The 54,323-nt window shown below is 56.6% G+C and carries 63 protein-coding genes and 1 pseudogene (2 of these 64 cut by a window edge); 41 read left to right on the top strand and 23 right to left on the bottom strand.

All coding sequences use genetic code 11. The features are described 5' to 3' along the window. The 8 genes from ABD847_RS01875 to ABD847_RS01840 form a co-directional block, all read left to right on the top strand. Window positions 1-2,251, top strand: partial view of a phage tail tip fiber protein gene (locus ABD847_RS01875; protein ID WP_345009479.1) — the 3' portion only. The gene continues 956 nt to the left of window position 1, outside the view; only the last 2,251 of its 3,207 coding nucleotides appear in the window; its start codon lies beyond the left edge, outside the window; it ends in the stop codon at window positions 2,249-2,251. Next, window positions 2,248-2,607: a hypothetical protein gene (locus ABD847_RS01870; RefSeq protein ID WP_345009478.1), complete on the top strand. Its 360-nt coding sequence runs from the start codon at window positions 2,248-2,250 to the stop codon at window positions 2,605-2,607. The genes ABD847_RS01875 and ABD847_RS01870 overlap by 4 nt, the downstream gene beginning before the upstream one ends. Window positions 2,608-2,614: 7 nt before the next feature. Next, window positions 2,615-3,235 (top strand): hypothetical protein, encoded by a 621-nt coding sequence (locus tag ABD847_RS01865; protein WP_345009476.1) that lies wholly within the window; start codon window positions 2,615-2,617, stop codon window positions 3,233-3,235. 9 nt (window positions 3,236-3,244) lie between these two features. Next, the gene (locus tag ABD847_RS01860; protein ID WP_345009475.1) at window positions 3,245-3,619 is read left to right on the top strand and encodes a hypothetical protein; all 375 of its coding nucleotides are present in this window, start codon (window positions 3,245-3,247) and stop codon (window positions 3,617-3,619) included. Between the two features lie 9 nt (window positions 3,620-3,628). Beyond that, on the top strand, window positions 3,629-3,865 hold the full coding sequence (locus ABD847_RS01855; RefSeq protein ID WP_345009473.1) for a bacteriocin: 237 nt from the start codon (window positions 3,629-3,631) through the stop codon (window positions 3,863-3,865). 10 nt (window positions 3,866-3,875) lie between these two features. Beyond that, a complete protein-coding gene (locus ABD847_RS01850; protein ID WP_345009472.1) occupies window positions 3,876-5,306 on the top strand; it encodes a hypothetical protein in 1,431 nt (476 codons plus the stop codon). 118 nt (window positions 5,307-5,424) lie between these two features. Further along, a complete protein-coding gene (locus tag ABD847_RS01845; protein WP_345009471.1) occupies window positions 5,425-14,427 on the top strand; it encodes an LPD38 domain-containing protein in 9,003 nt (3,000 codons plus the stop codon). 60 nt (window positions 14,428-14,487) lie between these two features. Next, the gene (locus ABD847_RS01840; protein ID WP_345009469.1) at window positions 14,488-14,706 is read left to right on the top strand and encodes a hypothetical protein; all 219 of its coding nucleotides are present in this window, start codon (window positions 14,488-14,490) and stop codon (window positions 14,704-14,706) included. Here ABD847_RS01840 and ABD847_RS01835 read toward each other — a convergent pair. Continuing rightward, window positions 14,678-14,968: a hypothetical protein gene (locus ABD847_RS01835; RefSeq protein WP_345009467.1), complete on the bottom strand. Its 291-nt coding sequence runs from the start codon at window positions 14,966-14,968 to the stop codon at window positions 14,678-14,680. The genes ABD847_RS01840 and ABD847_RS01835 overlap by 29 nt on opposite strands. Before the next feature lie 985 nt (window positions 14,969-15,953). On the opposite strand from ABD847_RS01835, the gene ABD847_RS01830 reads away from it, so the two are divergent. After that, complete coding sequence (locus tag ABD847_RS01830; protein ID WP_345009465.1) at window positions 15,954-16,145, top strand: hypothetical protein; 192 nt, start codon at window positions 15,954-15,956, stop codon at window positions 16,143-16,145. 42 nt (window positions 16,146-16,187) lie between these two features. Here the strand turns inward: ABD847_RS01830 and ABD847_RS01825 are convergent, their stop codons facing one another. Then, window positions 16,188-16,751 carry a hypothetical protein gene (locus ABD847_RS01825; protein WP_345009463.1) on the bottom strand — a complete coding sequence of 188 codons (564 nt, stop codon included), beginning with the start codon at window positions 16,749-16,751 and terminating at the stop codon, window positions 16,188-16,190. 281 nt (window positions 16,752-17,032) lie between these two features. Here ABD847_RS01825 and ABD847_RS01820 point away from each other — a divergent pair, with 281 nt between their 5' ends. Continuing rightward, complete coding sequence (locus tag ABD847_RS01820; RefSeq protein ID WP_345009461.1) at window positions 17,033-17,305, top strand: hypothetical protein; 273 nt, start codon at window positions 17,033-17,035, stop codon at window positions 17,303-17,305. A gap of 287 nt (window positions 17,306-17,592) precedes the next feature. On the opposite strand, the gene ABD847_RS01815 is transcribed toward ABD847_RS01820, so the two are convergent. From ABD847_RS01815 to ABD847_RS01780, 8 genes are all read right to left on the bottom strand, one after another. Next, window positions 17,593-18,444, bottom strand: a complete 852-nt coding sequence (locus ABD847_RS01815) for a tyrosine-type recombinase/integrase (RefSeq protein WP_345009459.1) — start codon at window positions 18,442-18,444, stop codon at window positions 17,593-17,595. Between the two features lie 152 nt (window positions 18,445-18,596). Then, window positions 18,597-18,818 (bottom strand): DUF4224 domain-containing protein, encoded by a 222-nt coding sequence (locus ABD847_RS01810; protein WP_345009457.1) that lies wholly within the window; start codon window positions 18,816-18,818, stop codon window positions 18,597-18,599. Window positions 18,819-18,831: 13 nt separating this feature from the next. Continuing rightward, window positions 18,832-19,323, bottom strand: coding sequence for a single-stranded DNA-binding protein (locus tag ABD847_RS01805; RefSeq protein WP_345009455.1), 492 nt, complete (start codon window positions 19,321-19,323; stop codon window positions 18,832-18,834). Between the two features lie 22 nt (window positions 19,324-19,345). Further along, a complete protein-coding gene (locus ABD847_RS01800; RefSeq protein WP_345009453.1) occupies window positions 19,346-20,131 on the bottom strand; it encodes a phage N-6-adenine-methyltransferase in 786 nt (261 codons plus the stop codon). Beyond that, window positions 20,128-20,391, bottom strand: coding sequence for a helix-turn-helix domain-containing protein (locus tag ABD847_RS01795; RefSeq protein ID WP_345009451.1), 264 nt, complete (start codon window positions 20,389-20,391; stop codon window positions 20,128-20,130). The genes ABD847_RS01800 and ABD847_RS01795 overlap by 4 nt, the downstream gene beginning before the upstream one ends. A 67-nt stretch (window positions 20,392-20,458) precedes the next feature. Continuing rightward, window positions 20,459-21,271 (bottom strand): DUF2303 family protein, encoded by an 813-nt coding sequence (locus tag ABD847_RS01790; RefSeq protein ID WP_345009449.1) that lies wholly within the window; start codon window positions 21,269-21,271, stop codon window positions 20,459-20,461. Between the two features lie 39 nt (window positions 21,272-21,310). After that, window positions 21,311-21,676: a hypothetical protein gene (locus tag ABD847_RS01785; RefSeq protein ID WP_345009447.1), complete on the bottom strand. Its 366-nt coding sequence runs from the start codon at window positions 21,674-21,676 to the stop codon at window positions 21,311-21,313. 422 nt (window positions 21,677-22,098) lie between these two features. Beyond that, window positions 22,099-22,260, bottom strand: a complete 162-nt coding sequence (locus ABD847_RS01780) for a hypothetical protein (RefSeq protein ID WP_345009446.1) — start codon at window positions 22,258-22,260, stop codon at window positions 22,099-22,101. Between the two features lie 1,015 nt (window positions 22,261-23,275). On the opposite strand from ABD847_RS01780, the gene ABD847_RS01775 reads away from it, so the two are divergent. Continuing rightward, window positions 23,276-23,791: a hypothetical protein gene (locus ABD847_RS01775; RefSeq protein ID WP_345009445.1), complete on the top strand. Its 516-nt coding sequence runs from the start codon at window positions 23,276-23,278 to the stop codon at window positions 23,789-23,791. 1 nt (window position 23,792) lies between these two features. Here ABD847_RS01775 and ABD847_RS01770 read toward each other — a convergent pair whose 3' ends face one another. Further along, window positions 23,793-24,485: a LexA family protein gene (locus tag ABD847_RS01770; protein ID WP_345009443.1), complete on the bottom strand. Its 693-nt coding sequence runs from the start codon at window positions 24,483-24,485 to the stop codon at window positions 23,793-23,795. A 108-nt stretch (window positions 24,486-24,593) separates the two neighbouring features. On the opposite strand from ABD847_RS01770, the gene ABD847_RS01765 reads away from it, so the two are divergent. Together ABD847_RS01765 and ABD847_RS01760 are read left to right on the top strand one after the other, a co-directional pair. Beyond that, on the top strand, window positions 24,594-24,812 hold the full coding sequence (locus ABD847_RS01765; protein ID WP_345009440.1) for a hypothetical protein: 219 nt from the start codon (window positions 24,594-24,596) through the stop codon (window positions 24,810-24,812). 18 nt (window positions 24,813-24,830) lie between these two features. Further along, window positions 24,831-25,457 (top strand): hypothetical protein, encoded by a 627-nt coding sequence (locus ABD847_RS01760; RefSeq protein ID WP_345009438.1) that lies wholly within the window; start codon window positions 24,831-24,833, stop codon window positions 25,455-25,457. On the opposite strand, the gene ABD847_RS01755 is transcribed toward ABD847_RS01760, so the two are convergent. Beyond that, window positions 25,448-25,909, bottom strand: a complete 462-nt coding sequence (locus ABD847_RS01755) for a hypothetical protein (protein ID WP_345009436.1) — start codon at window positions 25,907-25,909, stop codon at window positions 25,448-25,450. The two genes, ABD847_RS01760 and ABD847_RS01755, sit on opposite strands and share 10 nt — an antisense overlap. 246 nt (window positions 25,910-26,155) lie before the next feature. On the opposite strand from ABD847_RS01755, the gene ABD847_RS01750 reads away from it, so the two are divergent. After that, window positions 26,156-26,557: a hypothetical protein gene (locus ABD847_RS01750; RefSeq protein ID WP_345009434.1), complete on the top strand. Its 402-nt coding sequence runs from the start codon at window positions 26,156-26,158 to the stop codon at window positions 26,555-26,557. On the opposite strand, the gene ABD847_RS01745 is transcribed toward ABD847_RS01750, so the two are convergent. Continuing rightward, a complete protein-coding gene (locus ABD847_RS01745; RefSeq protein ID WP_345009432.1) occupies window positions 26,554-26,859 on the bottom strand; it encodes a hypothetical protein in 306 nt (101 codons plus the stop codon). The genes ABD847_RS01750 and ABD847_RS01745 overlap by 4 nt on opposite strands. A gap of 253 nt (window positions 26,860-27,112) precedes the next feature. Here ABD847_RS01745 and ABD847_RS01740 point away from each other — a divergent pair, with 253 nt between their 5' ends. From ABD847_RS01740 to ABD847_RS01685, 12 genes are all read left to right on the top strand, one after another. Continuing rightward, window positions 27,113-28,078 carry a replication protein gene (locus tag ABD847_RS01740; protein ID WP_345009431.1) on the top strand — a complete coding sequence of 322 codons (966 nt, stop codon included), beginning with the start codon at window positions 27,113-27,115 and terminating at the stop codon, window positions 28,076-28,078. Continuing rightward, window positions 28,078-28,746 carry a replication protein P gene (locus tag ABD847_RS01735; protein WP_345009429.1) on the top strand — a complete coding sequence of 223 codons (669 nt, stop codon included), beginning with the start codon at window positions 28,078-28,080 and terminating at the stop codon, window positions 28,744-28,746. The genes ABD847_RS01740 and ABD847_RS01735 overlap by 1 nt, the downstream gene beginning before the upstream one ends. After that, window positions 28,743-28,964: a hypothetical protein gene (locus ABD847_RS01730; protein ID WP_345009427.1), complete on the top strand. Its 222-nt coding sequence runs from the start codon at window positions 28,743-28,745 to the stop codon at window positions 28,962-28,964. Before ABD847_RS01735 ends, ABD847_RS01730 begins: the two co-directional genes overlap by 4 nt. Then, window positions 28,957-29,280 (top strand): hypothetical protein, encoded by a 324-nt coding sequence (locus ABD847_RS01725; RefSeq protein WP_345009425.1) that lies wholly within the window; start codon window positions 28,957-28,959, stop codon window positions 29,278-29,280. The genes ABD847_RS01730 and ABD847_RS01725 overlap by 8 nt, the downstream gene beginning before the upstream one ends. Before the next feature lie 2 nt (window positions 29,281-29,282). Beyond that, window positions 29,283-30,092, top strand: a complete 810-nt coding sequence (locus ABD847_RS01720; RefSeq protein WP_345009423.1) for a BRO-N domain-containing protein — start codon at window positions 29,283-29,285, stop codon at window positions 30,090-30,092. Between the two features lie 109 nt (window positions 30,093-30,201). Beyond that, window positions 30,202-30,573: a hypothetical protein gene (locus ABD847_RS01715; RefSeq protein ID WP_345009421.1), complete on the top strand. Its 372-nt coding sequence runs from the start codon at window positions 30,202-30,204 to the stop codon at window positions 30,571-30,573. Beyond that, the gene (locus ABD847_RS01710; RefSeq protein ID WP_345009419.1) at window positions 30,566-30,793 is read left to right on the top strand and encodes a TraR/DksA C4-type zinc finger protein; all 228 of its coding nucleotides are present in this window, start codon (window positions 30,566-30,568) and stop codon (window positions 30,791-30,793) included. The genes ABD847_RS01715 and ABD847_RS01710 overlap by 8 nt, the downstream gene beginning before the upstream one ends. Beyond that, window positions 30,784-31,005 carry an MmcQ/YjbR family DNA-binding protein gene (locus tag ABD847_RS01705; RefSeq protein WP_345009418.1) on the top strand — a complete coding sequence of 74 codons (222 nt, stop codon included), beginning with the start codon at window positions 30,784-30,786 and terminating at the stop codon, window positions 31,003-31,005. The genes ABD847_RS01710 and ABD847_RS01705 overlap by 10 nt, the downstream gene beginning before the upstream one ends. Continuing rightward, window positions 30,992-31,249: a hypothetical protein gene (locus ABD847_RS01700; protein ID WP_345009416.1), complete on the top strand. Its 258-nt coding sequence runs from the start codon at window positions 30,992-30,994 to the stop codon at window positions 31,247-31,249. The genes ABD847_RS01705 and ABD847_RS01700 overlap by 14 nt, the downstream gene beginning before the upstream one ends. Continuing rightward, on the top strand, window positions 31,224-32,216 hold the full coding sequence (locus tag ABD847_RS01695; protein WP_345009414.1) for a DUF968 domain-containing protein: 993 nt from the start codon (window positions 31,224-31,226) through the stop codon (window positions 32,214-32,216). Before ABD847_RS01700 ends, ABD847_RS01695 begins: the two co-directional genes overlap by 26 nt. Continuing rightward, a complete protein-coding gene (locus ABD847_RS01690; RefSeq protein WP_345009412.1) occupies window positions 32,213-32,581 on the top strand; it encodes a RusA family crossover junction endodeoxyribonuclease in 369 nt (122 codons plus the stop codon). Before ABD847_RS01695 ends, ABD847_RS01690 begins: the two co-directional genes overlap by 4 nt. Continuing rightward, window positions 32,578-33,147, top strand: a complete 570-nt coding sequence (locus ABD847_RS01685; RefSeq protein WP_345009411.1) for a hypothetical protein — start codon at window positions 32,578-32,580, stop codon at window positions 33,145-33,147. Before ABD847_RS01690 ends, ABD847_RS01685 begins: the two co-directional genes overlap by 4 nt. 130 nt (window positions 33,148-33,277) lie before the next feature. On the opposite strand, the gene ABD847_RS01680 is transcribed toward ABD847_RS01685, so the two are convergent. From ABD847_RS01680 to ABD847_RS01660, 5 genes are all read right to left on the bottom strand, one after another. Further along, on the bottom strand, window positions 33,278-34,189 hold the full coding sequence (locus ABD847_RS01680; protein WP_345009409.1) for a hypothetical protein: 912 nt from the start codon (window positions 34,187-34,189) through the stop codon (window positions 33,278-33,280). A 688-nt stretch (window positions 34,190-34,877) separates the two neighbouring features. Further along, window positions 34,878-35,684, bottom strand: a complete 807-nt coding sequence (locus tag ABD847_RS01675; RefSeq protein ID WP_345009407.1) for a toll/interleukin-1 receptor domain-containing protein — start codon at window positions 35,682-35,684, stop codon at window positions 34,878-34,880. Window positions 35,685-35,740: 56 nt separating this feature from the next. Further along, window positions 35,741-36,424, bottom strand: a complete 684-nt coding sequence (locus tag ABD847_RS01670; protein WP_345009405.1) for a hypothetical protein — start codon at window positions 36,422-36,424, stop codon at window positions 35,741-35,743. Window positions 36,425-36,503: 79 nt separating this feature from the next. Further along, the gene (locus ABD847_RS01665) at window positions 36,504-37,172 is read right to left on the bottom strand and encodes a hypothetical protein (RefSeq protein ID WP_345009403.1); all 669 of its coding nucleotides are present in this window, start codon (window positions 37,170-37,172) and stop codon (window positions 36,504-36,506) included. Window positions 37,173-37,247: 75 nt separating this feature from the next. Continuing rightward, a complete protein-coding gene (locus ABD847_RS01660) occupies window positions 37,248-38,693 on the bottom strand; it encodes a TIR domain-containing protein (protein WP_345009401.1) in 1,446 nt (481 codons plus the stop codon). Window positions 38,694-39,312: 619 nt separating this feature from the next. Here ABD847_RS01660 and ABD847_RS01655 point away from each other — a divergent pair. From ABD847_RS01655 to ABD847_RS01645, 3 genes are all read left to right on the top strand, one after another. Continuing rightward, window positions 39,313-40,440: a BRO-N domain-containing protein gene (locus ABD847_RS01655; RefSeq protein ID WP_345009399.1), complete on the top strand. Its 1,128-nt coding sequence runs from the start codon at window positions 39,313-39,315 to the stop codon at window positions 40,438-40,440. A gap of 206 nt (window positions 40,441-40,646) precedes the next feature. Then, entirely contained in the window at window positions 40,647-40,952 is a 306-nt protein-coding gene (locus ABD847_RS01650) for a hypothetical protein (protein WP_345009397.1), read from the top strand. Further along, the gene (locus ABD847_RS01645) at window positions 40,915-41,511 is read left to right on the top strand and encodes a DUF2335 domain-containing protein (protein WP_345009395.1); all 597 of its coding nucleotides are present in this window, start codon (window positions 40,915-40,917) and stop codon (window positions 41,509-41,511) included. Before ABD847_RS01650 ends, ABD847_RS01645 begins: the two co-directional genes overlap by 38 nt. Window positions 41,512-41,568: 57 nt before the next feature. Here the strand turns inward: ABD847_RS01645 and ABD847_RS01640 are convergent, their stop codons facing one another. Further along, complete coding sequence (locus ABD847_RS01640) at window positions 41,569-42,012, bottom strand: DUF3465 domain-containing protein (RefSeq protein WP_345009393.1); 444 nt, start codon at window positions 42,010-42,012, stop codon at window positions 41,569-41,571. Between the two features lie 457 nt (window positions 42,013-42,469). Between ABD847_RS01640 and ABD847_RS01635 the strand changes: the two genes are divergently transcribed. Both ABD847_RS01635 and ABD847_RS01630 read left to right on the top strand, forming a co-directional pair. Beyond that, window positions 42,470-43,528, top strand: coding sequence for a DNA-methyltransferase (locus tag ABD847_RS01635; RefSeq protein WP_345009391.1), 1,059 nt, complete (start codon window positions 42,470-42,472; stop codon window positions 43,526-43,528). A gap of 106 nt (window positions 43,529-43,634) precedes the next feature. Further along, window positions 43,635-44,973: pseudogene (locus tag ABD847_RS01630) on the top strand (IS4 family transposase). 47 nt (window positions 44,974-45,020) lie between these two features. Here ABD847_RS01630 and ABD847_RS01625 read toward each other — a convergent pair. The 4 genes from ABD847_RS01625 to ABD847_RS01610 all read right to left on the bottom strand — a co-directional run bounded on the left by ABD847_RS01625 (window position 45,021) and on the right by ABD847_RS01610 (window position 47,867). Then, window positions 45,021-45,383: a hypothetical protein gene (locus tag ABD847_RS01625; protein ID WP_345009389.1), complete on the bottom strand. Its 363-nt coding sequence runs from the start codon at window positions 45,381-45,383 to the stop codon at window positions 45,021-45,023. A gap of 341 nt (window positions 45,384-45,724) precedes the next feature. Further along, window positions 45,725-46,984: a translesion error-prone DNA polymerase V subunit UmuC gene (gene umuC, locus ABD847_RS01620; RefSeq protein WP_345009387.1), complete on the bottom strand. Its 1,260-nt coding sequence runs from the start codon at window positions 46,982-46,984 to the stop codon at window positions 45,725-45,727. 3 nt (window positions 46,985-46,987) lie between these two features. Further along, a complete protein-coding gene (gene umuD, locus ABD847_RS01615; RefSeq protein WP_425568353.1) occupies window positions 46,988-47,410 on the bottom strand; it encodes a translesion error-prone DNA polymerase V autoproteolytic subunit in 423 nt (140 codons plus the stop codon). 214 nt (window positions 47,411-47,624) lie between these two features. Next, entirely contained in the window at window positions 47,625-47,867 is a 243-nt protein-coding gene (locus ABD847_RS01610) for a hypothetical protein (protein ID WP_345009384.1), read from the bottom strand. A 471-nt stretch (window positions 47,868-48,338) separates the two neighbouring features. On the opposite strand from ABD847_RS01610, the gene ABD847_RS01605 reads away from it, so the two are divergent. The 10 genes from ABD847_RS01605 to ABD847_RS01560 form a co-directional block, all read left to right on the top strand. Further along, window positions 48,339-48,668, top strand: coding sequence for a phage holin, lambda family (locus tag ABD847_RS01605; protein WP_345009382.1), 330 nt, complete (start codon window positions 48,339-48,341; stop codon window positions 48,666-48,668). Beyond that, window positions 48,652-49,113 carry a glycoside hydrolase family 24 protein gene (locus tag ABD847_RS01600; protein ID WP_345009380.1) on the top strand — a complete coding sequence of 154 codons (462 nt, stop codon included), beginning with the start codon at window positions 48,652-48,654 and terminating at the stop codon, window positions 49,111-49,113. The genes ABD847_RS01605 and ABD847_RS01600 overlap by 17 nt, the downstream gene beginning before the upstream one ends. Beyond that, window positions 49,110-49,517: a hypothetical protein gene (locus ABD847_RS01595; RefSeq protein ID WP_345009378.1), complete on the top strand. Its 408-nt coding sequence runs from the start codon at window positions 49,110-49,112 to the stop codon at window positions 49,515-49,517. The genes ABD847_RS01600 and ABD847_RS01595 overlap by 4 nt, the downstream gene beginning before the upstream one ends. Then, window positions 49,399-49,656, top strand: a complete 258-nt coding sequence (gene lysC, locus ABD847_RS16825; protein WP_425568352.1) for an Rz1-like lysis system protein LysC — start codon at window positions 49,399-49,401, stop codon at window positions 49,654-49,656. Before ABD847_RS01595 ends, lysC begins: the two co-directional genes overlap by 119 nt. Next, window positions 49,637-50,029, top strand: a complete 393-nt coding sequence (locus ABD847_RS01585) for an HNH endonuclease (RefSeq protein ID WP_345009374.1) — start codon at window positions 49,637-49,639, stop codon at window positions 50,027-50,029. Before lysC ends, ABD847_RS01585 begins: the two co-directional genes overlap by 20 nt. A gap of 95 nt (window positions 50,030-50,124) precedes the next feature. Then, a complete protein-coding gene (locus ABD847_RS01580) occupies window positions 50,125-50,610 on the top strand; it encodes a phage terminase small subunit P27 family (RefSeq protein WP_345009372.1) in 486 nt (161 codons plus the stop codon). 9 nt (window positions 50,611-50,619) lie between these two features. Continuing rightward, window positions 50,620-52,341, top strand: a complete 1,722-nt coding sequence (locus ABD847_RS01575; RefSeq protein WP_345009370.1) for a terminase large subunit — start codon at window positions 50,620-50,622, stop codon at window positions 52,339-52,341. Then, entirely contained in the window at window positions 52,335-52,526 is a 192-nt protein-coding gene (locus tag ABD847_RS01570) for a hypothetical protein (protein WP_345009368.1), read from the top strand. Before ABD847_RS01575 ends, ABD847_RS01570 begins: the two co-directional genes overlap by 7 nt. Then, window positions 52,526-53,779: a phage portal protein gene (locus tag ABD847_RS01565; RefSeq protein WP_345009366.1), complete on the top strand. Its 1,254-nt coding sequence runs from the start codon at window positions 52,526-52,528 to the stop codon at window positions 53,777-53,779. The genes ABD847_RS01570 and ABD847_RS01565 overlap by 1 nt, the downstream gene beginning before the upstream one ends. Next, a protein-coding gene (locus ABD847_RS01560; protein WP_345009364.1) for a S49 family peptidase crosses the window boundary here: on the top strand, window positions 53,767-54,323 show its 5' portion. 376 nt of this gene lie beyond the right edge of the window; 557 of the gene's 933 nt are visible here — the first part of the coding sequence; its start codon is at window positions 53,767-53,769; its stop codon lies beyond the right edge, outside the window. The genes ABD847_RS01565 and ABD847_RS01560 overlap by 13 nt, the downstream gene beginning before the upstream one ends.

Raw genomic sequence — 54,323 nt, 5'->3', positions numbered from 1 at the left:
CGGGGATCTGGAGCGGATCACATCAGTCGAGCAGACCATCGACGGCATCAATGCGACGCTGGCGCTGACCGCTACCAAGTCCGAACTGACGGCTGTCAGCGATACCGTCAGTCAGGTGTCTCAAACCCTGGACGCAACCAATGTCACCTTGTCCCAGAAAGCGGGCCAATCACAGGTGGACGAGCAGGGGAGCCGCCTCACCGCCGCCGAGCAACAGATCAGCGCCAACACGACTGCCACTGAGGCGAACGCACAGCTTATCTCGCAGGTGAAGGCGCAGCTTGAGCAGGCTGACAGCACCATTGCTTCCAGCATCACAAGTCTGGAACAGGCTATCGCCACGCAGGATGCTGCCACCGCACAGCGCTTGACTGCGCTGGAGACGACCACAAGCAGCCAATCAGCTCAGCTGACAGAGCTGCAGCAGGTGATCAGTGGTGATGGGCAGAGCCTGGCCAATAAGTTTGAGAACATCCAGGCCAGCCTGGTGCTCGCCGGAGAGTCATCACTGGAGTCTACCTTGGCTAGCGCCGAGGCAGACCGGCAGGCTCGGGCGGTATCAGGGCAGATCCGCCAGGAGCAATCCGTTCTGGTCACTGAGCAGGCGGCCCAGGCCAAGACCATTCTGGAGCTGACAGCAACCTTTCAGAGTTACAGCGCCGAGCTGACGGCCCAGATTTCGACCGTGCAGACGACCCTAAGCAATGCCGATCAGGCGTTGGCGCAAAGAGTTGATCAGGTGGAGTCAGCCTATCAGGCCGCAGATAGCACCACCAACGCTAGCTTGGCCACCCTGCAGCAGACAGTGGCTGATGGCGATAGCGCGCTGTCCCAGCAGATCAGCGGCATGGACGTAGCCTACAAAGCTGCTGATGCCACCAACGCCGCCGCCATCGCCTCAGAGCAAACCGCCAGAGTCAGTGCCGATCAGGCGCTGTCCACCTCGATCTCGCAGTTGGACTCTGCCTACAGGGCCGCCGATGCGACGCTGACTAGCCGGGTGGCAACGGAGGAAACGACGCGGGCCAGTGCGGATTCCAGCCTTTCTACCAGAATTGACCAGGTGACTGCCGGCTACCAATCAGCAGATAGCAACCTGCAGGGGCAGATCACCAGTGAGGCGAGCAGTCGAGCTACCGCCGACCAGGCATTGAGCAGCCAGATCTCTACTGTGCAGGCCCAGGCAAACAGCACTTCCGCTACAGTGCAAACCCAGAGTCAGGCCATTGCCAATCTGCAGAATGGCGCGGAGGCCATGTGGACGGCCAAAGCCAGTGCTAGTGGAATCACTGCCGGGATTGGCTTGGTGGCCAAGTCCGACGGCACCAGCCAAGTGGCCATTTCTGCCAGTCAGGTGTTTGTGTTCAACCCCAACAGCCCGAACACACTGTCACCGCTTTTTGCCATCGATAATGACCAAGTGATCATGGCCCAAGCCATCATCGAGAAGGCGACCATTCAGATCCTGAATGCCCAGACGATCACCGCCGACTTCGTCAAGGCCGGTGTAAGCCTGTCAGCCCCAGTGATCAACGGCGGCCAGATCACCATCGGCAGTAATTTTCTGGTTACATCGGCTGGGGTTATGACGGCTTGGAGTGCCACGCTGCGTTATGTGACCAGTCTGTATGGCACATTCAGATATGCCACCATCGACCAAGCGACCATCACAAATTGCACCATTACGGAAGACTGTGATGTGAAGGGGACGATCTATGCGGAGCGCATAGTCGGTGGGGTGTATTCACAGCGTAACTACACATCAGACAGCAATGCAGACATAAACGGAGGCGAGGGTTCGGCATCTGCCTGGTATACCGCCAAGACAATCAACGTTACCCGGGGCATGGCTGTTGCCAGAACCCTAGATATTGAGGGTGGCTTTGGACATTACGAAGTCACGACAGGTTATGTTACCGGCAATATCCCCGTTTTATTTTCAGCAAGCATGAAAATCGGTGTGCGGCTTGTACGCGATGGCTCAGTTGTCGTCGAACAAGGCACCTATGAGCAGGCGTTATCTGCACAGGTAAGCCCAGGTGGCAATGCCGTATTCAGCGGTAGTTTTGGCAAAGAAGGCAAATTTACTGTCCCTGGTGATGGAAAAACTCATTACTACCAGCTGCAATACCGGCGCGAGTTATATGGGTTAGTTGTTAGCTCAGGGCCTAACGCCACGCTGATGATGGGTTCCGATAGCGATGATGAAGTCGCTGTCGCCATGTATATCGAATCAGGCGATCTTGCATGAGCCCCATAGACAAAATAGCTGCCCAATGCGGTGAGCCAGACCTGCTGCAACGCATCAGCGACGCCTGCCATAACAAGCAGGCGTTTTTGTTTCTGCGCGGGACCGCCGGCTGTGTGTTGCGGCCGCTGGTTGAGGATGGAGTGGTGGGTGTGCTGGTGTGGGCGGCCTGGAGCTGTGAGCAGGGAGGCATGGACACCTACACCGGCTTTATTCAGCAACGGGCCAGGGAGATAGGGGCGCGTTGGATCAGGTTCCACACGGTAAGGCCTGGGTTCAAGCGGGTGTCCAGCAAGTACGGCTGGCAGCGCCAGGCCGATGACGCGCAGGGGCGCATGGTTTTTCAGATGACACTTTGAGGTGAGTATGGGTGGTGGAGGCAATGAGATTGAGGAAACCAGTGCCGAGAAAGCGGCAGCTGGCGTCGCCAATGAGCAATGGGATCTCTACAAGAACGAGCTGTCGCAGTACGAGGACCAGTTCATGGAGAAGGTGGACGACCTCAACAGTGAGCAGAAATACAACGACCTAGCTGGTGACACCAATCTGGCTTATCAGCAGGCATTTACCCAGGCGCGCAGCAACACGGTGGACAGCTTGGCATCTGCTGGTGTGGATCCAACCAGCGGCAAGTACAAGGCCACCATGGATGGACTGACCGAACAGCAGATCGGCAAGCAGATCGACACAACCAACCGGGTTCAGACAGACCAGGCCAACAAGTATGTGGCGGGCCTGCAGGACGTGGTGAGCATGGGCGCGGGACAGAAGGCCGAGGCCTTATCAGGTTATGACTCCATTGCTACCAACGCCCAGAAGCAGGCGATCAGTGATGCCAGCACAGCGCAGAGCAATGCGTCAGCAACTGCTGGTGCTGTCGGTGCTGTTGGCGGCGCAGGGCTCAGCTACTACATGAATAAGCCAAGCAGCACGACTGATACCTGGCAGCCATCCAACAAGAAGCCGTTCACCGGCTCATTCGGCTAAGGAGTCAACATGGGACAGGCCTCTGATACCTACGCGCAGATAATCCGTGAGCAGTATGACGACTGGAAAACCCGCTTCTACCCAAAGCAGCAACAGCTCATGGATCTCGCTGATAGCGATAGCCTGATGACGGCTCAGCTTGCTCGGGCTGACGAGAACTCGGCCAATGCCGTGAACAATGCCCAGGTGGCCCAGAACAACCAGATGGCTCGAATGGGGGTGAGCACGGCGACCGACACCAACGACAACAGCCTGGGGCTCAAGTCTGCCCTGGCCACGGCCAGCGCTAAAAACGGGATCCGCTCTGCGGCAGATGAGCGGAATACCAACATCCTGAGCGGGGCTTCGTACTCGCTAAAAAGCGCTGTCAACGACAGCTTGTAAGGGGGAGATATGGGTTACGGACTGATTGATATTGGAGCTCAGACGCGGCAGCAAGCGATGAAAGGCATGCAGGCTTCTGCCGATCGAGAGCAGGTGCGTGAGTCGGCGAATGACCAACTGAAGGCACAAAAGAAGCAGACCACTATGGGGGCTGTTGGAACAGGGGCTGCGGTGGGTTCTTATTTTGGGCCTTGGGGAACAGTAGCTGGTGCTGCCATTGGGTTCCTGGCATCAGAGTTATTCTAAGGAGCAAACGATGAGCGGAATTGGCGGATTGGCCGAAGGCTTCCTGGCCGGCTTCAACACCATGAATAACTACCAACGTGGTCAGAAGGCGGACGAACGGGCCGACAAGGAGTTGAGCCTGCGGGATGCCCAGTGGCAGAACATTCTGGATCGGCAAAAGGTAGCTGACCAGCGCTATACCGATGAGACAGCTTATCGGCAAGGCCGTGACAACAAGGCGGATCAGCAGTGGCAACAGACCTTTGATCAGAACAAGGAGACCACCAAGGCACAGCTGGGTATCTCCAAGGGGCATTTGGCTCTGTCGCAGGCACAGAACACGCGCCAGCAGCAGCTGCATGATCTGACTCTGGAGCAGTACAAGCGCAAGGAGTGGGAAAGTGAAAGCATGCCGCTGATCCAAAGCGCTTATAGCAAGCTCCAGGAGGGGCAGCCGCTGACGCCTGATGAGATAGCTGTATTCGACTCGCCATACGGAAAGCGCTATGACCCATCACGGGTGTTTGGCGACCCGAAGTTCGGAGAGGCAATAACCTCCACCATGCAGAAAATGGTGCAGCTTGGCCGGGATCCTGAAGTAGGGAAGATGGACATGCCCACCTTGGCCAAGACCATCAACACGCCAGACACCCAGCAGGCGCTGTCTTACCTGCTGCGCAACCGGCTTGAAGATGGCATAGGGACTGCAACGCCGAATGGCGTAGTGTCAGGCTATGGTGCGCCGTCGCTGGTACCAACTGGTCGCGGTACTTTTGTCATCGAGGCGCCGGTCACCTACATCGCCCAGGACGGCACCGAGGTGACCAAGGTTGCTCCCATCACTCAGGGCCGCAGCGGTGACAACGGGGCTCAGGTCATGGAGTTTTCTGCCCAGCGGCTGGCTCAGTGGATTGGCTCTGGCTACCAGGCCTACAAGGGCTACCAGGAGAACCCTGGCGCTTTCAACGCCTTCAAGCAGAGCCTTGGCTTGGCCGAGGGGGCTGACTATAAGGGCTATCGGAGTCAGGTGGTTAAGTTGCAGGCAGAAGAGAACAAGGCCATAGACCAGATCCGCCGAGATGGTTCGCTCACGCCGGAACAGCAGGCAAGTGCGATTCAGGCGGAGCGGGAAGCCACTGAACAACAGGTCTATGGACTGGCCGATGTCTTCGGGATCCCGCGAGCCAAGCAAGGCGGCACCGACACCATGAAGGCCTTTGTGGATGGCGATCCGATCAAGGCTCAATTCGTCGCGCAGCTCAGCGCCAACGCGCCTAAGTCTCAGGTCGATAAGTTGGCTAGAGATCCTGAGCAGTTGGCCGTGGCGTACAACCAGTGGCTTCAGCAGGCCAGCGCCGCTAAGACCGAGCAGGACAACCAGGCCCGGCTGGCTGAAATTCAGGGGAGCAGTAACCAGCAGTCAGCCTGGGCCCGCTCGAGCAACCAGCACCCGCGATTGTGAAACGACCACGCCAGCGTTAGGATAGCCCCATAGTGGCCTAATACCGCCACCCCATCACAGACCCCCGCAGGTTCACGCCTGGCGGGGGTTTCTTTTTTGACGAAAGGACACCTGACCAATGAGCAAAACCATGCTGCCGCAGGCCACAGGACTCAGCACTCCAACTGTTCAAGACGGGGATTTCTGGCAACAAGATCTGATGGCCATCGGCAAGGAGCCAACCAACCTTGAGGTTGGGGCTGGAGACATGGCCGCCGGTCTGGCCGGGTCGGGGCTGCGCGGCCTGGGCACCGGTGTTAGCGAGTTTAGCCTGGGGGATGCGGTGCGGGCCGGGCGGTCCGTTGCTGATGGCTCAGCTGCCCGCGGCCTCGTCGATACCGTCAAAGGTTGGGTCGGTGCCGAGGGTGGCCCGGTAGCCGCTGATGGGCTTATCTCATTGGCGCCCGGCCTCAATCCTCATCCTGTGAGCGATGCAGCGGCCGAGTATGCCGGCAAGGCAGCTGATGCCGTGGAGGGGGCTGCAGACTGGGCAGACAATCATGGCGTTCGCAAGGTGGCACAGGCTGTGGGCGGTGCAGTCAAAGGAGCCGGTGAGGCCATCATCGAGCGCGGGACATCCGACGATTACAAGACTGCCCTGCAGCAGCGCCAGCTGTTTGAAGGTGACAGTCTGAGCGATTTTCGCCTGGGCGATGGTGCGGGTGATCCTGCCGTCTGGGCTGCCAAGTTGGTGGATGGCATTGGTTCGCTTGGTGGCACCCTTGGCGCGGCGGCGCTGACGGGCGGCACGGTGAAGTCCATGGTGAAGCGCTCCATGCTCAAGCGCGGCGCCTCTGCTGAGTTGGCTGAGGCTACCGCACGGGAGGCAGGAATGATCTGGGGCCAGCGCGCTGCCGTTGGTACTGGCATGGCTATGTCTGTTGGGCAATCCGGTGATCAGACCCGCGAACAGGTGCTGGGCCTGCCGGTTGATCAACTGATGCAGTCTCAAACCTTCCGCGAACACGCCAGCACCGTAGCCAGCGACCCGGCGTTTCAGGGGGCGACCGCCACCCAGATCATAGAAGAGGCGCAGCGCCGCACGGCTGACACCGCGGCGTCGGTGGCTAAGTCTAATCCGGCCACCTGGGCGGCTGCTGCCGCCGGCACAATGATGGGCGATGCCAACCTGTTCAAGATGCTGCAGGGGGCCGGGGCCAAAGGCGTTGCCGCAGGCATGGTGCAGGGTGCCTTGGGTGAGGGACTTGGGGAGGCTGCTGAGGAAGGCACCCAGCAGTACGTTGGCAACACCACGACCAACCAGATCGCTGGCCAAGAGGTGGTGGATCCCATGTCCGGGGTGCTGCAGGCAGCAGCGACAGCCGGCACCATTGGTCTCGCCTCTGGTGGTGCCACCGGGGCGATCGGTGGCTTACGTGGTGGCCACGCTCAGCAGGAAGGCGGGGAGCAAGCTGCCCAGGCAGGCGAACAAGACAAGCAGATGGAGATCAACGCTGAGGCATGGGATCGCGGCATCCCCAGCAAGTTCCGGCAATCTGGCCAAGCTGATCCAGAAGTTGTAGACATTCCTGATCTGAGTGCGGCGCGGGAGCAGATGGCCGGCGAGACCACACCGGGCGCCTTCACCCTGGCCGTTGATCAGGGTGGCTATCGCGGCGTCTATGTGGACAGCAATGGCAAGCTGGCGGAGACGCCTCTGTACGCCGATCGTGAGGGGGCCTTGGTGGCGATGCGCCAGAACCCCACCTTCTGGACAGACGAGCAGCACCAGGAGGCGGCGCAGCAGAACGAAGCGGAGATCGAAGCGCTGCGCGCCCAGCGGCAGAACAACGGGGCATGGGCCACCGGGCGCCCTGGCAAAAAGCCGGATCCGGCAGGCGGGCCTGCCGAGGTGCCTAGTGAGCAACAGCAGCAAGAAGACAGCCGGGATATCCCGGCTTTTTTACGCCAGGGCGACACCGCCGGGCGCTTCAAGGGGTTTGCCGAAGACAGCGAAGTGCAGCGGGCACTGGCCGGCGAGTTTGGCCAGTCAGTCCAAGAGTTGGTTGCTGCTCAGATGCAATCTGGAGACCTTGGCAAGACGCTGCAGGAGCGGGTGCAAGCCGGTGAGCTGGGACAGGATCCCTTTGCTGGCCAGAATTACCTGGAGTCCATGGCCGCTGGCCGTCGGCTGGGGTTGCCGCTCAAGGATGTGATCTTCGCTGGTGATGCCAACGCCAAGCAGCCGGGGACCGACCTGGCAGAGCCTGGCGCCTTTGATGACCAGCCGGCAGGCACCGGCCCTCAGTTCCGTGGCGGGGAACGCACCCGCTGGCAGCAGGGGCAGGATGGAGAGTGGATCCCGGCGGATGGCGGTGCCCGAGCTGCTGCCGGCCAGGCGTTAACCGGGCGCACCATCGAGGGGGATGGCCGTGAAGTGGGTAGTGAGCTGCCATTCCGTGACGTGGTGTATGGGAATGACAACCGGGATGCCGCCACTGGACAGGAACAGGCGAGCCGTGACAAGGCCAATGCTGAACAGGCGGCCCGCGCTGCAGCCGAGCAAGGTGGCGTGCCGCCGCAGATTGGGCAGTCAGACACCATCTTTGCCGGCGGCGAGCCGGGGGCCGATAGCCGCAACAGTGCCTACACCCCGCCGCGACTGGCCCGGGATCAGGTGGATGACACCCTGGGCGAGCAGTCAGTCCGTGATCCGCGCACCGAAGCAGGGCGGGCCATCCAGCAAGCCGGCAGCGAGGCGGATGCCATCTTCAGCCAGCTCAAGTCCCTGCGCATCACCAAGCGCGGCCAGCCGTTCGGCAGTCGCAAGGAGGCCCAGCTGGCCAGCCGGAAGACTGAAACACCGATCGAGCTGCCCACCGGCGGTTTCGGTGTGGTGGACAAGGCCGAGCTGGAGCAGGTGCAGGCCAATCAGCAACCAGATGCAAGCACCCAGGAGGATGCCAATGGAGTGCCCGAGCCTGTGCCCGAGGAAACCAAGCTGCCGGATCCGGCGCGGCAGGACGGTATGCCGCCAGCTGATGATCTGGCACCTGGAGAAAACACAGCCCCGGCCCATGACGCGGGGGTTGCCGCATCTGGGCCCCGCTTCACCATCGAGCCGCTGACAGACAAGAGCATCATCGTCAAAGGCGACAAGGCCGACGCCGAGCTGAGAGCCGTAGTAGAGGGCGCCTGGCCCAAGGCCAAGCCTCTCTACAACGAGAAGCAGAAGGGCTGGGTGTTCAGTACCAAGCGAGAGGGCGTGGTACGGGAGGCGCTGGCCGGGCTGCAACAGGCAGCTCAGCCCGCTGGTGCTGAGCAGATCGAGCAAAATGGCGAGAATGGGGCTGTTACGCCGGCGGGGGTACAGGCGTCCACTGTCGATGCGACAGGCTCAAAACGCCAAGATGCGCCAGCCAAACCCGCAGCGACCGGCAAGCTGCGGGATACTGGCAAGACACTGATCAGCCTCGGGCGTGACAAGGAAAACGCACCTCGCCAGACCAACACCCCGAAGCGGGCCAGCCAGGCAGCCAGCGCGATCCGCGACGCCCAGAAGATGCAGGCGGACGGTGAGACCCTGATCAAAATTGCCGATGCCGTGGACGCTGGCGAGGCACCGCACCTGGCTAAGCTGAGCAACAAGGCCCAGTACCAGGCCCTGGATCAGATCCACCGACGCGCCATTCCTGCCAAGCACATGGAGGGTGGTGAGTATCGAGGCTACTACGAGGGCCGCACCGAGCAGCGGCGCAAGACTGGCGTGACCGTCGATGACTATGCCGACCAGATCCAGTACCCGAAGATCAACGCCCACCCGGATCACCTGCGAAGTGCAGCCAATGCCCTTGGTGATATCCGTGGGTACAAGGGATTGGCCGGCAAGCTGAGCTATGCCGCCAGACTGGTCACCAACGCCGACCGATTCCGACCAGCTGAACTTGATGAGGACACCGCCAAGGCCTTGGTCAAGGCCGCCAAGGACACCGGGAACCGTGATGTGAAATGGGCCTCTGAAAATGTGGAGTCTGGCCTGGCTACCCGGGAACGCTTGCGCCGGATGGGCATCGACAATAGCGATCAGCTGGTTGCCGCCATCAAAGAGCTGGATGCCATCCAAGTGCCACGCAAGCAGGAGAGCCGGCTGCAGCAGCTGGAACGCGGGCTGGTTGGTAACAAGATCCCCGGCTACTTCAACACTCAGGGCGAGGCGCTTAACCGCGTCATGGCTGCTGCTGGCGTCAAGCCTGGTGATGAGGTGCTGGAGCCGTCAGCCGGTAAGGGCAATATCGCTGATGCTGCCAAGCAGGCCGGCGCCAAGGTGGACACCGTAGAACGCCACAACACCCTCCGCGAGATCCTGGCCGAGAAGGGGCACAACCTGATCGGCAACGACTTCACGCAACTGGAACAGGGCAAGCTGTATGACAAGGTGATCATGAATCCACCGTTCGAGCAACAGCAGGACATAGACCATGTGCGCAAGGCATGGCAGCACGTCAAACCTGGCGGGCGCCTGGTGGCAGTGATGAGCGCCGGGGTAGAGGGCAACAGCAACCGTAAGGCGAGCGATTTCCGGCAGTGGCTTGAGGACAACGGCGGCAGCATGGAACGCTTGCCGGAGGGCTCATTCAAGGCGTCAGACCGCTCAACCGGCGTCAACACTGTGATGGTGGTGATGGACAAGCCGGAAGGCGTGCCAACTCAAGACGAGATAGCGCAAGCCAGATCTGAGGTGAACACCGCTCCTTCAGAAGCTCAGAAGGAGGCCGGTAACTACAAGATGGGGCACCTGCGCATGCATGGCCTGGACATCACCCTGGAGAACCCCAAAGGTTCAACTCGCTTTGGCACCGATCAGGAAGGCAACGCCTGGTCAAGTACCATGGTCCACGACTATGGCTACATCAAGCGCACCGAGGGGGCTGACGGGGATCATGTGGATGCCTTCATCGGCGATCAGCCGGAAAGCCAGAAGGTCTTTGTAGTGGACCAGGTAGACCCTAAGACTGGCCGCTTTGATGAGCACAAGGTCATGCTTGGCTTCCAGGATGAAGCTGCAGCCAGGGCTGGCTATCTGGCCAACTATCAGTCTGGCTGGCAGGGACTGGACGCGATCCACGAAATGCCGGTCGAACAGTTCAAGCAATGGCTGGCAGAGGGAGACATGAAGCGGCCGGCGGCCAAGCAACTGGAAGAGCCTGTCTCCGAACTGGCCAAACGCTTCAAGTCGGCCAATGGCATGAAAGAGCCTACCGGCGAAGTCAGCTTTTCCAAGCATGACGGGGATCCTCTTGAGCAGCACTCCACATCCAAGGAGCTGGAGCTGTTCGTGAAGGGATGGCAGAAGCGGTACAAGGGCGGTGCCGGGGTGCGGATCTTGGTGGGTGATACCCAAGCTGATCTGAATGAAGTGCTGCAGATGGTAGGGGCCGAGCCGGCACCCAAGGGGCAGCAGGTGGAGGCCGCGTATCTGCCTGGTTACAAGACGCTGCTGCTCAATGCCGCCGCCATCAAGAACGCCAAGCATGCCCGCCAGATCCTGCAGCATGAGGTGCTGGCCCACCATGGCCTGCGTGAGGTGGTGGGGGATGACGCCTATATCTCCATCATCGAGGCGGTGAAGCGCGGCAAGAACATCGCCGCCATCAAGCAGGCCTATTACGACGTGGCACAGAACTACAGCGACATGCACCCTGATGTGCAGGCCGAAGAAGTCTTTGCCCATTGGGCAGAGAACCAGCCGGAGCGCGGGGAGCTGGCCTTGTGGTGGCGCGGCATTGTGCGCCGGGTGAAGGATGCGCTGCGGGCTGTTGGGCTACTGGGCGAGCGCACCACTGAGGACGAACTGGGGCGGGTATTCGACGCCATCGTCACGGGCATGAAGAATGGCCGCAAGCCTGGGCGCCGTGTGATGGAGGCTTGGAACGAGGCACCGGTATTCAGCAAGAAAGGAGATCCTTTCACCCCAGATAGGTTTGATGCCAGACAGTTTGCTGATGAGGTTGAACGGGCTGCCAGTGACCCATCTGCTCGGCGTGAAATCAGTATGGGAGACACGCCATATGTGCTGCGACGGCTGGGCATGGATGCGATTGAAATGGTAATGCCGGCATCTGTAGTTCGCAAAGCGACGAAGCCTGAAGTGCGCGGGCACTACGTCTCCCTGGATGTGCTGAAAGATCTACCAAAGCACCTGAGCGATCCAATCGCAGTGATGCGGTCACGCACAGAGGTGAATGCTTTTGTGTCGCTGATCGAGGCAACTGATGAGAACGGAGATCCTGTGATTGTGGCTATCCATGGCAATGCCAAGGGCGAATCGCGGATTGAGGTGAACAAGATCGCCAGCGTATATGGCAAGCAAAACAGCAGCGCGCTACAGCGCCAGCTCAATGACGGGTTGGTGTACCTAGATAAAACGAGAGCCGCTAAATGGCTGCCGACGGTCAGGCTCCAATTGCCTGAGGCGGGCGCCTTCCAAAATAGCGGCTCCAAGGAAAGTTTACTCACCAAGGACGATATCCGCAACAGCCAAGCCCTGTTTCGCCTCGGCGGCGCGACGGCAGATGATCACCTGGGATCTGCTGAGCGCAAGCTGAACCTGGTACCGCCTCCTGATGTGATCGACAGAACAAAGAGCCGCATTGAGGCCTTGCGTGGTGCCGACAAGGAACAGGTCAAATCCTGGTGGCAACAGCTGATCCATAAGGCCAACACCAACATGCTGGACGGCCTGGCCCCCATCAAATATGCCGAAGAGGCACAGGGCAAACTCGATGCAAGCGAGTCAGGCTATGCCGCCGCACGTTTGGCCACTGGCTCATCATCAACCATGCAGGCAACCCTGCTCTACGGCCTGCCAGAGTGGAACGATGGCGTGATCCAGAAGAAGGCCGGCACCGGTGAGGCAGATTCGCTGCTGGGCATCTTCGAGGGCCTGGGCAAGGATCTGCATAGCTGGCTTGGCTGGATGGCGGGCCACCGGGCCGAACGCCTGATGGCCGAGGGCCGGGAGAACCTGCTCACCAGCGAAGAGATCCAGGCGCTCAAGCAGCAGGGCGCTGGCAAAGAGGCCAAATTCGACGAGGCTAAGGCCAAGTGGAATCGCCTGAATGGCGCGACCCTCGACCTTGCCCAAGAGGCTGGCCTGATGACCAAGGAGCAGCGGGATAGCCTCAACGACGAGTGGTACATCCCCTTCTTCCGCGAGAGCGAAGATGGCGACGTGTTGGCACCGTTCAAGGCCAAGGGCATTGCCAACCAGTCCGCCGGCATCAAGAAGCTCAAGGGCGGCAAGGCCAACGTCAACGACCTGCTGGAGAACATCTTCACCACCACCGGGAAGCTGATCGATGCCAGTATGAAGAACATGGCCGCCCAGAAGGTGGTGTGGAACCTGGCCGAGACTGACCTGATCGAGGTGGTGCCCAAGCCGAACCTGATGGACATGCGGGCCAGTGCTAAGCCGGGCAACCAGATGATCTGGGTCAAGATGGATGGAGAGGACTATCTCATCAAGGTGCATGATGCCGATCTGTTCCGGGCCATGACCATGATCGACCAGAAGCGGGAGCGGGGCCCTGTCATGCAACTGGCAATGAAGGCCAAGCACCTGCTGACCGCCGGGGTAACCTCCAGCCCGGAATTCATGCTTCGCAACTTCATGCGTGATGCGGTGAGCGCCTGGGCCATCAACGAGGATGGCTTCACTCCGCTGATTGATTCGATCAAGGGTGTGAAGCAGACGCTGAAGATGAACGGCGGCAGCATAGACATGATGTTTTCCGGCGCCTCATTCCTGGGGGGCTACGTCAGCGGCAACAACCCGGAGGCCATGGCGTCTTCTGTCCGCAAGGCGTTGCGCGCCAAGGGCATGAACCCGGATCAGATCGACCGCTACGAGAAGAGCCTGATCCGCAATAGCAAGCAGGCCTTGGATGTCCTGGGCAATGTTTGGCGCAAGTACGAGCGGATAGGGGAAGCCATCGAAAACGGCGCCAGGGAGGCGGTCTACTCGGCGGCCATCAAGGCCGGGAAGTCACACGCCCAGGCGGCCTTTGAAGCCAAGGACCTGATGGACTTCTCCATGTTGGGCAGCTCCAAGGTGATGCAGTTCCTGGTGGACGTGCTGCCATTCTTCAACGCTCGCATGCAGGGTCTTGGCAAGCTGGGTCGGGCGATGCGTGACAACCCGGCTCAGATCGCCCGGCGTGGAGGCATGATTGCGGCCGCCTCCCTGGCGCTGCTGGCCCTCAACTGGGATGACGACCGGTACGACGACCTGCCTGACTGGGACAAGGATCTGAACTGGCACTTCTTCCTGGGGGACCAGCACTTCCGCATTCCCAAGCCGTTCGAAATCGGCCTGATCTTCGGCACCCTGCCAGAGCGCATGACTCGGGCTATGGGCGGCAAGGACACCATGGGCAAGTTCGGCCAGGTGGTGGCCAGGAATATGCTTGAGACCTTTGCCATCAACCCGATTCCCCAGGTGGTCAAGCCGATCAGCGAGGCCTACTTCAACTACGATCCGTTCCGCGGCGGGCCCATCGACAACCTGAGTGACCTCAACGTGCGGCCGGAGGCCCGCTACGATGACCGCACCAGCCTGCTGATGCGTGAGCTGGGCGAGCTGACCGGCTGGAGCCCCAAGAAGCTGCAGCACATTGTCGAGGGGTACACCGGGACCATGGGGGCCTACGTGCTGGCGGCCGGCGATGCGTTGACCCGCGCCTTTGGCAACTACGGCAGCAAGCCGAGCTTCCGCGCCGACGAGATCCCGCTGCTGCGCACTGTCTACCAGGGGAGCGCCCCGGCTCGCAGCTCACAGGCCATGACGGACTTCTACAAGCTGCTTGAGCAGGTGAACAGCCTGCAGGCCACTATCAATCGATACCGCAAGGAAGGCCGCTACGAGGATGCGACCGAACTGCTGCAGGAGAATCGGCAGGCTCTGGCCGGCAGGCAGCAGCTCAACGCAGCCCAGAAGCAGTTCCGGGCCCTGCGCAACGAGATGCAGCTGATCATGCGTGACCGCACGCTGACGGCGGAGGGTAAGCGGGAGCGGGTTGACCGCCTGCTGGCCCGTCGCAATAACCTGGCGTCCCAGATGATCCACCGGTTCGAGATGCAATAGCGGCACGCTTTCTGGCCTTGCCAGTCTGGTAAGCTGGCGAGTCACATGGAGGTGCCGCTTATGCGTGATTTCATCGGACTGCTGTTTCTGATCCTGGCCGGAATGCTGGTGACCAAGCATTTTGCCTTGGGGATCCCACCCTTCATTCTCGGTGGGTGGTTGCTGGCGGGGAAGGGAAGCGCCAAGTCTGCTGATGGCGCCGCCGCTATCCTTGGCGGCCTGGGGATATTGGCCGCCCTGGTGGTGATCGTTATTGCGATTGCTGAGGCGATTTTTTGAAGCTCGGTCTCAGCAGGACATAGCGGCAGGTTTTCAACCCAGAACAGAGGTAGGCTTGCCTGGCCTCTTTCTTGGTGTCGTAGATAGTGATGCCTTGATCTTCCATGGACTGCAGCGTTTCTGCTGTCAGCAAGAGAGCTCTGGAATGGTCAAACTCCAATGGGTGCACCTCTAATACTTGCCAGTTCGGCCTCCCGCTGTCATACACCTCCTCCCGATAGAACCTTGGAATACTCTCTGTAGTTGCGATCACATAGCTCATGCCAGATACCCTATTGGTGTGCCTTGCGCCAACGTTCAATCATGTCCTGCGTCACATCATCTTTGTAACACAGTGGAGAGTACCCACCAGCTCTTGAGTAGGCGCTTCTCCTGCCGCAGCGACTGCCGTTGCTTGCATGGTTGTATGGGCAAGGGCAATTCCCAGGGTAGTTGTTGATCGAGTTTCGGATCAGCTGTTGGACAATTTCTTGATCGCTGACGGTCTTTACCGGAGCTGGTTTGGCCGCAGTTGTTTTTTGTGGAGTAGCCAAGAGTGGAGGGACGGTGGCCTCGTTCGCTTGAAGGCCTGCGGAAGCCATCAGCAGAGCAGCCGACAAACAGAAAATCATCCTTGATTTCATCTTGAATGCCTTGGTGGTGTCATATGAGTGTGCTCGAGACCATACCAGGGCTCACTATGTTTGTCATGTTTGAACGTGGGTTGAGCGACCGATGCCTCGAGAGCTAGAGATTGCCCTTGCAGCCTGAACAAGAGCCCGGCCATGTGCTGGGCTTTCTCTGTGAGAAATTGTGATAAATATCAAAAATGCGGTTGAAATTGGCGGGTGCTGCAAGTGCTAAATGTGTACTAGATAAGCATTGCTAATTTTGGGGTCAAAAATGAAGTAATAATGAGAACTTTAAGAATATATGTCAGCAAAATCAATGCATTGAAAATGCTAACCACTCCAACAAAATGACTTATTTGTTAGGATGTGGTGCTAATTGATAGCTTATAAGCAAATCAAAGTTGCAAATTTGATTTCAAATCATGTGAAACACTAGGAGTTCAGCATATTGCACGCCGAATCTTGTATCTGTATTGTTGCGTCGTCACCGGGAATTACTGGTGATAAGGATCCCCACTGTCACGGGGTCGAGCCGTGACAGTGGGGGAGTTTGATAACCCAGACGGGCCGTCGAAACAGTGAGAATTTATCACCAACGGTGATGAATTGCACCCGTCGTGACTATGGAGTCACAATATGCACTACAACAGCCTCATAGCGCTGGAACGAGCGTCAGAGACCGTACGGGCCGTGCGCCATTTGCTGGTCGTAATGAGTTCAAAAAAACTGCGGGATCCTCACCTTAATGAGGCGGCAAGGATAGCACTCGCGATGCAGCTTAAAGAAGCAGAGCAGGATATACAAATTGCACTGAACGAAATTCATTAACAATAAAATAGCCCCTCCTTTGTGGGAGGGGCTCAAGATGTCTTATGCGTCGCGATTGCCTACCTCTATTACTGTTTTACCACCTACGGTAGTTCTTATCTCGTCAGCTGCCTTATTCTTTTTAATGTCATCTTCCATAATCTTGAGAAGTACACCATCCGCAGTTGATCTCATTGTCTCTTTAGCTTTACTGAAAGCGGACTCATAATCCCCGCAGGTTTTGTGCTTACCAGAAATATAATCGATTACCAGTGGTTCTGGGTAATTACTTATTGGGTCAGTATATACCTTGTTCAATTTTTCAAAGGGAATTTTCTGTCCGCCGCCGGACAGGAAGAAGCTCTCCCTTTTTACATACCCTGAAACCCTATAACCACATCTTCTAGTGTCTATAGGGTGTGTTAGTGTGGAAGAGCTTCCCTTTTGCTCCATAAATGACTTCACATGTGATGAATACTCATAAATAAGTGTGTCTGTCCGGCCATTTTCGTAGTTTATTCTGAACTCAATACTTTTTTTCGTATGCTCAACATCTGAGTCTTCACGAACCACGCCAATAGCGCTAAACGAACAACTCAATATAATGGTAAATATAATGAATCTCATTGTCAGTCCTTGATCTATTGCATTTAGTTTAAGCTAATCACGCGGTCTGCCATCGCCAACTGTAAAACATGCCAGTGAATAGATTAATCTTGCTAGTTTTCATTGATATGGATTGTGTTTTATTTGCGGTGATGAGAGGATTAGGAGATAGGGCAGTGATGTCCTGAGTCCACAATAAAGCCATTGGCAATCGAAACCTCACAATTTGAAGCCGTACCCTGGGACAAATGAGTGGATAGCTCCCAGTTGACCATCCTCATAAGGGGTACCTGGCTATGCTCATGAAAGACCACATTGAATCCTGTAAACGCAAGGCCCACCAGATCAAATCTGATTATCCTGAACTGAGCTATGTGAAGCGGCTAGATGTTGCTGCAAAAGCTCAGGGGTTCAAGCACTATACTGCGCTGAAGAAGCTGTACGATCTGCTTGGCCCGGATAAGTCGCCGTCACATCTCGCTATCGTGGAGGCCGGCGGCGATCCAGCCTTGTCGCCATATCAGATGGTGAGTAAAAGGTATGTGGACGGTTGGTCACAAGCCAAGCCTGTTTAGACTTTCGATAGTGATGGGGCCCGGCATTTGCCGGGCTTTTTCGTTGGGGAATTAGCTGTTCCTGCATCTCGAAAAATCAACAGCTTGCGATCAGCCGATATTCCCCGGAACATCTAGCGAACCCTAGTAAATGCTCGATTCCACTGCGGATTTAAAATCCCTCGCTGGCAACGGCGTGCCGGTTCGACCCCGGCACCGGGCACCATATAAAACAAGTAGTTACGCTACAGCCTCTCTCCTGAAAAACCTCGAAACCTAATATTACCTAATACTCTTACCTAATACTCTCAGCGTTTCTTGACCGCATCGACGGCCGGGACGACCTCGATTGAGCGGTCATAGACGGCCACCTGTGCCTCTGTCTTGTGACCACTGATCCGCTGTTTGTCACGGCTGGTACCAGCCACATCGGAGATCGCCTTGGCCTTGATGTCGTGGAAAGTGAAGTCCAATGGCCATCCCGTTTGCTCACGGGCGGTCTGGATTGCTTCACGCCAAGCGGAGTTGAAGCCATTGTCCGTGTAGGGGCTGCCATTGGGCTTGCAGATCACATAGGACGATCTGATCACGGCGGATGACAGTGCCTTGGCCTGTGCGATGGCAGCGCGCAGGCGAGGGGACCAGGCTTTGATCTGGATCTTGGCTGTCTTGCCCTGCTGGATAGTGATGCCGTCGTCGCCAACCTGATCCCATCGCATGACGAGCACATCACCCTTGCGGGCGGCACAGAGATAACTGAGCTCCATAGCAACTCGCACTGCCGGCCTGGCGGCATCCATCACCACCTGATACTCCTTGTCGGTGATGTAACGGGTGCGAGCCTTCTCCTTGAACTGGCGAACCCCTTGGCAGGGATTGCGCTTCACCTTGCCTCGCTCATAGGCCCAACGGAACACCCTGGAAAAGAATGCCTTCTCACGGTTTGCCTGTACCTTTGAGTTTTTACCCCGGCGGTCCATGTATTGGCGGATATGGTGGGGTTCGACTTTTCCAGGATCCATGCCGCCGAACACTTTGAGTACGGGAACAGAATATTTCCGGTAGTCCTTCTGGGTGGTCGAACTCAGGTCATTGAAGTCTGCTGACTCGAAGAATTGATGTACCAGCCGCTTGATCGTGTCGCCAGCCTGTTCAGCCATCAGGTGCTCATAAGCTGCCCATACCGCGGACTGTGCTGCGTTCAGTGCAGCCAGGCGGACAGATCCGCCGCTGCTTGGGTGGTATTCAAAGGCTGACTTGCCACGGTACACCCTGGGTGGGAGCCATGGATCTACCTTTCGAGGCCTGCCCATCAGATAGCCTCCAGGTTGAAGCCATCGCCTGAGCTCTGGCTGGCCGCCCGGCTCATGGCGCTTAATGGGAAGCGGATGTTCTCGCTGGTTGTCCGGATCTTTCCTCCCTTGCCTTCAATAAAATAGATGCCGTTCCGAGACAACACTTCCTTTTGCTTTGCCGCAGTGGCATAGCCTGTCAGCTCTTCCAGCTCAGCATCAGTCAGAATATGGAATGACATGGATTGCACCTCATCAGATTGCCAGTAACAGGCTGCGGCCTGTAATGCCGACCCAGCCGAACGGGATATCGTCGTCAAAGTCTGGTGGCGGGTTGTTGTAGCTTCCTTGGGGCTGGCTTGGCTGACCCTGGCCGGCGGCAGGGTGGGGCGGACGGTTGCCGCTGGCACCGCGGCTATCCAGCATCTGCATCTCGTTCACGACCACCTCGGTGGTGTAGCGTTTCTGGCCCTGCTGATCCTGCCAGTCGCGGGTTTGCAGCTTTCCTTCCAGGTAGACCTTGGCTCCCTTCTTCAGGTATTCCCCCGCTATCTCCGCCAGGCGGCCATAGGCCACACAGCGGTGCCACTCTGTGCGCTCTTGCTGCTGACCCTGCTGGTCTTTCCAGACTTCACTGGTGGCCACGCTCAGGGTGGCCGCCGCCTTGTTGTTGGCCATGTAACGGACTTCCGGATCCTGCCCCAGGTGGCCGATCAGGATGACCTTGTTGACGCCTCGTTGTGCCATGTGTGCTCCTTGGTTCTATGCCTTAGGCGGCTTGTTCGTCTTCAGCAGCCATTTCGGAATAAAGGCCAACGTCACTACTTGCAGCCAGGTTATCCACCGTTTCGGTGGGTTCGGCGGTGACATGGTTGTGGATAGACGGCTGGGTGACCTCTAACAGCTGGGCTGCGCGCAGGTGGACCATATGCAGGATGTCTTCACCAATGGTGATGAGGTGATCGCGGTCGAGGCGCTCTGCCGGACGGCGCTCCCAGCGCCAGTCCCGGTCGAAGATGATCACTGCAGAGGCAAAGCCGCTGGCACAAGGCTTGTCCTTCTTCGGGTCTCGGGGCTTGTACCAGGCTGGGGCCTCAAATCCAATGCGGCCGCTGATGAACTGGATGAAGTCTGCATCCTCTGGCCACCATCCTTCACTGGTAGCCGCTTTCACCAGCAGCATGATCTTGGCACCCTGGTCGCGCTGGGTCCGGCAGTAGTCCAGGATGTTCTCCATCCCGGTAATCGGGTTGCCATCATCGTCCAGCTCTTGGCGAGAGTAGGGCGGGTTGCCATAGCAGGCCCCGCCTTGGTGGCGGGAATCGGCGGCCCAGTCCTGGAGCAGGGCGTTCTCGGCGGCGGTGTAGTAGCAACCCACCAAGGCGTTGCCATGATCAGCAAACAGATCCAGCACGACAGGGCCGATCTTCGGGGTGAAGGTCCAGAACAGCCCCCAAGCTAAAGGCTTAGGCGTCTGCCACTGGTCGCCTATTTCCTTGAGGATATGAGTCGGCTGATCCTGCAAAGTCAGCAGGCGCTGTGCGTAATGGTTCATTGCTTCACCTTGTATTTGACGATGTCTGCCTTGCGTTGGCCGCGCCGATCGAATCCGGGCACGATGCCCTTGGTCTTGCGGCGGGCGACCAGACCGGCTTTGACCAGGGCCTCTAGGTGCGGGCGGACGTTGCGGCTGTCAAAGCCCATCAGACCCAGGCCCCGCTCCAGCGCCTCATTGATGGTCATGGCCGGTTTGCCTGTCAGCCAAGCCAGGATCTGCTGGCGTTTCTCGGTGGTACTCGCTTTATCGTGTCGCATGCTCATCTCCCAACTTGCTACCCGCTTCCCATCACGAAGGCCGCGCACGCACGGCCTTGATGCTGGGTTAGGGGGCGACGGCTTCCAGCACCATCAAATCGGGCATGGCCTTGCTGACTTCATCCACCACGGTGTTGAAGGCATGCTCAATGGTCACATCAGGCTCGATCAGCTCAACCCACAACTTCAGCTCACCGTCCCGCAGGCGATAGCGCACCCGGCACTCAACCAGGTAGTGCTTGCCGTTATGGAACGGTTGGATGGAGAGCTTGATCTTCTCGGGTAGTGCCGCTTGGCCGCTGCCGTTCTTCTCATCGGAGAAGGCAACGGAGAAGGTGCCGTCGTTCAGGCGGCGAACGCTCTTGAACTCCGACTTGCGGGTTTCCTGGAACACCAACACCATCTCCAACAACTCGGCACCAGACGGGCCGGCATACACCTCACCCACGGGGGCAATGTCAGCGATGCGGTTTTCCAGAAACTCGGCAAACTCCAGTTGGCCCATGGAGCGCTTGTCGACACTCGTCCAGGCCTTCCAGGCTTCAGATAAGGGGCAGTCGTACACGGCCTTGTGGCTGCACCATTCAGGCAACGTTGCACTGTGGTAGTCGATGATGCCGGTGATCCGCTTATTGCTCACATCCGCGAAGATCACACTGTCATCGGTAGAGAACCGCTCCAGATAGCCAACCAGGGCTTGCTGAGTGAGTACCTTGACGGTCTCCTTCACCCGACTGGGGTTATCCCGGAGGGACTCCAAGTCATGCAGTTTGTAGCCTTCAGGGACGATCGCATGGGCACGAATCCCACCGAGATCAGGTTTTTGGGTAGCACTTACCAGGGCCTGCCACTGCGACAAGCCTTCATGTTGTTGTTCCATGGTGGTTCCTTTTGCTGTTGCGCTGTGTTGGTTGAGCGTTTACCGGCTGGCGGCTTGCATGGGGGTGCTCTTGCCGGTGTCGGTGGTTGGGACAACCTGCAGGTCCAGGGTGTTCTGGTGCGGGTCGTTGCGGAGCAGATCACCATCAGCGGTGGACCACATAATGGTTTCTGCCCGATCCAGTTCCGGCTTGCTGGACTTGATGCTGGGGGTGATCTTCACTGCATCTTCATCCCGCTTGTTCAGCATGCTCACCTTGAGGGTCAGGGTGATCGTGCCTTGCTTGCCGGTCTCACGGACGGACTTCACAACATCGGCCATCGCCTCGGTGAGCTCGTCGTTCAATGAACCGCGGTTGAAAAAAGCCAGTTGCTGGTTGAACGGGGTTTGCGTCATTTCTGCCATGGTTGCCTCCTAAGGCCTCATCGTTGAAACCTGCGCCTCGTGGCGGCTAAACGCCTGTGGGCCGGTGACTGGCCCCGAGGTGGAGGGAATAGCTATCTCAAGAACGCCGCCGGGTTACTGCCGGCGGTCAGGTTGTGGCCCTGGTGCCTCCAGGTACCGATAACCAGTTGGCAATCATCGGCGGCAACATCCCCGAGAAGGAGCTTCCAACTGTCCGCGGCGCTGAGCCGCATTGCCACAACGGCGGATTGCACTGGAGAGGCCGCACCGCAAGCTTTCCTTTAAACTCCAATGCAATCCCAGTTGTGTGCTCCGTTTCGTGGAGCGGGCGGCCCGGGGAGGGCACCTGTCGGCGTCTCTTGGGCTCTGCCGTTGCCCGTGCTTGCGTGAAGTTCACCCCGTCACGCTGGGGGCTCTCTGCATTACTGGCAGCCGCAGGGCTGCATGTGCTTGGCGACCTCATCCGGGTCGCCGCCGGCGGCGATAGGGGTGGCCACCTGGTAGCCGAGACGGAAGATCAACTCTCCGATCTCCCAGCCCATATCCCGGGCCAGGCGGTATTGGATGATCAGTTCTTCGGCCATGGTGGTGCTCCTATCCGTTACGCCTAGTTCTAAAGGCCACTGCGTCAGCTACCGTGTGGCGAGACACGTCAAACTTTTCCGCAATGACTGACGCAGACAATCCGTGGTCACAGTGGAGTTGTCGCCATAAGTCCACATCTGCGTTACTGTGCTTCGCGCCTGTGGCATGCTCGCCAAATCGAGTTAACGTGAGCCCGATGGCATTGGCCTTGCGTTTAACTGAGGTGGGCGTCCTTGCTAACTCTCGAGCTATCTGCTCAAGCGGAACTACCCCTGCCAGTTGCTCAAGCATCCGTTCTTCCGTGACGCTCCATACTTTATGCGCCTTCGGAATTGGTCCAACTGACCGCTTGGCTCTGGAGGCAATGCAGCGCAAATTGCCGTAACTGATGCAGTACTTGTGCGCCAACTCAATGGCTGGCACCTGGCCAAGTTCCTGCAGTAATTGCCGCTTTATGTTTGCGTCCATCACTTACCCTCTTCCGTGGTGCTTGTTCTGCATTGCTGCTGCAGCCAGGTGGCGACCTTTGGTGTCTATCTCCGTAAGTCCAACTAGCGTGCAATACCTAAAATTGCGCTTTACCTTCCCTCACACCCATAAGAAAAAGGCGCAGTTGTTAAATGCCATCTAGCTGCAGCGCAATGCAGACCGGGCTCTCACCGGTTGCGAGTTCGGCGCCCTATAAGCACCGCCCCCTCTTCTGTCTTTCCAGCGCCAGCCGGTCACCAGTCATTTTTCGGATTGCACCCTGGTCGGCGTGAGCCTTGCCAGGGGAGCGCCGCGGAGGATGCTGGCCCGGTTGCCGGTGTTATGTCCCAAGGGCGGCTTCCTCGCCCTGCCCGTGTTGTGCGGGCCCTCCGGCTGGGGTGACACACAAAAACTAACTAATGGTTATCATAACTAAGGTTTTCATCATGTCAATAACCAATAGTTACTTTCTGGTCTTGGGAATTGCGGATTGCTTTGAAGTGGATATTCTTGGTGAGGGCCAATTGCATCCTAAGGAGAGGGAGAATGAGTCTTGTCGAGTGTCAGAGCTGTCATAACCTGATAGAGGATGGAACTGAGGTGTGTGATAGCTGCGGGAAGCGGATTGATGGTGGCGGCTCGGTTGCTCCAGCCCAGTCGTCAATCCCTCACATCGCCAGGAGTGCTAGTGGCAAATCCAGCAGTAAGGAGGACTTAATTCGTAGCATGCAGCAGGGGAAGCCAACAACAGCGATGGATCTTCTTGGCATGATTTTGGCTGCGGCTGCATTAGTGCTTGCAGGTGTGGGGGCAGGAATGATCAACCCCGCCTTGCCCTACATCTTGTTGGGTGTTGTTTTCCCCTTGGGGGTGGCGGGCTTCTATGTTGGGCGCAGAACAGGAAATGCAGCAAGTGGCGCGCTGTGGGCCAGTCTGCTTGGCCCGGCAGGTTTAGTGGTCGCGTTTGTCTTGCCGGACAGAACAAGGGTGCCTTGTCCTCACTGCAAAGAGCTAATTAAGCTGGATGCGAAGATTTGCCCTCACTGTCAGCGAGAGAGTTGACCTATTCCTTGAAAACCATGCAGCGCACCACCCCACAGATGCAGACAGTTTCATCAACGGGGCGCGTTGGGTATTGGGGATTTAGCGGCTTCAGGTACCAGGCGCCGGCATCGTCGACCAACTCTTTGAATGTGGTTTCGTTGCCGACTCTGGCAACAACACGGCAAGGCGGCTGAGGCTCAACGTCTGGGTCAACGATGATAATCGAACCATCAGGGTAGCTGACCCTGCCGGTAGGGGATGTCATCGAATCACCGCGCACGACTACTGCATATGAGCTAGACCCAACCCGCACCGGGCTGGGGATGTACTCCTCTGCCATCTCTACGGAAGGCACATCACCCGAATCACACAACATTCCTGCAGATACCCATGAAATCAAAGGCACATGCCAGACGGGTACCTGGGCAATTTCAATGTTCTGATCGCCCTGGTCACTTCCTGTCAGTAGCCATTGAACAGTCTTTCCCGTGATTTTTGACAGCTCGCCCATGCGCTTCAGCTCGGGGAGTCCATCCCCGACTAGCCATTTGCGGATTGCGACGAGTGATATGTCATCTCGCAAACTGCTTTTCAACTTGGGAGCTCGGCCGCGTACCGGCCAGCCAAGCTCATCCAGCGCTGCATTAAGTCGCTTTGCGAATGCTTCCTTATCGGCCTCAAATCGAGCCATTTCTTCTGATGTCCGGTTCATAAGTTAACACTCAGTTATTTTTGACGCAATCGAAGATAACTTTAAGTAGTTGCATTTAAAGCTAACCGATAGTTATGATTAGCGACGCAACAAAACACAGGACGCCATATGGACGAGCTGCTTAAGCGATTCAAGACCAAGGCCGCGATTGCCAAAGCCTTGGGAGTTTCTGGCCCTGCTGTATCACGAGCATTCCGCAGGCAGAAGGTACCTGCCACCTGGGTGCCAAAACTGATGGAGCAAGGAATGAGCCACAAAGTGCTCACTTCGTTGCCGCTCGACAAAAAGGCGGCAGACATTCTAGCAGCCCTGCCAAAGCGGGGCTAACCAAAGGTTATTTAAATCATGCCAGCCATTGACGTTATCGGCACGAAGCGCGGATTTCGGCCCCAGAGCACCGCCTTCATTTTGGAGGCGGCACTAAGCGAGTGGCAGCGGGTGGACCATCGCTCGTTCCAGGCCTGCATCCAGAACGTCCGCGAGCTCTACCACGCCAACCACTGGGATGCGGTGCTGGACATCGACTGGCCGAGCCATGAAGACCCCGCCGAGCAGATGAAGCTGGGCGCCCAGAAGGTGCGCCGCTGGCTGCGGCTGGAACACAAGATCCCCGGTGACATGTGGTGCGACCTGATCCGGCTGATTGCCGGCGCCATGCCGACCTCGGTGCGAATGGGGCTGGTGAACGGGCTATTCGGCCATACCGGCGGCGTGTTTATCGAAGACAAACCTGCATCGGCAGAGGTGGGGCATGTGCGGGCCGCCAGTGATATGGCCAAGGAGAGCGGAGAGGCCATTGCCGCCGCGCTGAATCTATCTGGCAACCCGAGTCTGGATGAGCTGCTGGTCGCCAAAAAGGAGCTGCTGGAGTCGCGGCAAAGCAATGACCGGCTTATCGGCTCGATCGACTCATTGATCGCCTTGAAGCAGTCGGGCTCCGCCGCAGTACCGGGCGAGGGTGATCAGGGATGACGTGGCAAATCACCGGCCAGCCAGGCCAGGACTTTCTCAATACCACTGAGTTTGGTGTCGCATTGCCGACCGAGCTGGATGGCCGCACGCATATAGGCCGCGCTGGTAAGGGCGCCGACTTCATCAAAGATGTCCTCGACGGTGCTGGTGAGTTGGGACTCCAGTTCCTGGTCGGTCAGCTCGTCTGCCCGGTACATCAGCTTGGCGTAGTTATCAGCTCTACCAGCATACACATGGGATTTGGCAGCGGGCTGCCACACGAAACTGATCGCGGAAAGGATTACCAGCGCCAGGCCAAGGAACCAGTTTTCGCCGAAGGATGCAAAGACGGACGAACCCAGAACCAGCTGAGCAAAGGTCAGCAGCTTGTCGACTCGCGAGTAGAGGCGGGCATGCATGCTCTCCATGAAATAGGAGTAGCTGAGCTGGAACTGGAGATCGTCACGTTTCATGTCATGGCCTTAGCGTTGTGGCTGTTTTGGTGGAGGTGGTGCCGGTTGACGAGGGATACGGCCAAACCGGTCTTCTGGCTCAACGAATGAGTTCATATCGACTCCTGTGCTGTTGGTTGAGAACTGGACAGCTGAACCATAGCACGGAAGGGAACCTGACCCAAACAGGTCGCTGGCCCGGCGTTAAGGGCACCGAATTGGGCATACAGGGCTGAGCCAATTGGCCTGAGAAATGAGGGAATCGCTATGAGCGAGACATTCGATAACTACCGGATCGCCCTGCTAACCCAGCGGCTACGGGCGGCGATCAGCTGCACAAGCGTTGGCCCAAATTCCAGCAACAGCCGCAGCCTTTGCGTGCCATTCAATCCTGGTCACTCGATGAAGGTGGCCAGCCTCGCCAACGACGTACTGGACATCGTGTTGGGTCGCTTACTGGCCTGCGCCCCGCAAGAGGTTATCGATCAGATGCTGGATGAAGTTGATAACGCTGTGGTGCGACAGGGTGTGTTTGAGATGAGCAATGCGCGTAAGGAGCTGGTGCGGGAAGCCGCGTTTAGAGAGCTGGAACGCTCCAATCGAGAGGGACAAACCGAGGCCAGGCCAGATAAGCCGGACAGGGCGGCCCCTCTTAACACTGGGCGTTAGCGGGACATTTGTTGCCAGAGACGGATCACATCTACTGGTTGGCTTGCGTCACATCGGAAGTCCAGGTCGGTGAACTCAGGCTCACACAGTAATAGGTCTGCGATGTTCTGGCCTTTGCCAGACAGGTGAAGGGTGGCGCCCGCTGGTGAGTGGGTGATCAGGCGAACCAGATGATATTCGCCGTCCTCTTCCAGCTGGATGACATCGCCGACTTGAAGGGCGGTTCTGAACGTAACCGCGCCCTTAGGGATCTGGTCAGTGTCGTACTGGGTCAGGAATTGGATGAAGTAGTCGTAGGTCATGGCTTGCTCCTTGGTGAAGCGGTTGCTTGTGAGAGAGCCAATCGTATCAGGCGGCAGGCCGCCAATAAAAGAATGCCCCGCACTGCGGGAACAGTCGGGGCGCGGATCACGACGTCTGAGGAGACCGTGAACATGAATGAGCGTAACAGGGATAAAGCGATTTTTCTACTGCGAGGTCAGTTGGTTAGCTGGGACGAAATCCTCCTGGCGTTCCAAGCCGGTTGGCGGACGTGGCAGGGCAGGGAGGTGAGCCATGGGTAACGTAGTTCGGGCCGAGTTTGGGCGGCTGCATGTCGCCGATGCCCATGCGGCGGCCAAGGGGGAGCGTGTGGCGGATTGTGATGATGGCTATACCAGGCTGGCCAATGAGCTGCTTGACGCTCTGATAGAGGCTGACCTGACCAAGCATCAGTACAAGGTGGCCTTGGCTGTGATCCGCAAGACCTACGGGTTCAACAAGTCGTTTGATCGCATCACCAACAGCCAGATTGCTGAGCTTGCCAAGATCCCAGAAACCCGGGTCAGTACGGCCAAGAACCAGTTGCTGGACATGGGGATCATCGTTACCAGCGGTCGCAAGATCGGCCCCAATAAAGTCCTTTCTGAGTGGTCTACAAATCTTCCCCAAAACGGGGAAAGTTTCCCCGAAAGCGGGAAGGAAAGTTTCCCCGAAACAGGGAAAGAACCTTCCCCGAAACAGGGAAACACAAAAGACACTATTCAAAAGACAAGAAAGACAAAGAGCAAAAGCATTTGCGCGGAGCCCGCTGTCGCGGACTCTGCGCCGGTGGTGGTTGAAGGCGTTCTCGTTGACGAGGGGGTCTACCATGCCGAACCCGAGCAGACCTCCCAGGTTGCCAGCCAACCAAACCAAACCACTCCAGCACCAACGCCTGATGTCAACGAGCCAGTGGCAATCCTGCTGCCGCTCAACACCGGTGAGGGCTACCCAGTCACGGTGGCGTTCGCCGACCAGATGCGGAGCCTGTACCCGGCGGTGGACGTGGCCCAGGAGCTGCGGGCCATGTGCGGTTGGCTGATTGGCAACCCTACCAAGCGCAAGACCAAGCGTGGCATCACCCGGTTTATCACCTCCTGGCTGGCTCGGTGCCAGGACAAGGGCGGCAGTTCTGGCATGGCACAGGCCTACCTGCAGCCCGCCGGCACCCTGGATGTGAACGACACCCGCTGGACCAAGTACCTGCAGGAGGGTTTCTGATGACTCAGCCCATGCCATTGGCCGCCCTGATGCAACGGGGTATGCCGACCACGGCCAGTGAGCCGGTGCGCCAGGCGCCCATCAGCGCCAACGATGCCGCCACGGTGGCGATGATGTTCGAGCAGTTGAAGAGCGTCTTCCCGGCCTGGCGGCACGCCTTCCCGACCGTTGATGCGCAGGATCGCGCCCTGGCGGAGTGGACCCGGGCCCTGGTGGATGCCGGGTGTACCAGCCGCGAGCAGCTGCAGCTGGGCATGCAGGTCGCCCGTCAGCAGTCCATCCCCTTCTTCCCGGCCCCTGGCATGTTCATCAAGTGGTGCGAGATCACCCCGGAGGCCCTGGGCCTGCCGACGGTGGATCAGGCACTGGCGGATATCGCCCGCCACCGCAAGACGCATCCGGCCGTGGTGCTGGCTGCCCGCGCCACCAAGTGGGAGCGGCAGACCCTGAGTGCGGACAGGTACCGCGAGGTATTCGCCCAGGCCTATGAGCAGCTGCTGCGTCGGGTGGTGAAGGGTGAAGACCTGGCGGCCGAGGTGCTCAAGGGGCTGCCAACCCAATCCCAGATCCAGCACAGCCCGGAGTTTTACCAGCAGGCTGGGCAGCGTGGGGTGGCGTCGTTGAAGGCGATGCTGCGTGGGCGGTCAGTCAACGGAGAGGGCCTGTGATGCTGTTCGGTGGCGGTTTTGCGGTGGGGTTTCTGGTGGGGGCTGCCGTGGTGTTGGCGGTGCTGCTGTTGGTATTGGTGCTGTCGCTGCTCTGCACCCCAACGCTGGACCCGAGGGAGTTTGGTGATCACCTGGACCCGGCGTTGATCCGCCAGGCCGAGGTGGATGAGTTGGTTGAGCTGGCCGCGCAGGCCAGAAAGGAGATCAAGCATGGGTAAGGTGATTTTCTGGGGCCTGATGGCGTTTGTGACCCTGTTCTGCGCCTCGGCGCTGACGCTGGTACATGCGGGCGGCTGGCTGCCTGGCAGTGGTGAGACGGCGGATCTGGCCTGGTTGGTGGTGGCAGTCGGCCTGTTGGGGGTGCTGTTGCTGCCCAAGGTATACGGGGCCGTGGTCGTGTTCGCGCTGCAACTGTTGATCAACCTGATCGCCGGTGTGCTCGGCCTGCTGGCGATGGGGATGAAGTGGGTGCTGCGCTATCTGACGGCCTGGGACACCCGGCTGACCCGCTGGCAGCGTGAGATGAGGGGGTAAGCATGGATCTGATGCGTTTTGACAGTGAGCAGTTCGGCCCGGTGCGGATTGTGACCGATGAGCTGGGTGAGCCCTGGTTCTGTGCTGCGGATGTGTGCCGGGCGCTGGGGTATAGCAATCCGCGCAAGGCGGTGGCCGACCATGTCGACGAAGGGGATGTAACGAAACGCGACACCCCCACCGCCAGCGGGGTTCAGGTCATTACCTACTTCAATGAAGCGGGGCTCTACTCCCTGATCTTTGGCAGCAAGTTGCCGACGGCCAAGGCGTTCAAGCGTTGGGTGACCGGCGAAGTGCTACCGACCATCCGCAAGACGGGGGGCTTTGGGGTGCCGGCCATTCCGGATGTGGCGGCGGTGCAGCGTGACCTGCTGTTTGCCGAGGTGTCGGCCCGCATGCTCAACATGAGCAGTTCTGGGCGCCTGGGAATGCTGCAGAAGATCCAGGCCCAGCACCAGCTGCCCAATCTGTTGCCGGCCTATGCCATCGATGCGCCCAGTGATGCGGTGGATGGCAGTTCGCGCCCCACCTTTTCTGCCACCGAGGGGCTCAAGGCCTTTGGCATCCAGATGAGCGCCAAGGCATTCAACACCCTGCTGGCCTCCCATGGCCTGCTGGAGAAGATGAGCCGCCCCAGCAGCAAGGCGCCGGACAAGCAGCGGGAGTTCTGGGCGGTGTCGCCGCGGGGCCTGCTGTACGGCAAGAACATCGTGGATCCGCGCTGTCAGCGGGAGACCCAGCCGCACTGGTTTCAAACCCGGTTCAAGGATCTGCTGGGAGTGCTGGGGCTGGTAGGGGAGAAGGCAGCATGAGTAAGAGTGCTGCTACCAAGTTCGCTGAGGCCTGCTGTGGGGTGATGCTGGCCAGCGTGACGGTTGTCGTTGTGTCTGGTGCTGGTGTGTGTGTGGTGAGGATGTGGTTATGGGTGCTGAATTGATGGATGAACGTGAGCAGGCCTGGGCGGCCAGTGAACCAGCGGACGGAACATTTCAATTTTCCAAGGTGGTGCCTGGATATGAGCGTCTCATGGTTGTTCTTGATGAGGCTTATCAACAGGCGGCAGTTGGCAAGGGGGCAGAACGGCATGGCCAGGACCTGCCATTTGAGCATCAGCCAATGCAGCAGATAAGCCGGCTGCTGGATACCGATGGCGGCATGGCTTACCAGGCGATCAAGAAGATCCAGGAGACAAGGCGGTTGCCTACGGTGGAGCGTCAGAAGCGCGAGCTGTTGGGGGCGATCAACTACCTGGCTGGGATGGTGATCTATCTGGAGGACAAGCCAGGTGAGTGATGACGTTGATCAGGCCGGTGATCTGATTGCCCTGCAAGAGGATATCGGCATCCAGCGGGTTCGGGCGCAGTTGCCGGCCGGCGCGGGGGCGGCGGAGTGCCAGGAGTGTGGTGAGCCCATTCCAGCACGGCGGCGCAAGGCCATCCCAGGCACCCAGGTCTGTGCCGAGTGCCAGACCATTCTGGAGCTCAAGGCCAAGCAGCGCCGGGCATGGTGGTAAAGGCAGCCGCCCTGACCGAGCAGGAGGTGGAGCGGGTCCGCTGGCACATGGCGGCTTATGGCTGGATCCGGCGGTTGTTCGATGGGGAAGTAACAGAAGATCAGATCCGGGAAGAGGTCGATCGGTGTCCAGAAGCGTACCGGGAGCATTTCAGGGATTGGCTGAACCGGTACCGCGGGAAGTTCAAGGCGGCGAGACGTGGCAAGAAGTAACTGGGATCCGAGCCGGCACCAGCGGCACCTGGGCAGAGCGAAAGCGGGCCTGAAGCTTGTGGAGCTCAAGGCCATCCGTGACAAGGCCCGGCGGCTGGCCTGGCGGTATTGGCAGGAGCTGCAAGGCCTGCCGGGCGGGCAAGAGGGCCAGGACACCTTTCGGCGGCACGTTCGTGCCTGTATTCAGGAATTCGACAAGGGGGCGCAGGGTGCAGGTAGTGGCAACGCCAATTCCGGTCAATGAGCTGGGTGTGCTGATGGTGAAGCTGGGCCAGCACCTGCCTGGGTTTGTGCGGGCGCTGGCCGGTGGGCGGGTATTGGTTGGCATGGCGCCTGATGGGCTGCCGGTGGGCCCGGTGGTGGGCGGCACTGCGCCGGCGGCTGGCCTACAAGCCGATCGGCGGCTAGATCCGGTGTGGCGTGGGCTGCTGGAGGTGTTCCCCATGCAGCGCTTGGCCCTGGATGCCTGGGTGGCCCGCCTGGGCTGCCAGTTGCCCGGCGAGGGGGAGTGCCATCCCCAGCTGACCAACGTGATAGTGGAGGGGATACCGGTGCGCCTGTGCTGGATCCACGCCCATGAATCCGGCCAGCACATCGAGGCACTGACCAAGCTGGCCCAGGGCAACCTGGCAGCGTTCTGGCTGGAGGTTATCCGCATCGCCCTCGGCCTGCCCGCCGGGCACCGGCTCAGCCTGCCGGAGCTGTGCTGGTATCTGGCCAGCATCCAGCAGACCGGGTTGCTGCCGGATAGCGTTTCCCGCCAGGTGCTGGCCCGCCCGGCATCCTCCCTGCGCCATACCGGCCAGGGCTGGACTGATACCGATGATCTCTACCTGCCGCACCCGGGCGAGCAGCTGCAAGCCCTAGCCAAGCCGGTGGCGAAGCTGGTGGTGGATGCCGACCCGCCTGCTCGCTACCTGGGCAAGCCGAAGCCCAAGTATTGGGCCTGCCGGGCCTATCTGGATTATGTGAAGGGGCTGCCCTGCTGTGTGTGCGGCGCTCAAGGCGTTGATCCGCACCACCTGATCAGCCATGGCCAGGGAAAGATGGGCGGCAAGGCCCATGACCTGTTTGCCATTCCGCTGTGCCGCCGGCACCACGACGCCCTGCACCGCGGCGGGGTGGCCAGCTGGGAACGGGAGCACGGCTCGCAGCTGGAGCACCTGCTGCGCACCCTGGATCGGGCGATGAAAGAGGGGGCCTTGGCATGATGCAGTTCGAATTGCCCTGGCCGCCCAGCACCAACCGCATCTGGCGCAACGTGGTGACACGTGGCCGGCCACAAACCCTGCTGAGCACAGAGGGGCGCAAGTTCCGCACCCTGGCGGGGCATTACTGCCAATTAGCTGGTGTGGCTGGCAAGCAGCTGACTGGCCGCCTGGCGGTGGAGCTACACGTTCAGGCGCCTGACCGGCGCGGGCGAGACCTGGATAACGTACTGAAGGCAACCCTGGATGCCCTGACCCATGCCGGGGTCTGGGGGGACGACAGCCAGATAGACCGGCTGGTGGTGACCCGGGGCGAAATAACAAAAGGCGGCAAGCTGCTGGTGAGCATTGAGGGAGCAGGGGCATGAACGTAGCGATGGTGTTGGCGGGGCTGACCCCCAGGGCAAAGCAGATCGACGGCATGGGCTTTGGCGGCAAGCCGGTGTGGGAGTTTGAAGACAGAGTAGGGCTGCTCAAGGGGCTCAAGGGCCCGGCGCTGGATTGGGCCTACTACCGCTACTGCGGTCACGAGGCCAAGCTGCTGCGGGTGCTGCGCTACCTGCAGATGAGCATCGACATCTTCTGCGGCGTCAACGGCTACCGTCTCAAGCGGGAGACCCGGGCCGGCCTGGTGGAGATCGCCCTGCGGGATATGACCTCACCTGTGTGCGGCATCTGCGATGGGTCAGGGGAGCTGCCATCAGGTCGCTATGAGATGACCTACGGCGTGACCGGTATGCAGCCTGTGATGGTGGAGTGCCCCAGCTGCCACGGCAGCGGCCGGCACCGGCTGTCCCTGCGCGGCATGGCCGAGCTCTGCGGCATTGCCCATAACAGCTGGGGCACGAGCCACCAGGCCGTGCTGGCGGAGGCCACACGGTTGCTGGCGGGGTTGGAGGGGGAGGTGATGAGGGTGGCGGTCAGCACTGAATAATGCTGATAAGTAGTATCTTATTCGTGCTGATAGGCATAAACCAAGGTTATCTCTGAATGCGCAACGTTTCAGCAATCTAAATATTTACAATATTCTTAAATGGAAGATGGCGACTTCAAAAATATGAAGTTCATGAAACGACAGATATGTCTGAACGATATTTATCCGCCAGCACTTCTAAATGTGCACAGTCAATGTAAAATGGTATGGCCAGTGAGATTGCTTTCGCGTCCCCATCAAACGTTGGGGCGATGCCCAATGATTTAATTTCGTGGGTCAATCTATTGATAGAATGTTCACCTAGGTGAGGTATGTCTATAGTTACCATTTTGTCTTGGACGTCAAAGCCATTTGTTTTGTGGAATTTTTGAACTGCTTCAAACTGCTTACTTAGCATTGATGCAGTCTCTTCATTGCTTTCATTTATTCTTGTTAGTTTTTTCAAGTCGTTTTTTAGGTTGTCATTGGTGAGCCGTTGAGCAGTTAATTCTTCCTTCATTTGAGCGAACCTGGCTTGTAAGTCCTCAAAGTCAACCAGCCTGATCCTCAAATCGTCCACTTGCTTTGCTAATCCTTTTTTTTCATTAAAAAACTGCTCTGCTTTCGCTGAGATTTTTTCAATTTTACCTTCGTATACAAGAACCATTTCGTTGTGTTTGGCTAGTTTTTCACTAGTGTGTGCTTCAAGCTTCCTATATTCACGCATTGGTATTGTTGCTGCGTTTTCTATGTTGAGCTTGATGTGTCTTTTTAGGTCTCTAAGTCTTTCCTGCCACCAGAATATCAAAACTGATATAATAGGGTGGGTGATTATGAATGCTACTGATAATGCTAAAGGTTTGATTAGAAACTGTGTGGTGTTTTCATGTAAGTCTTCAATCATACTGATTTTGGTTGCAATATCATCATCAAGGAACGCGAGCAAAAGTAAGGATTTGTAATTTATAATCATCCACGACAAAATAAAGCAACCTATAAATGGAGAGTTTAATCTCTCATAGAGTGCTGATTTTAATTCTTTTTGAATTACAGAAAGATCCATTTTGACACCATTTTAAATAAATTGGATGCTGTGATTTTTACTTTTATTAGATGTTCTCAAAGTCTCAATTTTAATTATAAATGCCCATTTAAAATTATATTTTCTGTTGAGAGTGTGAGCTTCTCGTGGTGTTAGCATTTAATGCTGGAGTTCTCAGCTGCCATGGCAGCGGCCGGCACCGGCTATCCCTACGCGGCATGGCCGAGCTGTGCGGCATTGCCCATAACAACTGGGGCCCAAGCCACCAGGCCGTGCTGACCGAGGCAACACGGCTGCTGGCAGGGCTGGAGGGTGGCCAGATAGGTGTCATGCCATGAAGTTGGCGATGAGTCAGTTGGGCAAGATCGCGAGGCGATGGAGAGTGCAGCGGGACTATAACCCCGACAACCTGCACTGCATTCTTCAAAAATGACGAAAATTAATCGCCTTTCTTGTGCTTGTGTGGCTTAAGTCCCGGCGTATTGCCAGGTGTATCCTTATTGTCACGTTGCCTTCTATCAGGTTTCCCTGTGGAATCTGCAATCCGCTTTGGCCCAGGCTTTATTCCCATATATCACTCCATTTATGCTGCCAAATTTATGTCTTTAAATGCTATGGCAGCGTATAGCACTTAGACATTTAACACCTGCCTGTAGAAGTGTTTTGTGATTGTTTAAATTCTGATGATTAATGAGCGACCTTGTAAAGGCTAGGTGTTTGACTTTCTATTTCGATGAGTTATGACATTCTGTTTGCCAAATATGTGGTCAATTATTTTTTCACAATGTATTGATGGCATGTTGTGCTTTTTAAGTGCGTCAAAAACCTCCTTTTCACTTAAGTGACCATTGTCAAATGAACTCATGATATCAGATGCGATTTTACTATAGACTGCTGACTCGCTCATGGGGTCATTGTTGCTAAAAACCTCGGACTCTAAGCTTCGCATTCTATGAGATAGGCTTCTAGTGTTACTTAGTATTTCAGATAAAATATCTTGCTCTGAACGGGGAGGTATTTCTTCATCAGGAAGGTTTTGCGACACTGCATTATTAAATTTATTTTCAAACTGTGGCCAATATGTGTCAAAAACTTGGTTTAGTATTCTCTCATCTAATGCTTTATCACCCAAGCAGTCATTAATTGTTCTGATTAGCGCCCATACCCCAGGTTTGTCTGGGGTGGTGTGATTAAACTGACCTAGTGGATCTTGTAAATCTTCTGGTTTCAAGTCTATAAGAAAAGTACAAACACGGTTGGTTGTTAGGCCCTTCGCTAATGCTCCGGTTTCAAATAGTATCCAAGGCCTGTTTTTATTTTCCTGCGTAAGGCAAACAATTCCAACTGAAACATCTTTAAGTTTGTCGTTAATCTCAGAAAACCAAATCGCGCCTCTGTCAATATCTCTAGTGGAAATCCAAGGCTGTGATGCCTGTATTACACATTTCAACCAATCGCTCATTAGCTCAGCTATAGCTTTGCTCCTTTTTCCAGACCAGCTTATAAATATTTTCATGAGATATTCCAACGGTTAATCTTTGTTAGGTGTATTGCCATGGCTTATATGGTAAGTCAAACTTGCGGTTTGATTGATTTTGTTAAATTGAAATTGTTCATTGCCAAGAATTTAGAAACTATTTTTTTTATTTCTGTAGTATACCCAGACCGCACGTCGTTGATGATGATGTTCTCTGATCCATGGGATGTGCGTAGGCCCCATAGATGGCTGGAGCGGCACATGACCAGCAAGATCTCCCCACGCTTTGCTCGGGGGATGAGGTTGTGTCGCAGGTGGTCTTGCATGGCCCAGACGCTGGGCAGGCAGTTGGCGATGGCCTCGACATTGTCCATGTTCTTCGATGCGTAGGGGATCAGGTTGGCAATGGCGACGGTGCGGCTGGCAAGCTTATCATCGCCAGCGAACAGGCTGTTGGCCACTCTGCGGAACCATGTATCCCAACCGCCGATTTGATAGGGGTAGTCTTCTTCGCCGGAGAGCTGGCGAAGCAAGGTGTCGTGATGGTTCTGTTTTGAGACCGCTTTAACAGAAGGTTGGTCAGCGCTTGGGTTGGCATAGCACAGCACGATCTTGGCGGTCTTGAGCGGGCCGAAGTAGGGCCCTGGCGGAAATGTCATGTCGAAGTCGGTGCTATAGGCCGCCTGCAACTCAGCGAGAACTGCTTCGTCATCGGGGTGGGTATTCTCATCTCGATGGTCGAACCGTTGCCAGAAATCGAATATGTTCATTGCACTCATACTGCATTGCTCGCCAGTTTTACGGCGCATTACGCATTGCTATTACACCCTACTCGCTAAGGCATTTGTTAAATAACTATTACGATGCGGGTAGAAGATCTTTTAGAAATGGGAACTCAAGCAAACAAGCTGCATCCAGCCTCTTTCTAATGCTCTCATCACCTTCTTTGTGCTTAGCTATACAAAGATAGTAATTAACGCCATTATGATTTGCATAAATAATCCACTCCCCAGTCATTCTTTGCTCTTCACTACGCTTCTGAAGGTTTCTTGAAACGATATCCTCTACAATATGTGGGATATCCTCGACTGTCATATATTGTTCAATTCCACTTGTTTTAGCTTCTTCAATTTTACTTTCAAAGTAAGGAATGCTGTAGGTATTCAGAGCATTCATCATGTTTTGCACCATTCCCGAGATATTAGAGTCGTAGAAATGTTTATGCCACAAACCTTTAAGAGGCGGTCGTGAAAACTGGCTAGCTGGTTTGGTTCTGCTCTGATTAATCTCGCCCTCAAGACATTTCACTTCGTGCATTATCGCGTCAAGAGTTATTGACCTGTTTTCAAAAGAATGATAAAGATCTAATAGAAATAAAAGGCTATATCTACCCCCTAGAATTTCATCTATGCGAGTTTTCGCTTTAATTTCCAATATTGCCTGCCTTAATTCAGGGTCTTTAGTTTCGAGCGATAATAGGAAGCTAGATATTAAATCAATAGGTTCTGTTTTGCACACGTCATCCATGACTGCTAGTGCTCCAAGTTTCGAATAGGAAAATAATGTCTGTTTAACTGGCTGCGTAGTCGTCAATACGTGTTGCTATTGTGCCATACTCGTTGTTTTAGTTTTTTCACGAATTAGATGTAAACCTTCCGTGCACAAAGATTGAAACAATTCGATTTCCTTGTTTCTATTTTTTATTGCAGAGGTGATCCTGTCATATGCATATTCTGATTTTCTGTCGATCTCAAGACCTTTTGTTAACCAAAATTCAGCCTCTGAATAAAGACCTTTGTTGTTAAGTATGTTCCCAATGTTGTTCATGATCCATGCTTTACTTTCTTTTGTGACATCATTCGCTCTTTTTAGATATGTCATTGCCATTTCGTAAAGATTTAGTTGTACACAGGAGTTGCTTATATACCCTAAATAATCAGAGTTGTTTGGATCGTTAATACATAGATTATTTAAAATTCCAACGGCTTCTTTATGTTGGTTATTATCTTGCAGAAGCCTAGAATATTTAAATGCTATTGCTTTATTTCCAGGGTGTTTAACGTATGCAGCATGAATTGTGTCTACTGCCATTTGTAAGTTATCTTTTTCATATAGTTCACTAAGCGTGATAGCTACATCTGGATTCATTGACTGCATGTTGTCACTTAAAAGTGCTATCGCTTTATCTTTTTCATTGATGCAGGCATAAATATCTGCCTTTATTATTAATAATTCCGTGTCGCCTTTAAATGCTTCTAATGTTCGGTTAATCAGATCTAAGGCCTGTTCATAGTAGCTCTCCCAGGAAAGCATACTAGAAATGAGACACAGAACTTTTTTATCATCTTTATGTGTTGAGGCAAACTGGAGCATTTTTTCTAGACCAGCAAAAGCATCTTCTTTAAAGTCAATATAAACCATCCAAGCTTTATCTATCAGTTGTTCATTTTCTTCCTTGGTTACCATCGCCGCGGTAAGTTTATCCCTTGCTGATTTATAGTCCCTTTTTAACAGGTCAATAATCCATTCATCGTTTTCCTTACCATTCAGACCCTTTGATTCATCAGGGTCTGTACTTATTTCATTTGATGTAATGTTAGGAAGTTTCTTTATGGCTTCTCGTATTTGATTGCATGCTGGGCCTGTGGCGGCTTGAAGTCGACCATCTTCTCGATGTGGGTTATAGACTCCGGGCGTAATGCCAAGTAAATCTGTGGGTATATGGAGTGAACTACCTTCTGGTGTAATGAAAAACACACGTTCTCGGCCAAGTTTTCCTGTGAATAATCCATATTCGAATAATACATTGTCGCGAATTGAATTGTGTTCTCCACTCCTCATTTTTGTTATATCATCAGGGCTAAAAACGAAAACACCAAAATCAGATTCTTCAACTACTTTTGTTAGGGTCTCGATACTTGTTAAGGATAGCTCGAAAACACCTTGATCCCAAACAGTAGGTTCTGCATCATGTGTTAAGTTTTGTTGAATTGCGTATGCAACATTCAATCCTTCAACAGAAGAGCCGATAAATACTCTTGGTTTCATTTTTCAAACCTTACGTTCATTCTAAAATGCCGATGAAAGATGTTTTGATAGTGATAATGATGACTCGACTGTCAAAGCATCAATGGTTGTTTGACTGTAAATTTTGCGATATACGGGAATGTTAATTCTAGTGATAGAAATCACTTCAAAGGCAAGATTTCAATCCTTTTTAAATTGTTATCTATAAATGGTTGCACGAATTATCTTAACTTTAAAGATACTAATATCTGCTATTGCGTATAATCTATCTATCTTGACCATATTTTAATTCACATAACTTTTTCAAATATATGGTTTTTAGCGAAGCCTAGTTGCCTGAGGAGCATATCAGGTGTATTCAAAGCTACCGCCCCTGGCGGAGCGCTTACCAGTTGGCGATGCGGGTGTCATAGCCATGGGAGAGTGGACGGTGGGTCTCGCATGGCATTGTAAAGACTCAACTTAACCTCATTCTACCGACGGTAGTAGCGGTTTTTGTGATCGCTTCGCGTGTTATCACTCAGACCTTGATCTGGCTCGGCGTTCTGCGGGGCCGGGCTGGGCGGTGCTTGCCTGCGGTTGGTGATCTGTTGTCCGTTTGGGATAAGTACAGTTGACGCTGGGCGGGTGTTGTCCCAGAATGCTCGGCAAGAGCGTCGAAACTCTTAAGCAACCGGAACCCTCCGCGCCCGTCAGACGTGGTTTTTTTGTACCTGAGATCCGCCCTGGATCTGTCCGTGCCGTTTCTGTTATGGCCGGGAGGGTGAGGAATACAATACCCGTCAGGGGAATAACTCCGCCCGCGTTGCTCGGGTTTCGAACCTCCCGGCCACCATCAATTCCGGTGGTGGTCAACCGCGTCGAAACGGAGCAAAACATGTCTACTGTCATCCCATTCTCTTTTGAGAATCATCCTGTTCGGGCTTTGACGATCGAGGATCAACCTTGGTTTGTTGCAGCCGATGTCGCTTCCGCTTTGGAGTACAGCCAAGCCAGTGCCATGACTCGCCACTTGGACGAGGATGAAACCTGCTCTGCCAAATTGGCAGATCAGGGGCAACTGCGAGAGTTGATTGTTATCAACGAGTCCGGCCTTTACTCCGCCATTCTGCGTAGTCGCAAGCCTGCGGCAAAACGCTTCAAGAAGTGGGTCACCGCCGAGGTGTTGCCCTCTATCCGGCGAACTGGGCTGTATCAGGCCCCCTGTACTCCCCAACTGGCCAACAAGTTGACCGCTGATCAGCAGCAGTCCCTTAAGGCGCTGGTGAAGGCCAGGATCGAGGCGCTGCCCAAAGACAAACAGGCCAAGGGGGAGGTGGTCTGCTGGTCTGCCATCCAGTCGACGTTCGGAGCCAGCTATGAGGAGCTTTTGCCGGCGCAGTTTGCCGAGGCGCTGTCGCTGGCGGCCCGGGTGCCGCTGGAAGGGGAGTTGCTGGGGCCGGAGGTGGTGCCGTCAGTGAGTCTGCTGGATATCAACTACACGGTGGCGCGCTGGATAGCCGAGAGCCCGGAGGTCGGGCGCGGGGTACGGCATACCAACGACCCCAGCTCGTTGCTGGTCACGGCAGAGATGCTCTACGGCATGGATAGCCGGTCGCCCACCATGGCCTTGCTGGGGCAGCTGAGTGCTGCGGGTTACTGCGTGGAGAGCTGCCGGATGGAGGTGATGGCCCTGCGGCATCATATCGAGAAGCTGAGCACGCACCTGGCCATGTGGCAGTCGGCCACCAAGAACGTGAATGAGAGCGGCCTGCGGTTCCGGATGTAGGGCTGGGTGAGAGAAGGGCAGCCTGTGATGGGCTGCCCTGGTTGTGACGTCGGTGCTGTGCTGAATATGTGAATGATCTAGCTACTATCCTTAGCGAGTGAACGATGGTAGAAAATGACTTACGCAGTGCGTACAATCGCCGCCTTATTGATAGGAACTGCTTATCATGATTACTGCATGGTACTTCATGCACTTACGGAGGGCTTATGAGTAGACGGAAAGGGCTTAGCCTGGATCTGGTCATTGGCGCCGGTTCTTTATTAGATATGTGCCCAGCTGGCGATGAGCATGGAGACTCGTATCTGCATGAGTATGAGCGTCGTGTTCGGCCTGTTGGCAAAAAAATACCTTCACATCTTGTTTACATTGACAAATTGACTGTTGAGCTAACCGTCAACAAGATGAATGATGAGGAATCGTTGAGGTCGGATTGGATCTCGATTGGTAGAGATATGGAGAAGGCATTCGAGTCTTATGACAGAGAAAGACGCAGCCAAAAAGTTGCAGGATGACGTTACCGATCAGGTTCTAGGTCAGCAACCTGACGGCGATACCGCTGATCTCGATCACGATGAGCTGATTGTCCAGCAGATGATTGATGAGCGGCCTGAACTGGTTGAGCGTCTGGCAAACAGTCCAAAAGTTCAGGCTGTATTTGCTCAGGTTACACAGATGCGCCGAAGTGGTCCGTTGCCTGAGTCATCAGAGTTTGCGGCTTATGAACAGGTCCATGCAGGGGCTGCGGAACGTATTTTGAAAATGTCTGAGCGTGAGCAAACTCATCGTCACGGCTTGCAGAACCGGGAGATGGAGCTGCGTGCCCAAGAGTTGGAGTTGAGAAAGACAATGGTAGATGGCGCCGTTTCCAGAGAGCGCCGTGGGCAATACCTGGGTTTTACCATTGCCTTGTTTGTTCTGATTTTCGCGGTAGTGATGGCGTCTACCAATCACACAGGCATTGCGATGGCTCTGGTGGCTATCGATTTGGTGGGGTTGGCTGCGGTGTTTGTGCTTGGGCGTGTGCTACCTAGCCAAGGAAGTTCTAACGATTCACCCCCCGACGATGAATAGGCCGTTCCCTCAAAAAACCTCGCTTACATGCGAGGTTTTTTTATACCTATAAGCAGCTTACTGGTAGAGGGTGCCGTTGTGCTTGAGCCAGCCGTCGGTGTGCCGGCCGCCCGGGTCATGGTGCGTCCAGTGGACGACGCCGCCTTTGTCGTTCCACTCGTACTCGCCGAAGAACTCCACTGTGTCACCCTCTTGCAGGCCACCGATGCGTTGGGCCAGGTCGATGTTGTGGGCGATCAAGATGGTCTGCCCGGTAGCGAGCCGGAGCAGGAACTTCTGGTGGCGGCTGCCTTTGTTGTCATCTGGCAGGATCCGGCTGACCTGCCCGGCGCCTTGAACCTGCAGATCGCTTTGCTGGTTCTGGTAGGCGGCTTGCAGCAGGGCGGAGCCATCCTGGATGGCTTCTGCTGTGGCGGTTGGGGCTATGGTGGGGTTTTTGTGCGTCTGGCCGACGTAATAGGCCACCAGGGCCAGGATGGCGATAAGCAGTAGCTTCTTCATGTGGGCTCCGGTGATTTGACTGATGCCATGATACACGGCGGGAGCCGAATGGGCTTCTGTTGTGAATGACGGGTGACTGTTTGAAAATCCAGAAAGGCAACTGTATAAATATACAGGCTGCGGTATTACCGATGGCCAATAGACGAAGCCCCAGCATGTTGCCGGGGCTTTTTTGTATGCAGTGAAGATGGGCGACCGCCAGGGTGCTGTAACACCAAGGCGGCCAACCGGCCCATGTGTAAGGTCACGAGCCGATCCAAGGCCCACCGCTACTCTGCAGAGAGCGGTTTGAGCCTACCACAGGTAGAAAGCTTGATGACTGAATTACTTCATGATTTTCGTTGTTGCCGCTGTGGCAAGTTGCTGGCCCGTTTTAATGGGATGGTTGAGGTGAAGTGCCCACGGTGCAAGACAGTTCAAACCGGGAACACCATCGAGTGTCTGACGGAGAAAGCCGATGGTGAAGAAGGAGCTCCAGGGCGGGGCTGTGACCCTGTATTGCGCTGATGCGTTGGAGGTGTTGGCCGGGATGGCCGAGAACAGTGTGGATCTGATTGCGATGGACCCGCCGTATTTCCGGGTGAAGGGGGAGGCGTGGGACAACCAGTGGCCGTCGGTGGAGGCGTATCTGGCCTGGTTGGATGAGGTGTTGCTGGGCTGCTGGCGGGTGCTGCGGCCGGCGGGGAGCCTGTATCTGTTTTGTGGCCACAAGCTGGCTGCGGAGACGGAGCAGCTGGTGAAGGCGCGGTTCAATCTGCTGAGCCATATCATCTGGGCCAAGCCGAACGGGCCCTGGCGCCGGCAGAACAAGGCCCAGTTGCGGGCATTCTTCCCGTCCACGGAGCGGATTTTGTTTGCCGAGCACTATGGGGCGGAGGGGATGGCCAAGGGATGCAGTGGCTATGCGGCCAAGTGTGCCGAGTTGCGCAAGGGGGTGTTTGCCCCGTTGATCGAGTACTTCGCCCAGGCCAAGGAGGCGTTGGGGGTGTCGGCGGCGGAGATCAATGCGGCCACCGGTACCAAGATGTGCTCTCACTGGTTCAGCTATAGCCAGTGGCAGTTGCCGTCTGCCCAGCAGTATGAGGCGTTGCAGCGGCTGTTTGCCGGCAAGGCCGCGGCGCTGGAGCGGCCCTATGAGGCCCTGCAGTCGGAGTATGCCGACCTGGGCAAGCAGTACCAGGCCCTGGCCCGGCAATATGATGAGCTGAAGCAGGAGTATGAGCAGCTGCGCCGGCCATTCGCTGTCTCTGCCGAGGTGCCCTACACGGATGTGTGGCAGTTCGCCCCGGTGGCCTACTACCCGGGCAAGCACCCGTGTGAGAAGCCCCAGGATCTGATGCGGCACATCATCCAGTGCAGCAGCCGGGAGGGGCAGGTGGTGGGTGACTTCTTCATGGGGTCCGGCGCCACCGGCAAAGCCGCGGTCGCCCTCGGCCGCCAGTTCATCGGCGTGGAGCTGGAACAGCCCAGGTATGAGCAGACGTGTGGGGAGATGCTGGAGGCGTTGGGGCAGTAGATAAAGCAAAGCCCCCGGGATGGGCAATGCTGATCAGTTAAGGATCCATTGACCGATCCTCCCACTGTAGGAAAATCCGGAACCCGTTATTGGTTCCGGATTTTTTATGTCTATTGCGAACGACTTGAACGATGTCATGGCGGCATCGGCTAACACGATGGCTCGGTTGGCGGTCTTTGCCGAGCATATTCCTGATGAATGGATTAACGCCGCTGCGGCACTGTCTGCCAAGGCTACCATCCGCCGACGTCGCTTGCCTGCCGACCTGGTCTTGTGGCTGGTGGTCGGGATGGCATTTTTCCGCAATGAGCCCATCTCCGAGGTCGCGCGACGGCTCAACATCTGCGCCGAGGGGTTGGCCAACGAAGCGTTACTGGCTGATAGTGCGCTGTCCCAGGCCCGACAACGCCTTGGCAAGCAGCCGTTAGCGTGGCTGTTCAAGCAGTGCGCCGATGTCTGGGGGCGTGAGCGTTACCCCGAAGACCTGTGGCATGGCTTACAGGTGTTTGCCGTCGACGGCGCCTTGTTCAGAACCCAAGACACACCTGAACTCCGGGCCCATTTTTGGCTCAGGCAACACATCAACCGACCGGCAGACGCCTTATCCGATGTTGCGGTTAGTCGCCTTGATGAATGTCCGCTCCCATGTGATTGCCAATGCGGCTATCAGTCCCTATCGCAAGGGAGAAATTCCCCTGGCCAGTGAATTTATCCACTCCCTGCCGGATGATTCGGTGACCCTGTTGGATAAGGGCTTTTTCAGTGCTGACCTGTTGCTCCACATCCAGAATGAGTCGGCCAACCGACACTGGCTCATCCCGGAACGCAAGGGATTGGTGTATACGGAGCTCAAGCGTTATGGCGAGGGCGACCGTCTGTTGCAGATGACGGTCTCGCCCCAGGCCCGCAAAAAAAATCCAGCGCTACCGGAGCAGTGGCAAGTTCGAGCGGTCAGCTATGAGGTGGCCGGCAAGGAGAAAACGGTGTTTACCTCCCTACCAGCGGCGCGTTTCAGCGCGGCTCAGGTGTCTGCGCTGTATCATGAACGCTGGGAAATCGAACTGGGGTTCAGGGATATCAAAAGCGCGATGCAGCACAACGCCATGACGCTTAGAAGCAAGAAGGTGGACTTGGTTTATCAGGAACTGTGGGGGCTGCTGCTGGGATACAACTTGGTCAGACGAGAGGCCAGTCAGGCGGCCGTGGCCCATCTGCGAGCACCCAATGAGGTCAGCTTTAAATTTGCCTGCCAGTTCATTGCCAATCAGTTGGCCATCATGGCTGGCGCCCTGTCGCCATCGCATACCCAGCGACGACTAAACGAGTTGCGCGGTTGCATTGGCAGTATGTTCATAGAAAAACGCCCCAGGCCATCAAGGCCTAGGGCGGTGAAGATATCGAAGACCCGTTATCCGGTGGATCGCAAGGCAGCTCCGCTTAAGTGAACAGCATTGCCCGGGATGGGGGCTTTGCAAAGCTATTATATTGATTGTCAGCCGATGGCTAGAGTACTTTTAACTGCACTGATAAGCATCAGGACACGAGAGAAGCCTTCTGGGGGCATGTATGCAAACCACAAGAAGGTGATCAGCCCTATCCCACCAGTGGTTACCAACAAGGCCAACGAGTATCTCCACGGCCGCATCAACATCATCTGCAAGATTTCAAGTAAAAACATTCTCTTCGACCGGCTGCCCGGCGGTGCAAGCGGTGCTTGCGTCGAGGAAGATGAGTTATCCGCACGACCTTTCTGTTTGGGCTTCGGGCGGCGAGTCAGTTTTTTTCTTGCAGAGGTGATAGGAGACAACGGGTTTTGCTGCTCATCATGCATGCATGGGGGGCGAAAATCAGTCATAAAAGACTCCTCGTTCCTATAGGGATTTTAGTAACAGGCGCCCTGTAGGAATTAAGGCATCCCTTACAGCGCCTGAGTGATCAAAACCTGGTTGTTGTTTAACATTTGATTTACCTGTGTTGGTGCTCTGCACCGCTGATGTAATAACAACCTAGCACAGTCAATTGGACTCATTCAGCCTATATTTTTGCGTGAATTGTCAGATTTTGGCCTGCTTCACACGGCTGAATTAATTAAAAAAAATCGCAAAATGATACCGTTTTCTATTGGTATGCCGGTTTGATTTGCTCATCGTCTCATGACTAAGCTATAGAGTTACTTTTGAGCATGTTCTCTCGGACTTACTTGGCGACAGGCAGGTCTTCCCATCGAGTGGTGTAGCCGGGGCTTAGGCGTTCGCGCTTCATCAACCACTCATGCTGGTCCAGCCCCTGGCTGGCAAACCGGACTTTCCCCAGGCCGCTGTTGTTGATCTTGTCCAGCACCTCCATCAGGCGATCATTCGACCCGGTATCGAAGAGATCACCTTGTTGGTTCTCGATGGGGGTGAACTGGCCGAGCATGACGCCGCCTTTCTGGTACCGGTAGCCATCCCGCCAGATCATATCCAGCAGGTGGGCGATCTGGTGGAGCAGAACGCGGGTGTCGTTGGTGGGTACCGCCAGCTTGGTGGTGGCCTGGTCGCCGTAGTAGGGCTCGTTGCCGTTGAAGGGGCTGGTTCGGATAAAAACGCTGACCGTGCGACAGCAGCGCTGTTCTGCCCTGAGCTTTTCGCCGGCCCGGGCCATGTAGTCGGCCAAGGCTTGATACATGGTGGTTCTGTCGGTGACGCGCTCGCCGAAGCTGCGGCTGCAGACGATCTGCTGTTTGGCATCGGGCTCGATGGCGAGGTCGGCACAGGGGTGGCCTCGCAGCTCTTGAATGGTTCTCTCCACCACCACGCCATAGCGGGCCCGCATGGTCTTGGTGTCACTGCTCACCAGGTCGGCCACGGTCTGGATGCCTTGCTGATTGAACCGGGCGCCCAGCCGGCGACCTACGCCCCACACTTCATCCACCGGGGTGATGGTCATGAGCTTGGCCCGGCGGGTCTCGTCCCTCAGGTCTACCACGCCGCCGGTCTGCGGCCACTTCTTTGCGGCATAGTTGGCGAGCTTAGCCAGGGTGCGGGTGGGGCCGATGCCGACGCCCACGGTGAGCCCTGTCCACTGGAGGACTTTGGCGCGAATGGCCAGACCGTACTCGATCAGGTTGCCGGCCCAGGTCTCGCCCAGTTCCAGGAAGGCTTCATCGATGCTATAGGTCTCAACCCGGGGGGACATGCTCTCCAGCACTGTCATCACCCGGTGGGACATGTCGCCATAGAGGCCGTAGTTGGAGCTGAACCAGATGCCCCCCTTGGCCTCGTATTCACCGCGGATCTTGAAGTAGGGGACGCCCATCTTGATGCCCATGGCCTTGGCCTCGGCACTGCGGGCCACCACGCAGCCATCGTTGTTGGAGAGCACGACAATGGGCCGGCCCTTGAGGTCGGGCCTGAATAGCCGTTCACAGCTGGCGTAGAAGTTATTGACGTCCACCAGGGCAATTGGGGTCGGCATGGCTTATCGCTTGAACTGCTTGTGCAGGACGTAGACGACCACGCCGAAGACCTCCAGCTCTTGCTCAGGGTCGAGCAGGATCGGGCGGTATTCGGGGTTGGCCGGGAGTAGGGCGGGGTAGGGGCGCAGCTGCAGCTCCTTGACCGTGAACTCGCCACCCAGGCTGGCGATGATGGTGTCGCCGTGCTGGGCGGTGATGGAGCGGTCGACGATGAGCAGATCTCCGTCGTGGATCCCTGCGTTGATCATGCTGTTGCCCTGGGCCCGGACATAGTAGGTGGCCGCCGGCCTGGCAACGCACAGCTCGTTCAGGTCGAGGGTTTGCTCGATGTAGTCCTGTGCCGGGCTAGGGAAGCCACAAGCCGCCGGAGACAGGAACAAGGGGAGCTCCAGGCGTGGAGCTTCGTGAGCTGGTGTGAAGAACATGGTGCGCTTCCGCATTCATACTGTACATATGAACAGTATAAGGCTTTAGGTTTGCACCTTGCAGCTATTTAGGTGATCAAAACAACACGCTCATTTCTTCAACTTAGCGACTGGAAGTTGTTGTTGATCATGAGGTTCAAAGAAACAAAGCAGTAGATCTAAATGTAAAAAGTCCCGCGATGCGGGACTTTTACCTAACTAATGGAAGAGCTGCTTAAGCGCGTTTGACAATTTGGCTCACACGTGCAGCACTCAGATCAAAGATCTCCGCAACCTTAGCTTGAGACAGTCCTGACTGAACTGCGCTTTTGATTTCCAAGTTGCGTACACGGAGGTCTTGCTGGCGTTCCGCTGTTTCCATTCGAGCTTCAAGAACCCGAACTTGGCGTTGTACTCCCTTCATCTGGCGTTCCAGCTGACGGGTTCTGTATTCGAGTTGTTTTTCACGGTCGTTCATATGTACAATTCCTCTAGAGATGGCTGTTTTCAGTGTCCCCACCGAAGGTCTAGCTCTTGCCGGAGAAACCAACGGAGGGTTATTTGCAAAATAGCCATTTCTTTCGCCTACAGCAAGCATTATTAAAGTCAATTAACGCGATAATCTGTAACGCATTGATATATTTGAATAATTAACTGAGACTTAAATCCTCTCATCACAGTGCTAGTGTAAGTCGTTGATAATAAATAAATTTTTTTAAAAATGTGTCGGGTTCATTTAACTCTCTTGGTTCCTGTGCCTGATATGCCAATGAGAGACAGAAGCAGTTATAGGCGGTACTTGCAGACCTCCCAGAAATACTGTATAAATTCCCATGCTGCGGTTAGTCCGCACTGAACCCGCCTAGAGCGGGTTTTCCTTTTCCTGAGCCCTGGCCTTTTTGCCGGGGCTTTGTCGTTTCTGGCCCCTGGCGGGGTGGTGGATATGCGAATGCCGACCAAAGACCCGGGCCTGTTGGCCTTCCTGGTGACTTGGCTGATGGAGCATCAGCCGGCCCTCTACGGCTTCCTGCTGGCGTTGATCACGGCCTATCTGCGGGTGACTTACTCCGGTGGCAGCCAGCGCCAGCGGGTACTGGAGTCGTTGATGTGCGGGGCCATCAGCCTTTCTCTGATGTCGGCCATGGACTGGATCGGGGTTCCGACCTCGGCCAGTGGCTTTATCGGCGGCATGGTGGGTTTTCTCGGCGTGGACAAGATGCGCTCCATGGCTGAGCAGGTACTGAGCAAGAGGGTGGGCGGCGATGGCCAGAATCAATGATGTGCCGAACGTGAAGGCGTTCTTGGACATGCTGGCGTGGAGTGAGGGCACGATTGGCCTGGGGGACGATGGTTACAACAAGCTGGTGAACCCTGCCGGCTTTTTCGATTCTTATGCCGATCACCCCAATGTGCTGGTGCAGGTCACGCCGCGGCTCAAGTCCACTGCTGCTGGGCGGTACCAGTTCCTGTCTCGCTACTGGTCCCACTACAAGAAACTGCTGGGCCTGCCGGACTTCGGGCCGGTGAGCCAGGACAAGTGGGCCATTCAGCTGATCCGTGAGCAGAAGGCGCTGGAGGATGTGAAGGCGGGGCGTATCCCGGTAGCCATCGCCAAGTGTTCCAACATCTGGGCCAGCCTGCCTGGCGCCGGCTATGGCCAGCGGGAACATACGCTGGAGCGGCTGCTGGCCGAGTACCAGTCATTCGGTGGTGTGCTCGCATGAGCGCTCTGGCCTGGCGTCTCGTCGGTGGGCTGGCCGTGGTTCTGTGCCTGGTTGGCCTGCTCTGGTTCGCCAAGGCAAAGACCGAGGAGGCCGCCAGTCTTTCCGCTTCATTGGAGCAGTCCAGGCTGAACTTCCAGCTGCAACAGGCGGCCACCCGTCAGATTGAGCAGAACTACCAGGAGGCATTGCATGCCATCGACCAGGCAGAACGCGACAAGCGTTCAATGGGGCAGCGGTCCTCTAAGCTGCAACGGGAGCTTGAGCAGCTGCAGCTGGGTGTTCCCTGTGCTGCTGAGCCTATTCCTGTCGCTGTTGTTGAGCGGCTGCGCGAGCGAGTCAGTACTGCCAACCAAGCCCTGCAAGCCGGTAGCGCCCAGCCTGGTGGCGCCCACCCCGATCCCTGAGTATTGGGCCGAGCAATATGGTCAGTGCCCCGTGTATGTGGAGCAGGTGATCCTGGCGCTGGAGCAGTGCAACCGGGACAAGCAGGCCATCCGGGATCCTCAATACGTCGGAGGGCATGATGCCAGCCAGGATCCCTAAGGTGTGTCGGGAGCGAACCTGCAGCCGGCTGACCACGGAGCGCCACGGCTACTGCCCGGAGCATGCCCATCTGGCGGATGGCTGGAAGAAGGTGGCCAAGGTCAGCGCTGAAGACCGCGGCTATGGCTGGGCCTGGCGCAAGCGTCGGCAGCGAGTGCTGGAGCGAGATCGTTACCTCTGCCAGGTGTGCCTTGCCAAGGGCAGGATCACCGTCGCTACCGAGGTAGATCACATCGTCAACAAGGCGGCAGGCGGGACGGACGATGAGGCGAACCTGCAGGCCATCTGCCGAAGTTGTCATGCAGCAAAGACCCAATCGGAATCATCTGATGCTCGCCAATCCAGCACCAAACCAGTGCAAACCAGGGGGTAGGGGGGGCTAAATCCTTCCAACTTTTCGACCTCACCACTGCTCCGCCTCGTCAAATTTTTACACCCGCGAAATTAAAAAATTAAAACGGAGGCCAGATGGCTGGAAAAGCCGCTGTTCCTGGCCGTGGACGTCGGCCCAAGCCTACCGAGAAGAAGCTGCTTGCCGGCAATCCAGGTAAGCGGGCGCTGAACCATGAGGCGCCCACTTTCACCTCGGTTGCTGGGGTCAGTTGCCCGGACTGGTTGGCCGAAGATGAACTGGCCTCAACCATGTGGGACATGCTGATCGCCGAGTTGTGCGGTGCGCAGGTGCTGTGCCTGACGGACATCCACAACCTGGAAGCATTTTGTGCCGCCTACTCTCGCTGGCGGCAGGCCGAGCGAGAGATTGCCATGCATGGCCTGGTGGTCGCAGGGGCGACCGGCGGCCCGATCAAGAACCCGGCCTGTACGGTGGTGAATGAATCACTTCGGCAGATGACCACCTTCGGATCCCTGCTTGGCCTGGATCCTTCTAGCCGATCGCGTCTTATCGGTGGCGGTAAGAAAAAGGGAGAGGCCAACCCGTTCAACGAGTTCTAGGGACTAGGTATGGCAGCACGCAAGAGTTACCCGCTCGTCAATGCGGCGAACCAGTACGCGCGTGATGTGACGAGAGGAAAGATCCCGGCTTGTCGCTATGTCATCCAGGCCTGCCAGCGCCACCTTGACGATCTGGCCAAGGAAAAGTCGGCCAAGTTTCGCTTCAGGTTCGATAAGGACAAAGCCGAGCGGGCCGCCAGATTCATCCAGCTGTTACCGCACACCAAGGGGGAGTGGGCCTTCAAGCGCCAGCTCATCACCTTAGAGCCATGGCAGTTGTTCATCGTCTGCTGCGCCTTCGGCTGGGTGCGCAAGGGAACTGGTCTGAGGCGGTTCCGTGAGGTCTACACCGAGATCCCGAGAAAGAACGGCAAGTCGGCCATTTCCGCCGGCGTGGCGCTTTACTGCTTTGCCGCCGACAACGAGTTCGGCGCCGAGGTGTATTCCGGTGCCACGACAGAAAAGCAGGCCTGGGAGGTGTTCAGGCCAGCCAGGCTGATGGCAAAGCGCACCCCCTTCCTGCTGGAACGCTGGGGGATCGAGGTCAACGCCTCCAACCTCAACATCCCAGCCGATGGGGCCCGGTTCGAACCGCTGATCGGGAACCCGGGAGACGGCCAGTCGCCCAGCTGCGCCGTGGTGGATGAATACCACGAGCACGATGCCGACGACCTCTACACCACCATGATCACCGGCATGGGGGCTCGTAAGCAGCCGCTAATGTGGATTATCACCACCGCCGGCTACAACATCGATGGGCCCTGCTACGACAAGCGGCGGGAAGTCATTGAGATGCTGGCTGGCACAGTGCCTGATGACGAGCTGTTTGGTGTCATCTTCACCCTGGACGAGGGGGATGACTGGACGGATCCCCGGGTGCTGGCCAAAGCCAACCCCAACATGGGGATCTCGGTCTACGAAGATTACCTGAGAGCCCAGCAGGCCAAGGCCATCAAGTCGGCCCGCTTCGCCAACAAGTTCAAGACCAAGCACCTGAACGTCTGGGTATCGGCCAAGACAGCCTTCTTCAACTTGCAGCGTTGGCAGGAGTGCGAGGATAGAACCCTAAGCCTGGAACAGTTCGAAGGACAAGAATGCATCCTGGCTTTTGACCTGGCGCGTAAGCTCGATATGAACTCCATGGCGCGGATATTCTGGAGAGACATCGATGGCCGCCGGCACTACTACAGTGTCGCGCCTCAGTTCTGGGTACCAGAAGACACGGTGAACAACACCGACAATCGACGCCTGGCGGAGCGGTACCAGAAGTGGCAAAACATGGGCGAATTGGCCGCCACCGAGGGGGCCGAGGTGGATTACCGGGAAATCCTGGAAGAAGCCAAAGAAGCCCAACGGATCGCCAACGTATTGGAAACCCCGCTAGATCCGACTGGGGCGACGGCATTGGCGCATAGCCTGGCCGATGAGGGCATGAGCCCCATCACCATTACCCAGAACTACCAGAACATGTCTGCCCCCATGAAGGAGCTGGAGGCGGCAATCCAATCCGGTCGTTTCCACCATGACGGAAATAGTCTGCTGACTTGGTGTATTGGCAACGTCATCGGCAAGCACCTGCCAGGTAATGACGACATGGTCAGGCCGATCAAGGAATCTGCCGATCAGAAAATCGACGGCGCTGTGGCCCTCATCATGGCCATCGGTCGGGCCATGGTGCCCGAACGGGAAGACAACCGCTCCATCTACGAAACTTCGGACGTCCTATGCTGATCCAGCTCACCATCTTCATTGTCGGCCTGTTAGGTGCGGCACTGCTCTCCTATGGCGCCTGGCTGGTTTATCCGCCTGCAGGGTTACTGACATCTGGTGCCCTGGCCATGATTTGGTCTGCCATGATGAGCCGGGCTGTGGCCCTGCAAAAGCAGGAAGCCAAGCGTAAGCGGGAGGCCGGCTGATGTTTCTGCCCATGATGTTTGGCGCTGGCAATAAGGCCGGCAACTTCAGCCAGTGGATGAGCTCCATGGTTGGCCGTACCGCCAAGTCTGGCGTGCTGGTCACCCCAGAGACCGCCATCGCGGTTGCCGCTGTCCGGGCCTGCGTTACCTTGCTGGCTGAGTCTGTCGCCCAGCTGCCCTGCGAGCTCTATCAACGTCGCGGCGACAAGCGGGAGCGGGCAGCCGATCATCCGCTGTATGACCTGATCCATAACCAGCCGAACCAGAAAGATCCCGCCTTTGAGTTCAACGAGCAACGCATGGGCCATCTTGGCCTGCGCGGCAACAGCTACAGCCTGATTGACCGGGACGGGAACGGCTTCATCACCGAGTTGATCCCGGTGAATCCGGACAAGGTGGCGGTGCTCAAAGGGCCGGATGGCTTGCCCTATTACCAGTTGCTGGGGGAGGGTAACGCCATCCTCTCCATGCGTCAGGTTCACCACGTCAAAGCCTTCTCCCTGGATGGCTTCGTCGGCTTGTCTCCCATCCAGACCAATCCGGACACCATAGGCCTGACCATGGCCGTGGATGAGCATGCCAGCCGGGTCTTTGCCAATGGCACCACCTTAAGCGGCGTCATCGAGAGCCCCAAGGACGGCGCCAAGTTCGACTCACAGACCAAGGTAGATGCCTTTCTGAACAAGTTTGTCGAGCGGCACTCCGGCCTGCGCAATGCCTTCTCTGTGGCCCTGCTACAGGAGGGCATGCAGTACAAGCAGCTGGCGATGAACAACGAACAGGCCCAGCTGTTGGAGTCGCGTAAGTTCGGCATCAGTGAGATCTGTCGCCTGTATAAGGTGCCGCCTCACATGATTGGGGATCTGGAGCGGGCCACCAACAACAACATCGAGCACCAGGGGCTGCAGTTCGTCATCTACACCCTGCTGGCATGGCTCAAGCGGATCGAGGGCGCCATGATGCGTGATCTGCTGCTCCCCAGCGAACGGCGAGAGTTTTACATCGAGTTCAACGTCTCCGGCATGCTGCGGGGGGATCAGAAGTCTCGCTACGAATCCTATGCCCTGGGTCGCCAGTGGGGCTGGCTCAGTGTCAACGACATCCGCCGGCTGGAGAACCTGTCTCCGATCCCCGGTGGGGACATCTATCTGACGCCGCTGAACATGGTGCAGACCGGCAAGCTGCCAGACGGCATCACCAAGGCTACCGCCGAACAACTTAACGAGATTGAGGCCATCCTATGCCGAAGCTGATCAACTTTCCCCATTTGGCCGACATGGCGTTTGGGCAGCCGCTGTATGCCACCTCCAGCATCGTTGCCTCGGTTAAAACTCTGCTGATCCCGCGTTTGCTGGGCCAGCATGCCGACATCCTGGCCGCCAATCCGATGCCGGCAGAGCCGGTTCCTGCCCTGGAGGCTCAAGGAGAGTCCCGCTACCAAATCGCAGGCATTGCCATCATCCCGGTACACGGGATCCTGGTGGCGCGGCGTGGCCAGATCGACGCCACCTGCAGCGAGCTGACCAGCTATGAACGCCTGCGGGGCGCCATTGCTACCGCCTTGGCTGACGAGCGGGTCAAGGAGATCGTGCTGGATATCAACTCTGGTGGCGGCATGGCCGTAGGCTGCAAGGAGCTGGCGGAATACATCTATGCCAACCGAGGCGCCAAGCCCATCACCGCGCTGGTAAACCACGGTGCCTACTCGGCAGCCTACTTTATCGCGGCGGCCTGCGGCCGGGTGGTTGTGAGCGAGACCGGCGGGTGTGGCTCCATCGGCGTGATCATGGAGCACAT

The organism is Pseudaeromonas paramecii, from assembly GCF_039540575.1.
Classification (GTDB): domain Bacteria; phylum Pseudomonadota; class Gammaproteobacteria; order Enterobacterales; family Aeromonadaceae; genus Pseudaeromonas; species Pseudaeromonas paramecii.
This window is presented reverse-complemented; position numbering and strand designations above follow the sequence as displayed.

Excerpts from the sequence above, each read along its gene's own strand:
- ABD847_RS01870 (WP_345009478.1), top strand. The coding sequence starts at position 2,248 with ATGAGCCCCATAGACAAAATAGCTGCCCAATGCGGTGAGCCAGACCTG.
- ABD847_RS01865 (WP_345009476.1), top strand. The coding sequence starts at position 2,615 with ATGGGTGGTGGAGGCAATGAGATTGAGGAAACCAGTGCCGAGAAAGCG.
- ABD847_RS01860 (WP_345009475.1), top strand. The coding sequence starts at position 3,245 with ATGGGACAGGCCTCTGATACCTACGCGCAGATAATCCGTGAGCAGTAT.
- ABD847_RS01855 (WP_345009473.1), top strand. The coding sequence starts at position 3,629 with ATGGGTTACGGACTGATTGATATTGGAGCTCAGACGCGGCAGCAAGCG.
- ABD847_RS01850 (WP_345009472.1), top strand. The coding sequence starts at position 3,876 with ATGAGCGGAATTGGCGGATTGGCCGAAGGCTTCCTGGCCGGCTTCAAC.
- ABD847_RS01845 (WP_345009471.1), top strand. The coding sequence starts at position 5,425 with ATGAGCAAAACCATGCTGCCGCAGGCCACAGGACTCAGCACTCCAACT.
- ABD847_RS01840 (WP_345009469.1), top strand. The coding sequence starts at position 14,488 with ATGCGTGATTTCATCGGACTGCTGTTTCTGATCCTGGCCGGAATGCTG.
- ABD847_RS01835 (WP_345009467.1), bottom strand. The coding sequence starts at position 14,968 with ATGAGCTATGTGATCGCAACTACAGAGAGTATTCCAAGGTTCTATCGG.
- ABD847_RS01830 (WP_345009465.1), top strand. The coding sequence starts at position 15,954 with ATGCACTACAACAGCCTCATAGCGCTGGAACGAGCGTCAGAGACCGTA.
- ABD847_RS01825 (WP_345009463.1), bottom strand. The coding sequence starts at position 16,751 with ATGAGATTCATTATATTTACCATTATATTGAGTTGTTCGTTTAGCGCT.
- ABD847_RS01820 (WP_345009461.1), top strand. The coding sequence starts at position 17,033 with ATGAAAGACCACATTGAATCCTGTAAACGCAAGGCCCACCAGATCAAA.
- ABD847_RS01815 (WP_345009459.1), bottom strand. The coding sequence starts at position 18,444 with ATGGCTGAACAGGCTGGCGACACGATCAAGCGGCTGGTACATCAATTC.
- ABD847_RS01810 (WP_345009457.1), bottom strand. The coding sequence starts at position 18,818 with ATGTCATTCCATATTCTGACTGATGCTGAGCTGGAAGAGCTGACAGGC.
- ABD847_RS01805 (WP_345009455.1), bottom strand. The coding sequence starts at position 19,323 with ATGGCACAACGAGGCGTCAACAAGGTCATCCTGATCGGCCACCTGGGG.
- ABD847_RS01800 (WP_345009453.1), bottom strand. The coding sequence starts at position 20,131 with ATGAACCATTACGCACAGCGCCTGCTGACTTTGCAGGATCAGCCGACT.
- ABD847_RS01795 (WP_345009451.1), bottom strand. The coding sequence starts at position 20,391 with ATGCGACACGATAAAGCGAGTACCACCGAGAAACGCCAGCAGATCCTG.
- ABD847_RS01790 (WP_345009449.1), bottom strand. The coding sequence starts at position 21,271 with ATGGAACAACAACATGAAGGCTTGTCGCAGTGGCAGGCCCTGGTAAGT.
- ABD847_RS01785 (WP_345009447.1), bottom strand. The coding sequence starts at position 21,676 with ATGGCAGAAATGACGCAAACCCCGTTCAACCAGCAACTGGCTTTTTTC.
- ABD847_RS01780 (WP_345009446.1), bottom strand. The coding sequence starts at position 22,260 with ATGGCCGAAGAACTGATCATCCAATACCGCCTGGCCCGGGATATGGGC.
- ABD847_RS01775 (WP_345009445.1), top strand. The coding sequence starts at position 23,276 with ATGAGTCTTGTCGAGTGTCAGAGCTGTCATAACCTGATAGAGGATGGA.
- ABD847_RS01770 (WP_345009443.1), bottom strand. The coding sequence starts at position 24,485 with ATGAACCGGACATCAGAAGAAATGGCTCGATTTGAGGCCGATAAGGAA.
- ABD847_RS01765 (WP_345009440.1), top strand. The coding sequence starts at position 24,594 with ATGGACGAGCTGCTTAAGCGATTCAAGACCAAGGCCGCGATTGCCAAA.
- ABD847_RS01760 (WP_345009438.1), top strand. The coding sequence starts at position 24,831 with ATGCCAGCCATTGACGTTATCGGCACGAAGCGCGGATTTCGGCCCCAG.
- ABD847_RS01755 (WP_345009436.1), bottom strand. The coding sequence starts at position 25,909 with ATGAAACGTGACGATCTCCAGTTCCAGCTCAGCTACTCCTATTTCATG.
- ABD847_RS01750 (WP_345009434.1), top strand. The coding sequence starts at position 26,156 with ATGAGCGAGACATTCGATAACTACCGGATCGCCCTGCTAACCCAGCGG.
- ABD847_RS01745 (WP_345009432.1), bottom strand. The coding sequence starts at position 26,859 with ATGACCTACGACTACTTCATCCAATTCCTGACCCAGTACGACACTGAC.
- ABD847_RS01740 (WP_345009431.1), top strand. The coding sequence starts at position 27,113 with ATGGGTAACGTAGTTCGGGCCGAGTTTGGGCGGCTGCATGTCGCCGAT.
- ABD847_RS01735 (WP_345009429.1), top strand. The coding sequence starts at position 28,078 with ATGACTCAGCCCATGCCATTGGCCGCCCTGATGCAACGGGGTATGCCG.
- ABD847_RS01725 (WP_345009425.1), top strand. The coding sequence starts at position 28,957 with ATGGGTAAGGTGATTTTCTGGGGCCTGATGGCGTTTGTGACCCTGTTC.
- ABD847_RS01720 (WP_345009423.1), top strand. The coding sequence starts at position 29,283 with ATGGATCTGATGCGTTTTGACAGTGAGCAGTTCGGCCCGGTGCGGATT.
- ABD847_RS01715 (WP_345009421.1), top strand. The coding sequence starts at position 30,202 with ATGGGTGCTGAATTGATGGATGAACGTGAGCAGGCCTGGGCGGCCAGT.
- ABD847_RS01705 (WP_345009418.1), top strand. The coding sequence starts at position 30,784 with ATGGTGGTAAAGGCAGCCGCCCTGACCGAGCAGGAGGTGGAGCGGGTC.
- ABD847_RS01690 (WP_345009412.1), top strand. The coding sequence starts at position 32,213 with ATGATGCAGTTCGAATTGCCCTGGCCGCCCAGCACCAACCGCATCTGG.
- ABD847_RS01685 (WP_345009411.1), top strand. The coding sequence starts at position 32,578 with ATGAACGTAGCGATGGTGTTGGCGGGGCTGACCCCCAGGGCAAAGCAG.
- ABD847_RS01680 (WP_345009409.1), bottom strand. The coding sequence starts at position 34,189 with ATGGATCTTTCTGTAATTCAAAAAGAATTAAAATCAGCACTCTATGAG.
- ABD847_RS01675 (WP_345009407.1), bottom strand. The coding sequence starts at position 35,684 with ATGAAAATATTTATAAGCTGGTCTGGAAAAAGGAGCAAAGCTATAGCT.
- ABD847_RS01670 (WP_345009405.1), bottom strand. The coding sequence starts at position 36,424 with ATGAGTGCAATGAACATATTCGATTTCTGGCAACGGTTCGACCATCGA.
- ABD847_RS01665 (WP_345009403.1), bottom strand. The coding sequence starts at position 37,172 with ATGGATGACGTGTGCAAAACAGAACCTATTGATTTAATATCTAGCTTC.
- ABD847_RS01660 (WP_345009401.1), bottom strand. The coding sequence starts at position 38,693 with ATGAAACCAAGAGTATTTATCGGCTCTTCTGTTGAAGGATTGAATGTT.
- ABD847_RS01655 (WP_345009399.1), top strand. The coding sequence starts at position 39,313 with ATGCTCGGCAAGAGCGTCGAAACTCTTAAGCAACCGGAACCCTCCGCG.
- ABD847_RS01650 (WP_345009397.1), top strand. The coding sequence starts at position 40,647 with ATGAGTAGACGGAAAGGGCTTAGCCTGGATCTGGTCATTGGCGCCGGT.
- ABD847_RS01645 (WP_345009395.1), top strand. The coding sequence starts at position 40,915 with ATGACAGAGAAAGACGCAGCCAAAAAGTTGCAGGATGACGTTACCGAT.
- ABD847_RS01640 (WP_345009393.1), bottom strand. The coding sequence starts at position 42,012 with ATGAAGAAGCTACTGCTTATCGCCATCCTGGCCCTGGTGGCCTATTAC.
- ABD847_RS01635 (WP_345009391.1), top strand. The coding sequence starts at position 42,470 with ATGGTGAAGAAGGAGCTCCAGGGCGGGGCTGTGACCCTGTATTGCGCT.
- ABD847_RS01625 (WP_345009389.1), bottom strand. The coding sequence starts at position 45,383 with ATGACTGATTTTCGCCCCCCATGCATGCATGATGAGCAGCAAAACCCG.
- umuC (WP_345009387.1), bottom strand. The coding sequence starts at position 46,984 with ATGCCGACCCCAATTGCCCTGGTGGACGTCAATAACTTCTACGCCAGC.
- umuD (WP_425568353.1), bottom strand. The coding sequence starts at position 47,410 with ATGTTCTTCACACCAGCTCACGAAGCTCCACGCCTGGAGCTCCCCTTG.
- ABD847_RS01610 (WP_345009384.1), bottom strand. The coding sequence starts at position 47,867 with ATGAACGACCGTGAAAAACAACTCGAATACAGAACCCGTCAGCTGGAA.
- ABD847_RS01605 (WP_345009382.1), top strand. The coding sequence starts at position 48,339 with ATGCCGACCAAAGACCCGGGCCTGTTGGCCTTCCTGGTGACTTGGCTG.
- ABD847_RS01600 (WP_345009380.1), top strand. The coding sequence starts at position 48,652 with ATGGCCAGAATCAATGATGTGCCGAACGTGAAGGCGTTCTTGGACATG.
- ABD847_RS01595 (WP_345009378.1), top strand. The coding sequence starts at position 49,110 with ATGAGCGCTCTGGCCTGGCGTCTCGTCGGTGGGCTGGCCGTGGTTCTG.
- ABD847_RS01585 (WP_345009374.1), top strand. The coding sequence starts at position 49,637 with ATGCCAGCCAGGATCCCTAAGGTGTGTCGGGAGCGAACCTGCAGCCGG.
- ABD847_RS01580 (WP_345009372.1), top strand. The coding sequence starts at position 50,125 with ATGGCTGGAAAAGCCGCTGTTCCTGGCCGTGGACGTCGGCCCAAGCCT.
- ABD847_RS01575 (WP_345009370.1), top strand. The coding sequence starts at position 50,620 with ATGGCAGCACGCAAGAGTTACCCGCTCGTCAATGCGGCGAACCAGTAC.
- ABD847_RS01570 (WP_345009368.1), top strand. The coding sequence starts at position 52,335 with ATGCTGATCCAGCTCACCATCTTCATTGTCGGCCTGTTAGGTGCGGCA.
- ABD847_RS01565 (WP_345009366.1), top strand. The coding sequence starts at position 52,526 with ATGTTTCTGCCCATGATGTTTGGCGCTGGCAATAAGGCCGGCAACTTC.